The sequence below is a fragment of the Nocardia sp. NPDC004654 genome (assembly GCF_040609595.1).
Lineage (GTDB): Bacteria > Actinomycetota > Actinomycetes > Mycobacteriales > Mycobacteriaceae > Nocardia.
On sequence record NZ_JBEXKI010000007.1, the window covers coordinates 168,155 to 225,825 of the forward strand.

General features: G+C 68.9%; 53 protein-coding genes (2 of these 53 running past the window's edge). 36 read left to right on the forward strand and 17 right to left on the reverse strand.

The window, feature by feature from the left end; translation table 11 throughout:
* The 9 genes from ABZV58_RS23970 to ABZV58_RS24010 form a co-directional block, all read left to right on the forward strand.
* Window positions 1-277, forward strand: the 3' end of a protein-coding gene (locus ABZV58_RS23970) for a DUF6676 family protein (RefSeq protein WP_355002380.1). 302 nt of this gene lie to the left of the window's left edge; the window shows 277 of its 579 coding nt (coding positions 303-579); its start codon lies beyond the left edge, outside the window; it ends in the stop codon at window positions 275-277.
* Window positions 278-543: 266 nt separating this feature from the next.
* Complete coding sequence (locus tag ABZV58_RS23975) at window positions 544-1,962, forward strand: NlpC/P60 family protein (RefSeq protein ID WP_355002381.1); 1,419 nt, start codon at window positions 544-546, stop codon at window positions 1,960-1,962.
* A 115-nt stretch (window positions 1,963-2,077) separates the two neighbouring features.
* Window positions 2,078-3,259, forward strand: a complete 1,182-nt coding sequence (locus ABZV58_RS23980) for a MoxR family ATPase (RefSeq protein WP_355002382.1) — start codon at window positions 2,078-2,080, stop codon at window positions 3,257-3,259.
* 32 nt (window positions 3,260-3,291) lie between these two features.
* Window positions 3,292-4,248 carry a DUF58 domain-containing protein gene (locus tag ABZV58_RS23985; RefSeq protein ID WP_355002383.1) on the forward strand — a complete coding sequence of 319 codons (957 nt, stop codon included), beginning with the start codon at window positions 3,292-3,294 and terminating at the stop codon, window positions 4,246-4,248.
* Entirely contained in the window at window positions 4,245-5,249 is a 1,005-nt protein-coding gene (locus ABZV58_RS23990) for a VWA domain-containing protein (RefSeq protein WP_355002384.1), read from the forward strand. The genes ABZV58_RS23985 and ABZV58_RS23990 overlap by 4 nt, the downstream gene beginning before the upstream one ends.
* Window positions 5,250-5,329: 80 nt before the next feature.
* Entirely contained in the window at window positions 5,330-6,052 is a 723-nt protein-coding gene (gene fabG1 / locus ABZV58_RS23995) for a 3-oxoacyl-ACP reductase FabG1 (protein WP_355002385.1), read from the forward strand.
* 114 nt (window positions 6,053-6,166) lie between these two features.
* On the forward strand, window positions 6,167-7,003 hold the full coding sequence (inhA, locus tag ABZV58_RS24000) for an NADH-dependent enoyl-ACP reductase InhA (protein ID WP_355002386.1): 837 nt from the start codon (window positions 6,167-6,169) through the stop codon (window positions 7,001-7,003).
* A 21-nt stretch (window positions 7,004-7,024) separates the two neighbouring features.
* Window positions 7,025-8,089 (forward strand): ferrochelatase, encoded by a 1,065-nt coding sequence (locus ABZV58_RS24005; protein WP_355002387.1) that lies wholly within the window; start codon window positions 7,025-7,027, stop codon window positions 8,087-8,089.
* Between the two features lie 155 nt (window positions 8,090-8,244).
* Window positions 8,245-8,670 (forward strand): hypothetical protein, encoded by a 426-nt coding sequence (locus ABZV58_RS24010; protein WP_355002388.1) that lies wholly within the window; start codon window positions 8,245-8,247, stop codon window positions 8,668-8,670.
* A gap of 339 nt (window positions 8,671-9,009) precedes the next feature.
* On the opposite strand, the gene ABZV58_RS24015 is transcribed toward ABZV58_RS24010, so the two are convergent.
* The 4 genes from ABZV58_RS24015 to ABZV58_RS24030 all read right to left on the reverse strand — a co-directional run bounded on the left by ABZV58_RS24015 (window position 9,010) and on the right by ABZV58_RS24030 (window position 13,629).
* Complete coding sequence (locus tag ABZV58_RS24015; protein WP_355002389.1) at window positions 9,010-10,236, reverse strand: cytochrome P450; 1,227 nt, start codon at window positions 10,234-10,236, stop codon at window positions 9,010-9,012.
* 10 nt (window positions 10,237-10,246) lie between these two features.
* Window positions 10,247-11,521, reverse strand: a complete 1,275-nt coding sequence (locus ABZV58_RS24020) for a cytochrome P450 (protein ID WP_355002390.1) — start codon at window positions 11,519-11,521, stop codon at window positions 10,247-10,249.
* Window positions 11,522-11,859: 338 nt separating this feature from the next.
* Window positions 11,860-12,675 (reverse strand): hypothetical protein, encoded by an 816-nt coding sequence (locus ABZV58_RS24025; RefSeq protein ID WP_355002391.1) that lies wholly within the window; start codon window positions 12,673-12,675, stop codon window positions 11,860-11,862.
* 129 nt (window positions 12,676-12,804) lie between these two features.
* Window positions 12,805-13,629 (reverse strand): DUF3097 domain-containing protein, encoded by an 825-nt coding sequence (locus ABZV58_RS24030; RefSeq protein ID WP_355002392.1) that lies wholly within the window; start codon window positions 13,627-13,629, stop codon window positions 12,805-12,807.
* 146 nt (window positions 13,630-13,775) lie between these two features.
* Here ABZV58_RS24030 and ABZV58_RS24035 point away from each other — a divergent pair, with 146 nt between their 5' ends.
* The 12 genes from ABZV58_RS24035 to ABZV58_RS24090 all read left to right on the forward strand — a co-directional run bounded on the left by ABZV58_RS24035 (window position 13,776) and on the right by ABZV58_RS24090 (window position 25,896).
* Window positions 13,776-14,207: an NfeD family protein gene (locus ABZV58_RS24035; RefSeq protein ID WP_355002393.1), complete on the forward strand. Its 432-nt coding sequence runs from the start codon at window positions 13,776-13,778 to the stop codon at window positions 14,205-14,207.
* On the forward strand, window positions 14,207-15,469 hold the full coding sequence (locus ABZV58_RS24040; protein ID WP_355002394.1) for an SPFH domain-containing protein: 1,263 nt from the start codon (window positions 14,207-14,209) through the stop codon (window positions 15,467-15,469). The genes ABZV58_RS24035 and ABZV58_RS24040 overlap by 1 nt, the downstream gene beginning before the upstream one ends.
* A 170-nt stretch (window positions 15,470-15,639) precedes the next feature.
* Window positions 15,640-15,963 (forward strand): WXG100 family type VII secretion target, encoded by a 324-nt coding sequence (locus ABZV58_RS24045; protein ID WP_355002395.1) that lies wholly within the window; start codon window positions 15,640-15,642, stop codon window positions 15,961-15,963.
* Between the two features lie 21 nt (window positions 15,964-15,984).
* On the forward strand, window positions 15,985-16,296 hold the full coding sequence (locus ABZV58_RS24050; RefSeq protein ID WP_355002396.1) for a WXG100 family type VII secretion target: 312 nt from the start codon (window positions 15,985-15,987) through the stop codon (window positions 16,294-16,296).
* Window positions 16,293-17,705 (forward strand): hypothetical protein, encoded by a 1,413-nt coding sequence (locus ABZV58_RS24055; RefSeq protein ID WP_355002397.1) that lies wholly within the window; start codon window positions 16,293-16,295, stop codon window positions 17,703-17,705. Before ABZV58_RS24050 ends, ABZV58_RS24055 begins: the two co-directional genes overlap by 4 nt.
* Complete coding sequence (locus ABZV58_RS24060) at window positions 17,702-17,968, forward strand: hypothetical protein (protein ID WP_355002398.1); 267 nt, start codon at window positions 17,702-17,704, stop codon at window positions 17,966-17,968. The genes ABZV58_RS24055 and ABZV58_RS24060 overlap by 4 nt, the downstream gene beginning before the upstream one ends.
* A 248-nt stretch (window positions 17,969-18,216) precedes the next feature.
* Complete coding sequence (locus tag ABZV58_RS24065; RefSeq protein WP_355002399.1) at window positions 18,217-19,512, forward strand: ABC transporter substrate-binding protein; 1,296 nt, start codon at window positions 18,217-18,219, stop codon at window positions 19,510-19,512.
* A gap of 4 nt (window positions 19,513-19,516) precedes the next feature.
* Window positions 19,517-21,322 carry a hypothetical protein gene (locus ABZV58_RS24070; protein ID WP_355002400.1) on the forward strand — a complete coding sequence of 602 codons (1,806 nt, stop codon included), beginning with the start codon at window positions 19,517-19,519 and terminating at the stop codon, window positions 21,320-21,322.
* Entirely contained in the window at window positions 21,319-23,121 is a 1,803-nt protein-coding gene (locus tag ABZV58_RS24075) for a hypothetical protein (protein WP_355002401.1), read from the forward strand. Before ABZV58_RS24070 ends, ABZV58_RS24075 begins: the two co-directional genes overlap by 4 nt.
* Window positions 23,122-23,173: 52 nt before the next feature.
* Window positions 23,174-23,647, forward strand: a complete 474-nt coding sequence (locus tag ABZV58_RS24080) for an Rrf2 family transcriptional regulator (RefSeq protein ID WP_355002660.1) — start codon at window positions 23,174-23,176, stop codon at window positions 23,645-23,647.
* 95 nt (window positions 23,648-23,742) lie between these two features.
* Window positions 23,743-24,918: an MFS transporter gene (locus tag ABZV58_RS24085; protein ID WP_355002402.1), complete on the forward strand. Its 1,176-nt coding sequence runs from the start codon at window positions 23,743-23,745 to the stop codon at window positions 24,916-24,918.
* A gap of 102 nt (window positions 24,919-25,020) precedes the next feature.
* Window positions 25,021-25,896 carry a VOC family protein gene (locus ABZV58_RS24090; RefSeq protein WP_355002403.1) on the forward strand — a complete coding sequence of 292 codons (876 nt, stop codon included), beginning with the start codon at window positions 25,021-25,023 and terminating at the stop codon, window positions 25,894-25,896.
* Here the strand turns inward: ABZV58_RS24090 and ABZV58_RS24095 are convergent.
* Window positions 25,883-26,842 (reverse strand): AsnC family transcriptional regulator, encoded by a 960-nt coding sequence (locus tag ABZV58_RS24095; protein ID WP_355002404.1) that lies wholly within the window; start codon window positions 26,840-26,842, stop codon window positions 25,883-25,885. The two genes, ABZV58_RS24090 and ABZV58_RS24095, sit on opposite strands and share 14 nt — an antisense overlap.
* A gap of 261 nt (window positions 26,843-27,103) precedes the next feature.
* Between ABZV58_RS24095 and ABZV58_RS24100 the strand changes: the two genes are divergently transcribed.
* The 5 genes from ABZV58_RS24100 to ABZV58_RS24120 all read left to right on the forward strand — a co-directional run bounded on the left by ABZV58_RS24100 (window position 27,104) and on the right by ABZV58_RS24120 (window position 33,601).
* Window positions 27,104-27,922, forward strand: coding sequence for a CorA family divalent cation transporter (locus ABZV58_RS24100; RefSeq protein ID WP_355002405.1), 819 nt, complete (start codon window positions 27,104-27,106; stop codon window positions 27,920-27,922).
* 128 nt (window positions 27,923-28,050) lie between these two features.
* Window positions 28,051-29,793: an asparagine synthase (glutamine-hydrolyzing) gene (gene asnB, locus ABZV58_RS24105; protein ID WP_355002406.1), complete on the forward strand. Its 1,743-nt coding sequence runs from the start codon at window positions 28,051-28,053 to the stop codon at window positions 29,791-29,793.
* A gap of 3 nt (window positions 29,794-29,796) precedes the next feature.
* On the forward strand, window positions 29,797-31,101 hold the full coding sequence (locus tag ABZV58_RS24110; RefSeq protein ID WP_355002407.1) for a nucleotide sugar dehydrogenase: 1,305 nt from the start codon (window positions 29,797-29,799) through the stop codon (window positions 31,099-31,101).
* 13 nt (window positions 31,102-31,114) lie between these two features.
* Entirely contained in the window at window positions 31,115-32,752 is a 1,638-nt protein-coding gene (locus tag ABZV58_RS24115; RefSeq protein WP_355002408.1) for an asparagine synthase C-terminal domain-containing protein, read from the forward strand.
* 114 nt (window positions 32,753-32,866) lie between these two features.
* Entirely contained in the window at window positions 32,867-33,601 is a 735-nt protein-coding gene (locus tag ABZV58_RS24120) for a hypothetical protein (RefSeq protein WP_355002409.1), read from the forward strand.
* A 32-nt stretch (window positions 33,602-33,633) separates the two neighbouring features.
* On the opposite strand, the gene ABZV58_RS24125 is transcribed toward ABZV58_RS24120, so the two are convergent.
* The gene (locus ABZV58_RS24125; RefSeq protein ID WP_355002410.1) at window positions 33,634-34,659 is read right to left on the reverse strand and encodes an alcohol dehydrogenase catalytic domain-containing protein; all 1,026 of its coding nucleotides are present in this window, start codon (window positions 34,657-34,659) and stop codon (window positions 33,634-33,636) included.
* Between the two features lie 647 nt (window positions 34,660-35,306).
* Here ABZV58_RS24125 and ABZV58_RS24130 point away from each other — a divergent pair.
* Window positions 35,307-36,209 (forward strand): trypsin-like peptidase domain-containing protein, encoded by a 903-nt coding sequence (locus ABZV58_RS24130; protein ID WP_355002661.1) that lies wholly within the window; start codon window positions 35,307-35,309, stop codon window positions 36,207-36,209.
* 3 nt (window positions 36,210-36,212) lie between these two features.
* Here ABZV58_RS24130 and ABZV58_RS24135 read toward each other — a convergent pair whose 3' ends face one another.
* Entirely contained in the window at window positions 36,213-36,905 is a 693-nt protein-coding gene (locus ABZV58_RS24135) for a TVP38/TMEM64 family protein (protein ID WP_355002411.1), read from the reverse strand.
* Between the two features lie 183 nt (window positions 36,906-37,088).
* Between ABZV58_RS24135 and ABZV58_RS24140 the strand changes: the two genes are divergently transcribed.
* From ABZV58_RS24140 to meaB, 3 genes are read left to right on the forward strand one after another with little or no spacing between them, the layout of a single operon-like run.
* Entirely contained in the window at window positions 37,089-38,978 is a 1,890-nt protein-coding gene (locus ABZV58_RS24140) for a methylmalonyl-CoA mutase family protein (RefSeq protein WP_355002412.1), read from the forward strand.
* Window positions 38,978-41,254, forward strand: coding sequence for a methylmalonyl-CoA mutase (scpA, locus tag ABZV58_RS24145; RefSeq protein WP_355002413.1), 2,277 nt, complete (start codon window positions 38,978-38,980; stop codon window positions 41,252-41,254). Before ABZV58_RS24140 ends, scpA begins: the two co-directional genes overlap by 1 nt.
* Entirely contained in the window at window positions 41,251-42,294 is a 1,044-nt protein-coding gene (gene meaB, locus ABZV58_RS24150) for a methylmalonyl Co-A mutase-associated GTPase MeaB (RefSeq protein ID WP_355002414.1), read from the forward strand. Before scpA ends, meaB begins: the two co-directional genes overlap by 4 nt.
* Before the next feature lie 240 nt (window positions 42,295-42,534).
* Here the strand turns inward: meaB and ABZV58_RS24155 are convergent, their stop codons facing one another.
* The 3 genes from ABZV58_RS24155 to ABZV58_RS24165 all read right to left on the reverse strand — a co-directional run bounded on the left by ABZV58_RS24155 (window position 42,535) and on the right by ABZV58_RS24165 (window position 45,107).
* Complete coding sequence (locus tag ABZV58_RS24155) at window positions 42,535-43,185, reverse strand: hypothetical protein (RefSeq protein WP_355002415.1); 651 nt, start codon at window positions 43,183-43,185, stop codon at window positions 42,535-42,537.
* Window positions 43,186-43,429: 244 nt separating this feature from the next.
* Window positions 43,430-43,993 (reverse strand): ester cyclase, encoded by a 564-nt coding sequence (locus ABZV58_RS24160; protein ID WP_355002416.1) that lies wholly within the window; start codon window positions 43,991-43,993, stop codon window positions 43,430-43,432.
* 10 nt (window positions 43,994-44,003) lie between these two features.
* A complete protein-coding gene (locus tag ABZV58_RS24165; RefSeq protein ID WP_355002417.1) occupies window positions 44,004-45,107 on the reverse strand; it encodes a hypothetical protein in 1,104 nt (367 codons plus the stop codon).
* 95 nt (window positions 45,108-45,202) lie between these two features.
* Here ABZV58_RS24165 and ABZV58_RS24170 point away from each other — a divergent pair, with 95 nt between their 5' ends.
* Window positions 45,203-45,889, forward strand: coding sequence for a TetR family transcriptional regulator (locus tag ABZV58_RS24170; protein WP_355002418.1), 687 nt, complete (start codon window positions 45,203-45,205; stop codon window positions 45,887-45,889).
* 19 nt (window positions 45,890-45,908) lie between these two features.
* Here ABZV58_RS24170 and ABZV58_RS24175 read toward each other — a convergent pair whose 3' ends face one another.
* On the reverse strand, window positions 45,909-46,850 hold the full coding sequence (locus ABZV58_RS24175; protein ID WP_355002419.1) for an acyl-ACP desaturase: 942 nt from the start codon (window positions 46,848-46,850) through the stop codon (window positions 45,909-45,911).
* A gap of 91 nt (window positions 46,851-46,941) precedes the next feature.
* Window positions 46,942-48,645 carry an ABC-F family ATP-binding cassette domain-containing protein gene (locus ABZV58_RS24180; protein ID WP_355002420.1) on the reverse strand — a complete coding sequence of 568 codons (1,704 nt, stop codon included), beginning with the start codon at window positions 48,643-48,645 and terminating at the stop codon, window positions 46,942-46,944.
* A gap of 490 nt (window positions 48,646-49,135) precedes the next feature.
* Between ABZV58_RS24180 and ABZV58_RS24185 the strand changes: the two genes are divergently transcribed.
* From ABZV58_RS24185 to ABZV58_RS24205, 5 genes are all read left to right on the forward strand, one after another.
* Complete coding sequence (locus ABZV58_RS24185; RefSeq protein ID WP_355002421.1) at window positions 49,136-49,897, forward strand: hypothetical protein; 762 nt, start codon at window positions 49,136-49,138, stop codon at window positions 49,895-49,897.
* A 131-nt stretch (window positions 49,898-50,028) separates the two neighbouring features.
* A complete protein-coding gene (msrA, locus tag ABZV58_RS24190) occupies window positions 50,029-50,544 on the forward strand; it encodes a peptide-methionine (S)-S-oxide reductase MsrA (RefSeq protein WP_355002422.1) in 516 nt (171 codons plus the stop codon).
* Window positions 50,545-51,076: 532 nt separating this feature from the next.
* Window positions 51,077-51,757, forward strand: a complete 681-nt coding sequence (locus ABZV58_RS24195; RefSeq protein ID WP_355002423.1) for a DUF6745 domain-containing protein — start codon at window positions 51,077-51,079, stop codon at window positions 51,755-51,757.
* 10 nt (window positions 51,758-51,767) lie between these two features.
* Complete coding sequence (locus tag ABZV58_RS24200; protein WP_355002424.1) at window positions 51,768-52,172, forward strand: hypothetical protein; 405 nt, start codon at window positions 51,768-51,770, stop codon at window positions 52,170-52,172.
* A gap of 117 nt (window positions 52,173-52,289) precedes the next feature.
* Complete coding sequence (locus ABZV58_RS24205) at window positions 52,290-52,931, forward strand: NAD(P)H-binding protein (protein WP_355002425.1); 642 nt, start codon at window positions 52,290-52,292, stop codon at window positions 52,929-52,931.
* Between the two features lie 115 nt (window positions 52,932-53,046).
* On the opposite strand, the gene ABZV58_RS24210 is transcribed toward ABZV58_RS24205, so the two are convergent.
* The 5 genes from ABZV58_RS24210 to ABZV58_RS24230 form a co-directional block, all read right to left on the reverse strand.
* On the reverse strand, window positions 53,047-53,352 hold the full coding sequence (locus ABZV58_RS24210) for a hypothetical protein (protein ID WP_355002426.1): 306 nt from the start codon (window positions 53,350-53,352) through the stop codon (window positions 53,047-53,049).
* A gap of 109 nt (window positions 53,353-53,461) precedes the next feature.
* Window positions 53,462-53,851 carry a hypothetical protein gene (locus ABZV58_RS24215; RefSeq protein WP_355002427.1) on the reverse strand — a complete coding sequence of 130 codons (390 nt, stop codon included), beginning with the start codon at window positions 53,849-53,851 and terminating at the stop codon, window positions 53,462-53,464.
* Window positions 53,852-53,963: 112 nt separating this feature from the next.
* A complete protein-coding gene (locus ABZV58_RS24220) occupies window positions 53,964-54,851 on the reverse strand; it encodes a universal stress protein (protein ID WP_355002428.1) in 888 nt (295 codons plus the stop codon).
* A 123-nt stretch (window positions 54,852-54,974) separates the two neighbouring features.
* Window positions 54,975-57,101, reverse strand: coding sequence for an MMPL family transporter (locus tag ABZV58_RS24225; protein ID WP_355002429.1), 2,127 nt, complete (start codon window positions 57,099-57,101; stop codon window positions 54,975-54,977).
* 96 nt (window positions 57,102-57,197) lie between these two features.
* Window positions 57,198-57,671, reverse strand: partial view of a peptide synthetase gene (locus ABZV58_RS24230; protein WP_355002430.1) — the final stretch only. The gene runs 720 nt beyond the window's last position; the window shows 474 of its 1,194 coding nt (coding positions 721-1,194); its start codon lies off the right edge, out of view; it ends in the stop codon at window positions 57,198-57,200.

Below are 57,671 nucleotides of genomic sequence, written 5' to 3' on the forward strand. Positions count from 1 at the left end.
CGGCACCTACAGCGATTCCATCAGCCGGGTGAAGCTGGAGTGGGCCGAGGACGCCGCCAAGAGCAAGCAGGGCAACTCGGTCGAGGCCGCGCGAATCTTCGTCGGCCGCCTCGAAGAGCCGGAAACCTTCTCCTGGACCGCGATCACCAGCGTGTTGCTGGCCGGTACCGCGATCGTCATCGCCGGCCTGTACTGGGTGAAGTCCCGGCGTGCCGCGGCCGAATCCGCCGCCGTCGCGGTCGCCGAACGTGACGACCTCGGCACTCCCGCTCGATAAGCGGTCTCTCTTTCACCACTTTTCATAACGATCGGTTCGTTTTCTTCCCCTAACGCCGATCGGCAATCCGGCTAATTCTTGGCTATGCGCAAATTACGTGCATGTCATTATGTTGCGGATGTTTTCTTGGTGAAAGAAGTGTCGTACGGTTCAAGTAGTTACCGATGGGGAAAGAGTGTTGTCGAGGGTTGCCCGCCGCCCACTGAGCTTGATGGGGCGGTTGGGGCTCGTGAGGCCTAGCCGCGTTCGAGTCCTTGGGAGGTGCGATGCACAAAAAAGGTCCGACCGGTCGGTCGCGTGGCCTATCGGTCGCTCTGGGGTTGCTCGTCTCTGTCGCCGTGGTGTTGACCGCGGGACCGACCACCGCTGTCCCGCCCGCGCCGCCCAATCCGAGCGACGGTGAGATCGCCGCGGCGGGCGCGCGCGTCGACGCGGGCGTCACCGAGGTCGGCGCGCTGATCAACCAGGTGGGCACGGTGAATCAGCAGCTGCAGGAACTCGATGACGCGGTGGCGCGCAAGCGCGAGGAAGTCAACAAGGCGCTCGTCGATTTGCAGAGCGCGCGGGACGCCGCCGACGCGGCCGCCGCCACGGTCGTACAGACCAGGGAAGACCTCTCCGACGCCGGGACGAAGGTCGCGCAGGCGCGGCGCAATTTCGACGAGTTCGCCACCCAGGCCTACACCAGGCCGTCCTCGGGCTCGATGGTCACGTACCTGGCGGCCTCGTCGCCCGGCGGCGCGATCGATCGCTCCCAGGTGCTCGGCCTGGTGACGAAGAACCAACAGCAGGTGCTCGACGCGCTGCGCCGCGCCCAGATCGAGCAGGGCAATCGGAATTCCACTGCGCGCCAAGCCAAATCGGAGGCCGACGCGGCCGCGGCGATGGCCGAGCAGAAGAAGAACGACGCCGAGCACGCCGTCGCCGCGGCCAAGACCGAGCTCGACCAGCAGACGGTGCGGCGCGACACCTTGCTGCGCGAGCGCGACGCCGCGCAGGGCAGGCTCGACAACGCCCGCGCCAACGTCGCCGGACTGCAAGGCCAGCGCGAGGCCTTCCTGGCCTGGGACGAGCGGCGCCGCGCCGAAGAGGCCGCGATCCGCGCCGCCGCGGCGGCCGCGGCCGAACGCGCCGCCGCCGATCAGGCCGCGCGCGACCGAGCCGCCCAGGCGGGCGACGGCAGGCGCCCGCACACCCAGCTCGAGGACGCCCCCGCCCCGCGGCAGAGCACGCCGCGACCCAGCGGACCGGCGGCACGCGGCTCGCAGGCGGTGGAAATCGTGGTGGACCGGGCGCTTTCGCAATTGGGTGTGCAGTACGCCTGGGGCGGCGGCGACGAGAACGGCCCGACGCTCGGTATTCGCGACGGCGGCGTGGCCGACAGCCACGGCGATTACAACAAAGTCGGCTTCGACTGCTCGGGCCTGATGATCTACGCCTTCGCGGGTATCGGCGTCTCGCTGCCGCACTACAGCGGCTATCAATACAACGCTGGCACCCGCGTTCCGGTGGACGAGCGAGCCCGCGGCGACATGCTGTTCTGGGGGCCGAGCGGCAGCCAGCACGTGGCCCTCTACCTGGGCAACGGACAGATGGTCGAGGCGCCGCAGTCGGGCGACGTGGTGAAGGTTTCGCCGGTGCGGGAAAGCGGCATCATGCCCTACGCGGTGCGCATCGTCTCCTGAGAATCGGCCGCCGATCCGGCGCGAATTCCACTGATACCGGAGCCGGTTGCGGCATGCTGCGCGAATACCTGGAATAGTTGGGGCGAGCACGCACGAGACCAAGGCGAAAGCGGGGATGTTGGTGACTTCGACGGACAGCGTGAGCGGGGCGGATCTGGCGAAAGGTGCGCCAGAGCCCGCGTCGGGCACCCTGGAGCGTGACGTTCAGACCCTGGAGAAGGCGATCTACGAGGTCAAGCGGGTCATCGTGGGCCAGGATCGGCTCGTCGAACGGCTGCTCGTCGGTGTCCTCGCGCGCGGCCACGTGCTGCTCGAGGGCGTGCCGGGCATCGCGAAGACCCTGGCCGTGGAGACCTTCGCCAAGGTGGTCGGCGGTTCCTTCTCTCGCGTCCAGTTCACCCCCGATCTGGTGCCGACCGACCTGATCGGTACCCGCATCTACCGTCAGGGCCGCGAGGAGTTCGACACCGAACTCGGGCCGGTCGTCGCCAATTTCGTGCTCGCCGACGAGATCAACCGCGCGCCCGCCAAGGTGCAGTCCGCGCTGCTCGAGGTGATGGCCGAGCGGCATGTGTCGATCGGCGGCAAGACCTACCCGATGCCGGATCCCTTCCTGGTCATGGCGACTCAGAACCCGATCGAGAGCGAGGGCGTCTACCCGCTGCCCGAGGCGCAGCGCGACCGCTTCCTGTTCAAGGTCGTCGTCGACTACCCCTCCGTCGAGGAGGAGCGCGAGATCATCTACCGGATGGGCGTCACGCCGCCGGAGGCCAGGCAGGTCCTCGGTCCGGAGGACCTGATCCGGCTGCAGAAGGTCGCGGCCAACACCTTCGTGCACCACGCGCTGGTCGACTACGTGGTCCGGGTGATCGCGGCGACCCGCAAGCCGCTCGACTTCGGCATGGCCGACGTGGCGAACTGGATCGCCTACGGCGCCTCGCCGCGCGCCAGCCTCGGCATCATCGCCGCGGCCCGCGCGGTGGCGCTGATCCGTGGCCGCGACTACGTGGTGCCGCAGGACGTGGTCGAGGTGATCCCGGACGTGCTGCGCCACCGCCTGGTGCTGTCCTACGACGCGCTGGCCGACGAGGTCAGCCCGGAGGACGTCATCAAGCGGGTGCTGCAGACCGTCGGCCTGCCGCAGGTCGCGCCGCAGGCGGTGCATTCCGGCAGTCAGTCCGCACCCGCACCCGCGCCCGCCGCGCCGCAGCCCGCGAGCCAGCAGCAGATTCCGCAGCCGCCGCAGCAGGGCCAGCCGCAGATGGCCCCGGCCGCCGGCAACCACCAGACCAAGTGACGGCCGCGTCGGCCGCGCCCGAGGTTTCCCGAGTGACAACGTCATCGCACGCACCGCCGTCGTTCCGGGCCGGAGAACTGACCGACCCGCGGCTCTCGGCGGCGCTGAGAACCCTGGAGCTGACCGTGCGCAGGCGCCTGGACGGCGTGCTGCACGGCGACCACCTCGGCTTGATCCCCGGACCGGGCTCGGAGCCCGGCGAGTCCCGGATGTATCAGCCGGGTGACGATGTGCGCCAGATGGATTGGTCGGTCACCGCCCGCACCACGCATCCGCACGTGCGGCAGATGATCGCCGATCGCGAGCTGGAGACGTGGATGGTCGTCGACCTCTCGGCCAGCCTCGACTTCGGCACGGCGGCCTGCCAGAAACGCGATCTGGCGATCGCGGCCGCCGCGGCGATCACCCACCTCACCAGCGGCGGCGGCAACCGGATCGGCGCGGTCGTCGCCACCGGCGAGCAGCTGGTGCGAATTCCCGCGCGCAGCGGGCGGATTCACGCCCAGTCGCTGCTGCGCGGCGTGGCGACCACCCCGCACGCCCGCGACGGCGTGCGCGGCGATCTGCGCGGCGGCATCGAGTCGCTGCGCCGCCCGCAGCGCAAACGCGGTCTCGCGGTGATCATTTCCGACTTCCTCGGCGATATCGATTGGCAGCGTTCGCTGCGTGCCATCTCCGCGCGGCACGATCTGCTCGCGGTCGAGGTGCTCGATCCGCGCGATCTGGAGCTGCCCGACGTCGGCGATGTGGTGCTGCACGATCCCGAGAGCGGCCGCACCCGCGAGTTCAGCGTGACGCCCACGCTGCGCACCGATTTCGCGGCCGCCGCCCAGCGACACCGCGAGCAGGTCGAGCAGGCGCTGCGCAGCTGCGGCGCGCCGGTGCTCACCCTGCGGACCGACCGGGACTGGATCGCCGACGTGGTCCGGTTCGTTTCCACCCGGCGTCACAGCTTCGGCGCCCCGACCGGGCGGGTGCCGCGCCAGTGAGTATTTCGCATTTCACCGCACTGATCTGGCTCGGTTTCCTCGCGGTCGTCGTGCTGATCGCGCTCGGCTACGTGCTGGTGCAGCGCAGCAGGCATCGCCAGATGCTGCGCTTCACCAACATGGAACTGCTGGAGAAGGTCGCGCCCGCTCGGCCGAGTCCGATCCGGCACGTGCCGATCGCGCTGATGCTGGTCGGCCTGGTGTTGCTGACCGTCGCCGCGGCCGGGCCGACGGCGGTCAAGAAGGTGCCGCGCAACCGCGCGACCGTCGTTCTGGTGATGGACGTTTCGCTGTCCATGGAGGCCACCGACGTACCGCCGACCAGGCTCCAGGTGGCCCAGGAAGCGGGCAAGGAGTTCGTCGACGGCCTGACCCAGGGCATCAACCTCGGCTTCGTCACCTTCGCGGGCACCGCGTCGGTCATGGTGTCGCCGACGACCAACCGGGAATCGGTCAAGGCCGCCATCGACAACATCAAGCTGGCCGAGCGCACCGCCACGGGCGAGGGCATCCTGACGGCCCTGCAATCCATCGACACCCTGGCCACCGTGCTCGGCGGAGCGGAGACCCCGCCGCCCGCGCGGGTCGTGCTGATGTCCGACGGCAAGCAGACCGTGCCGGACGACAAGGACGTCGACAACCCGAGGCACGCGTTCACCGCCGCCCGCCTCGCCAAGAACAAGGGCATTCCGGTGTCCACGATCTCCTTCGGCACCGAATGGGGTTCGGTGGAGATCCCGGATCAGGACGGCCAGGGCTCGCAGCGGGTCAAGGTGCCCGTCGACAACGACTCGTTGCGCGAGATCGCCCAGCTGTCCGGCGGCGAGTTCTACACCGCCTCCAGCCTCGAAGAACTCACCGCCGTCTACGACACTCTCGAAGAGCAGATCGGCTACGAGACGACCCGCGGTGACGCGAGCAGGCCGTGGCTGTTGCTCGGCATGCTGGTCGTCGCCGCGGGCATCGTCACCGGCTTGCTCTATCGTCAACGCCTGCCGTAGCGCCGCGCTCGCTGTGGCATCGCACAAGGTTGCGGTGCCCCGAGCCCGGCGCACGAACCCGAACAGATAGGTTGATGCTTATGTCGAACATCACATCCCGGTCGGTCCTGGTCACCGGTGGCAACCGTGGCATCGGACTCGCTGTCGCGCAGCGCCTGGCAGCCGACGGCCACAAGGTGGCCGTCACTCATCGCGGATCGGGGGCGCCGGACGGACTGTTCGGCGTGAAGTGCGATGTGACCGACGCCGCGTCTGTCGACGCCGCGTTCGCCGAGGTCGAGGCGCACCAGGGTGCCGTCGAGGTGCTGGTCGCCAATGCGGGCATCGTCGACAACACGCTGCTCATGCGGATGAGCGAGGAGCAGTTCACCCGCGTCATCGACGCCAACCTGACCGGCGCATGGCGCTGCGCCAAGCGCGCCAACCGCGCCATGCTGCGGGCCAAGTTCGGCCGGATCATCTTCCTCGGTTCGGTGGTCGGACTCGGCGGCGGCCCCGGCCAGGTCAACTACGCGGCCTCCAAGTCGGGCCTGATCGGTATGGCGCGTTCGATCACCCGCGAGATCGGTTCCCGCAACATCACCTCCAACGTGGTCGCTCCCGGCTTCATCGAGACCGACATGACCCGCGAGGAAGTCACCGAGGAGATGCGCGAGGTGGTCCTCAAGTACGGCGTCCCCGCCGGGCGTCCGGGCCAGCCCGAAGAGGTCGCGGCGGCGATCAGCTTCCTCGCCTCCGACGACGCCTCCTACATCAATGGCGCGGTCATCCCGGTCGACGGCGGCATGGGCATGGGCCACTAGTACTTTCGTTTCCGGGCACGCTGCCCCGAACACCGCGGCGCCGCGCGCCGGGACGATGTCCCGCGCGCGGCGGGGCGACAACTCGACTTTCAACTTCAGGAGAACCGAGAACTCATGGGCGGACTGCTCGAAGGCAAGACCATCCTGGTCACCGGCATCATCACCGACGCGTCGATCGCGTTCCACGCGGCCGCGGTCGCGCAGGAGCAGGGCGCCAAGGTCGTCATCACCGGCATCCCGGAGCGGCTGCGGCTGATCGACCGGATCGCGAAGCGGCTGCCCCAGGAGGTCCCGCCCGCCATCGGTCTCGACGTCACCAACGAAGAGGATCTGGCCGGGCTGGCCGACAAGCTGCGTGAGCTGGCGCCGGAGGGCATCGACGGCGTGCTGCACTCGATCGCGTTCGCGCCGCGCACTCTGATGGGCCCCGAGGCCCGTCCGTTCCTGGACGGTCCCGGCCCCGACGCGGCCAAGGCGTTCGAGATCTCGGCGTGGAGCTACGCCTCGCTGGCCCGCGCGGTGCTGCCGGTCATGAACGAGGGCGGCTCGCTTGTCGGCATGGACTTCGATCCGCGCACCGCGATGCCGTACTACAACTGGATGGGCGTGGCCAAGGCGGCGCTGGAGTCGGTGAACCGCTACGTCGCCCGCGAGGTCGGCGTCGCCAAGCGGGTCCGCTCCAACCTGATCGCCGCGGGCCCGATCAAGACTTTGGCCGCCAAGGCCATCGCGGGCACCGCCACCGACGACGCGGCCAAGCTGAACCAGCTCAACACCTACTGGGACGGTGCGTCGCCGATCGGCTGGGACGTCGACGACCCGACCGTGGTCGCCAAGTCGATCGTCGCGCTGCTGTCGGATTGGCTGCCGGGTACCACCGGCTCGATCATCTACGTCGACGGCGGCGCCAGCCACAACACCTGGTTCCCGGAGAACTGGTCGGCCAACTGAGTTCGTAACAGAGGAGATGCCGTGGCACCGGCCGTCGACGCACTGCTGCTGCTGTCCTTCGGCGGCCCGGAGCGGCCCGAGGACGTGATGCCGTTCCTGGAGAACGTCACCCGGGGCCGCGGGGTGCCGCGCGAGCGACTCGAAGAGGTCGCGCAGCACTACCTGCACTTCGGGGGGGTGTCTCCGATCAACGCGCTCAACCGCGACATCATCGCCGCGGTCGAGCGCGAATTCGCCGCCGCGGGAACGGAATTGCCGGTGTACTTCGGCAACCGCAACTGGCATCCCATGGTCGAGGACACCGTCGCGCGGATGGCCGCCGACGGTGTCCGCACCGCCCTGGTGTTCCCGACCTCCGCGTGGGGCGGCTACTCCGGCTGTCTCCAGTACCACGAGGACATCGTCAGGGCGCGAACGGCGTTCGGCGAGGGCGCGCCGGAACTGGTGAAGCTGCGCCAGTACTTCGACCATCCGCTGCTGATCGAGGCGTTCGCCGACGCGATCCGCGCCGCGGTGGCCGAGATTCCCGCCGAGCGCCGCGACGAGATCCGTTTGGTGTTCACCGCCCATTCGATCCCGGTGTCCGCCGACGCCACCGCGGGCCCGCCCACCGGGGGCGGCGGACTGTACAGCCGCCAGGTCGCGGAGGCGGCCCGGTTGTGCGCGGCCGCAACCGGATTCGGCGACTACGACCTGGTCTGGCAGTCGCGCTCGGGTCCGCCGCAGGTGCCGTGGCTGGAGCCCGACATCGTGGACCACCTCGAGGAGCTGTCCGGCAAGGGTGTATCGGCCGTGGTGGTCTGTCCCGTCGGTTTCGTGTCGGATCACCTCGAGGTCATCTGGGATCTCGACAACGAGGCCAAGGACAAGGCCGCCGAACTCGGCATGGCCTTCGCTCGCGCCGCGACGCCCGGCACCGACCCGCGATTCGCGCGACTGGTGGTGGAGCTGATCGGTGAGCACATCGGCGGCGTCGAACCGCGACGCCTCGGTGCGGTGCCGGGTTACGGCTGCACCCGTAACGGGGAGCCGTGCGCCGTCGGTTGTTGCGCACCGTCTCGCGGCGGTCGGCCCGCGCGGAGCTGAGCCCGATCGGGGCGCAGTCCGTGTGGTTCGATAGCGCTCCGCTCTGAATCGCCCTGGGCCACACCGGTTTCGGTGCGGACTTTGCTCTGCGGTAGCATCGGGGCCGGCCTTCGGGAGGAGGGCCGACCATCAACTCTTACCGGGGAGGCCCTTCGTTGTACTCCGAGCTGCTAGCCGCGACCGATCTGATGGCGGAGAGCGCCGTCTGGACTACGGCGCTGGATTCCTACGAGGCCCGGCGCGGTGGCGGCGGAAGTTCCAGCGGCGACGGCGACGTCGAGGTCTCCGACTACATCGGGGGCATCATCTGCCTGATCCTGGTGATCGTCGCGATCGTCCTGCTCGTCTGGTACTTCGGCAAGAAGGGCAACGACGCGCCGCCGCAGCAGCCGCCGCACCAGCTGCCGCCGCAGTATCCGCAGCAGCCGTACGGTCAGCAGCCGCCCTACGGGCAGGACCCGTACGCGCAGCAGTACCAGCAGGCTCCCTATCCGCAGCAGCCGCAGTACCCGCCGCCCTATCCGCAGCAGCCCTACCCGCCGCAGTACCAGCAGCAGCCGCAGTACCCGCCGCGTTACTGACCGCCACCCAGCTTGATGCCGCGCCTGGTCGCGGCGAACATGCGGCCCGGCAACTCTTCCGGGCTCGATCACTGGGTCCGGAGGGCGAGGTGTTGCCGGATCGCAAACCGCACTCGGTCGCGGCTGATGTCCGGCCCGGCAACCCTTTCGAAGTCCGCCACTGGGTGCGACGGAGGGCCGGATGCGATCGGATCGCAATCCCGCGCTCGTCGCGGCGAATATGGCTGCCCGACAGCCGATTCGACGTCGGTCCAGTATGCCCTGGACAGGCCGGGTGCTACCGGTTCGCGAAAGCCGGACGCTCGGGCGGGACGGGCCCCACCCGAGCACGACCGAAACCTACTGCGCCGCTTCCAGATACACCGGCAGCGTGCGATGCCCGTTGGAGACGAAGCTGCCCACCGGCAGGAGCTCCGACGGGTCGACGGCCAGCCGCATCTCCGGGAACCGCTGGAAGATCGCGGGCAACGCGATTTCCGCTTCCAGCCGAGCCAGTGGCGCGCCGAGGCAGTGGTGCGCGCCGTGGCCGAACGCGAGGTGGTCCTTGTTCGCGCGGTGCACGTCGAACTCGTTCGTCGTCGCGCCGTGCACCTTCGGGTCGCGGCTCGCCGCGGCGTAGGACGCCAGGATCGCCTCGCCCTTCGGGATGCGGATGTCGCCGATCTCGATGTCCTCCACCGCGTAACGCAGCGGCAGGTGCGCGACGGGCGACTCGTAGCGCAGCGCCTCCTCCACCACGTCCGACCACGGCACCCGGCCCGCGACGACGTCCGCGCGCTGGTTCTCGTGCGTGAGCAGGGCGAAGATCGCCTGGTCGAGCAGGTTGACCGTGGTCTCGTGCCCGGCGTTGATCACCAGCATCAGGGTGTCGACCAGTTCCTTCTCGGTCAGCTGGGAACCGTCCTCGTCCCGGGTGGCGATCAGCACGCTGGTGACGTCGTCACCCGGGTTCTGCCTCCGGTGTTCCACCAGCTGGCTGACGAGCCCGTACATCTCCAGGTAGTTGGCGACACCTTCCTCGGGTCCGAGCGAGGTGTCGAAGAATCCGTCGACGCACTTGCGCAGGCCGGGGCCGAGGAACTCCGGAACCCCGAGCAACTCGGTGATCACCTGGATCGGCACGGGATAGGCGAAACCCTCACGCAGGTCGGCGGATTCGCCACGCGGGGTGGCGGCGAGCGCGTCGAGCAGCTGAGTGGTGATCTCCTCGATGCGCGGTCGCAGCGCCGCGCTGCGCCGATGGGTGAACGCGGGCGCGACCAGTTTGCGCAGGCGGCGGTGGTCTGGTCCGTAGGCGGTGAACATGTTGTCGACGGCCACCCACGGGTGCAGCGGCCACGCCTCGGTGATCTCGCCGTTGATGAACGCCGACCAGTGCTGCCGCGCGTCTTTCGAGACCCGCGGGTCGGCGAGCAGGCTCTTGAGCACGGCGGCGTCGGTCACCGACCACGCGGGCACGCCGCCGGGCAGTTCCACGAGCGCGGCGGGCCCGCGCTCACGGATCCGTGCGGACTCGCCCTGGATATCGGCGCCGGTCAGATCCAGGACTATCGGTTCGTACTCCATCGGTGGCTCCTTACACCAGATTCAACGGAGGGGACGGGGGAAAGACGACCGGTAGCGCCGTCATGGCGCGGTGGAAAGGCCCGGGCCGCCAGGACAATTCGGCGGCGGGCACGGCTAGCTCCAGCTCGGGCAACGCATCGAGCAGCTGATCGATGGCGTCCTGCACCACCAGGTACGCCACCGACCGCGCCGGGCAGGCGTGCGGTCCGGCGCCCCACGCCAGGTGCGAGCGGTTGCCGGTGCGGTCGCCGCCGCGCACGTCGGGATCGTTGTTGCTCGCGGCGAGGCTGATCAGGACCGGCTGGTGCGCGGGCAGCCAGGTGTTGTCGATCAGGATCGGCTGGCGCGGGTAGGTGATGGAGAAGTTCGCCATCGGCGGGTCGTTGAACAGCACCTCGTCCAGCGCGTCACGGGTGGAGAGGCTGCCGCCGAGCACGTGTCCGCCAAACCGGTCGTCGGTCAGCATCAGCAGCAGGGTATTGGTGATCAGGTTCTGCTGCGGTTCGATTCCCGCCCCGTAGAAGCTGATCAGCTGACAGAGCATCTCCTCGTCGTCGAGCTTCGCGGGGTGGTGCGCCAGTCGGGAGGTGACGTCGTCGCCCGGGTCCGCGCGCCGCAGCGTGATCAGCTCCATCAGCGCCGCGCTGAGCATCTCCATGCCGCGCGCGGCCTCGACGGTGTCGAAGAGCATCGCCATGCCGGTCGCCACGCGCTGACCCAGTTCGGTCGAGCAGCCGACCATCTGGTTCAGGACCTCGAAGACGAGCGGGAAGGCGTACTGGGTGACCAGATCGGCCGAGCCCGCCTCGCAGAAGGTGTTGATCAGCGGGATGGCGATCTTCTCGACGGTGGCGTGCAGCGCGTGCAGGTCGATGCCGTCGATGCTCGCGACGTAGGCCTGCCGGTAGCGCGCGTGCACCGCACCCGCGTTGCGCAACGCGTTCGGGTACCACTCCATCATGGGTTTGACGGGGCAGTCGTCCGCGATGTCCTTCTGCCACATCCGCGGGTCGGCGGGGAAGTGGTCCGGGTCGTTGAGGATGCGCAGCGCGGTGCCGTACCCGATGATCAGCGTCGCGGGGACACCCGGCGCCAGTTCGATGGGGACCACCGAACCGTACTGGCGGCGCATGTCGTCGTAGGCGCCGTGCGGGTCGGCGGCGAATTCCGGTGCGTGCAGCGGGATCCGAGGGCCGTCGGCGCCGATCGGGGATCCGTGCTGGACCGGGCAGACTCCGGGTGCGGTGACGTGCGGCGCGGTGACCGCGGACTGTGACGTGGTCAAAAGACGGTACTCCAGACGAGGGACATGAGCTCCGCGTCGAGTGGCCGGAACTCGGGCGCGGCGCACCGTGATTCATCGCGGTGACCGCACAGTGCCTGCCGGACAGGCGATCTGGGCTGCGATCACCGTCGACCCCGACAAGCTCTGACCCAAGCGTCCAGAACTCGACAACTCGCCCACGTTAGCAGCAATGCGAGAGGTTCTGTCTCGTTGTGACAAAAATTTGTTAGCACACGAAAGTAACGCGCGGCCGAAAACGCCTGGTCGCAAGGGGTGTGGAAGGTGGCGCCGAAAGTCGCTGCGGCTAACCGTGATTCGTGAGGAGCTACAGACAGGGCCTAGTTCCCGCCGCGCGCGGACGCGTGCACGGCAACGAGCCGGGCCGCGCGGATCGCGTCCCAGAGCGGGCGCAGCAGCGTCTCCTGCGCGCCGATGGCGCTGGCAGAGGTCGGTGCGGACGCCGGTTCACGTTGCGCCACTGTCAATATCGCGGCCACGTGATCGGCCGTGTCGAGAATGCGCTTGGCGCGCAGCGGGATCGAGCTCGGGTAGTCGTGCCTGGCGTAGTCGGCGAGCTCGGCCTCGATGAGTTCGCGCGGATCGGAATCGGCTGCACCGACCGCGGTGGTGTGCAGCTGCATCAGCGCGTCGGCGGCATCGCGGACGGCCTCCCGCATGGCGTATTCGGCCTCGCCGAGCGACATGTCCGGGCCGGGGGCGGGTGGGATCGGGGTGCTGTAGAGCGTCCACTGCAGGGTGTCGTCGTCGGGCCACCGCGGGATCAGGCCGGTGCCCTCGGTGCCGGGCACGCCGATGAGCAGACCCTCCTCGGCCTCGATGGCGTCGGCGCCGAACACGGTGCCCGGCGGCAGTCCGCGCACGTCGCCGAGGACCGGAAGCACCAGGCGCAGCTGCGCGCCGGGCTGGGCCATGGCCTCGCGGATGACCTTGAGCAGTGCCATGACACCGGACCCTGGCAGCATGGTGCGCGAGGACCACGGCAGGTCGGTGCGAGCGCCGGTCATCGGGTCGCCCGCGGCGATGGTGTGCCGCGGCGCCCACGCGTGCAGCGCCTCCAAGACGTCGTCGGGCGCACTGCACCCGGCCAGCCAGGAGCCGGCCCACACCGTCAGCGTGGCACTAGGAGAGCACATAATTATCGAGCATAAACGCTTCGGGCTACCGGTGGGCATCGGCGCACGAGCCCTCGTGAGCTGCGCGCACCCGCCGAATCGGCCCCGCGCGAAGGCGCCGCGTCCACCGGTCGGGCGGCTCGTGCCGGGCTACTCCGGTTCGGTGACGAAGTCGATCAGACGTTCGACCGCACCGATGAGCGGAGCCTCCAGATCACGGAAGGACTCGACCGCGTCGTAGACCCGGCGCCACCCGTCCTGCGGGGTGCCCCAGCCGAGACGCCGGCAGACGCCGGTCTTCCAATCCTCCCCGCGCGGCACCTCGGGCCAGGCGTCGATGCGCAGCGTCGCGGGCCGCACCGCCTGCCACACATCGATGAACGGGTGCCCGGTCACCAGCACGTGCGGGCCGAGACCGGTGGTGAGCTGGGTTTCCTTCGACCCGGTGACCAGGTGGTCGACCAGCACACCGACCCGGCGGCCGGGACCGGGCTCGAACTCGGCCAGCCGCGCGGCCAGGTTGTCCAACCCTTCCAGGTGCTCGACCACCACGCCCTCGACCCGCAGATCGTGGCCCCACACCCGCTCCACCAGGGCGGCGTCGTGCACACCCTCCACCCAGATTCGGCTGGCCTTGGCGACCTGGGCGCGCAAGCCCGCCACCCGGGTGGAGCCGGAAGCGGACCTGGTCGGCTGCTTCGGCGCGGCGACGGCAGGGCGCACCAGGGTGACCGGTCGACCGTCGATGAGGAAGGCCGCCTCCCGCATCGCGAACAGCCGCACCGCACCGCGCGCGTCCTCCAGCTTGACGAACTCGCCGTCGTAGCTGCGATCGAATCCGACCACGGCGCCGCAGAATCCGCTGGCCGCGTCCTCCACCACGAGGTCGCGTTCGGCGGTCACCTGCGGCACCGCTCGCTTCTTGGTCCTCTCGTGCCCGGCGAAGATGTCGCCGTACCTGTCCCGCGTACCCACCCGCCCGAAACTACCGGCCGTCGCGCGGTTTTCGCGGGTGCGACGCGACGTTTTCCGGCGCGGAGAGTGTGCTGTGCGCCGCTGTGCCCGGCGTCGAAACCTTTAGTAGAGCTCGAAGATCGGCTGCCTGCGATTAGAGTGGGTGCGTGGCCGCAATAGCTTGGCTGGTCGCGGGCATTCTGCTCGCGGCCGCAGAGATGCTCACCGGGGACCTCACGCTGCTGATGATCGGCGTCGCGGCCCTCGGCACGGCGGGGGTGAGCGCCACGGCGGACACCTCCCTCGTGGTGGACGCGGTGGTCTTCGCGGTGATCACCGCGGTGCTCATGCTCGGGGTGCGGCCGGTGCTGCGCCGCAAGTTCGGCACGCCGCCGCCGATTCCGACGAATGTCGATGCGCTGCCGGGGAAGTCGGCCCTGGTGTTGGAGGAAGTGGCCGCCCACTCCGGCCGGGTGAAGCTGGGCGGCGAAGTGTGGACCGCGCGGCCGATGAACCCGGACGAGGTGTACGAGCCGGGCGTGACCGTGTACGTCATGAAGATCGACGGCGCGACGGCCGTCGTCTGGAAGGGGCCGTAATGGCTGTATTGATCGTCGCCGCCGTGCTCGTCCTCTTGGTCGTCGTGGTGGTGTTCAAATCGATCGCGTTGGTGCCGCAGGCCGAGGCGGCGGTCATCGAGCGGCTCGGCAGGTACTCGCGGACGGTGTCCGGTCAGCTGACGTTCCTGGTGCCGTTCGCCGATCGGATCCGCGCCAAGGTGGACCTGCGCGAGCGGGTGGTGTCGTTCCCGCCGCAGCCGGTGATTACCCAGGACAACCTGACGCTGCAGATCGACTCGGTGGTGTATTTCCAGGTCACCAGCCCGCAGTCGGCGGTATACGAGATCAGCAACTACATCGCCGCGGTCGAGCAGCTCACCGTCACCACGCTGCGCAACGTGGTCGGCGGCATGACGCTGGAGGAGACGCTGACCTCCCGCGACCAGATCAACAACCAGCTGCGCGGTGTGCTCGACGAGGCCACCGGACGCTGGGGCCTGCGCGTGGCGCGGGTCGAGCTCAAGGCCATCGATCCGCCGCCGTCGATCCAGGAGTCGATGGAGAAGCAGATGAAGGCCGACCGCGAGAAGCGCGCGATGATCCTCACCGCGGAAGGCACCAGGGAGTCGCAGATCAAGACGGCCGAGGGCGCCAAGCAGGCGCAGATCCTGGCCGCCGAGGGCGCCAAGCAGTCCGCCATCCTCGGCGCCGAAGGTGAGCGGCAGAGCCGCATCCTGCGTGCCCAGGGCGAGCGCGCCGCCGCCTACCTGCAAGCCCAGGGCCAGGCGAAGGCCATCGAAAAGGTCTTCGCCGCAATCAAATCCGGCAAGCCGACGCCGGAACTGCTTGCCTACCAGTACATGCAGACGCTGCCGATGGTGGCCCGCGGCGACGCCAACAAGGTGTGGCTGGTGCCGAGCGATTTCGGCAAGGCGCTGGAGGGCTTCGCCAAGAGCTTCGGCTCGCAGGGCGAGGACGGCGTCTTCCGCTACGAGCCGCCCGCCGACGACTCGGCGCCGGTCAAGGTCGAGGACGATTCCGATGTCGCCGACTGGTTCGACACCGCCTCGGATCCCACCATCGAACGCGCCGTTCGCGCGGCGGAGGCCACCGCACGCCAGCCCGTCGAAGGCCTGACGCCCACCCCGCTGCAGCGCTCGCCCGAGCCCTCGCCGCACCAGCAGGTCGTTGCGCCCACCGAGTCCGCTCCCGCGCAACAGGACCCCGCGCAACCCCCGGCCTACCGCCCGGACGACCCGCACGGCCGCCCGTGGCAGCCCCCGGAGAACTACCGGCAGTAACCGTTCCGGCACCTCGTGCCGCTCCCTCAGTGCACGCCACTCGAATGTTTCGGGCGACGGCTGCCGTCCACGCTGAGGGTGGTGAGGTGGCTGACTCGGTGGCGATCGCGCGGCCGTGTTCCTGAGTGGTTGGTGTAGATTCTGAGGTCACCAGCTGGAAGGGGGAAGTGGTGACGCAATCCAGTTCAGGGGAATCGCCCTTCGATGTCGTTCCGGCCGACGTGACCGACGCTGGTCGTTATGTGCAGTTGACTGCCGAGGAATTGATCAACGGGGTTCGTTCGCTGGATGCCGACATCACTAGGCTTTTGGAAACCTGGAGCGGCACGTCGGCCTCCGTCTACCGCGCTGGCTGGGACGAAGCGCGCCAAGGTGCAGAGACCGTTTTGGAGTCGTTGGGTAAGTTGGCTGAACTTCTCGGTGTGGTGGCTACCACCCACACCGATCTGGATTCCGGGCGCGCCGCGAACATCAGCTCGCTCGAGCTGCCGTGAGAGTGATGGGGGAAATACACTGTGGCTGAACCGTTTCGTGTGGATCTGACCGAACTCGACGACATCACTGCTCGCGTCGCAGGTTTCGTCGGATTCCTCAACGAGAGTCTGTCCGGGCTGCAGGAACGTACCGCCGCTTTGCAGTCGAGCTGGACCGGTCCGTCCGCGACTGCCGCAAGTGAGGCGTTCGCGCAATGGCTGACTGGAGCACAAGATGTCGCCGACGGCATCGAGGCAATGCGGGCCGCGGCTGTCGCCGCACACGAGCGCTACAGCGCAGCCGTGGCAGCGAATCTGTCCATGCTCGGACGTGGCACCAGAGCCCAGCCGTGACCGTGCTCAAAGTCCCTCCGCAGACGTACTATGACGCCGCTGATATCTGCGCAACAGCAGCCTCCGGGTACTTCAACGCATTCAAGACAGCGATGCGGTCCTTTGGTGACACCACCAACATGGCAGGTAGCGTCGGAGATGGTAAGAAGTGGGCCGAATCCTACGATCAACAGGCCAAAGACGTATACGGCATGTCTATCGATCTGGTGCTCGCCCTTGATGGATACGCGCAAGTACTCAAACAGGCTGGTTACAACCACGCCATCGCCGACTACGACCCGGCAAGTGGCAGGCCTGCACCCGAGGCCCCGAATCTCACCCCTTCGTTCACTCTTTCCCCGCAGGAACTCACCTCGCTCCTTGTTCCGCCGTCGGCAGGTGGACCTGGCAGAGGCTTGGTCGATGACGGTCTCGAGCTGGCGGCCAAGATCGGTGTCCCCGTCCCCGACGGTGACACCGAGAAGTTGTCACACTCCGCTGACGTATGGCACGCCTTGGCGAACAACGATGTAATCACCGCCACTCCTGGCGACCTGGAACGCGCCGCGGCCATGTTCGAACAGGTCACCTCCCCGGATGCGAACTTCATCGATGAAGACCTGCGCGAAATCAAAGCGGCCGCCTCCGATCTCGCTGGCGCCTACGCCGAACTGACCCAGGCCTGTCGTGAGCAGAAGCAAGCTCACGACAAACTCCGCGAGGACCTACACAAAACCCTGATAGCGCTCCGCGATGCCCTGCTCCAGGAACTAGCCATCAATGCTGCGATCGGCGTGGCGTCGTCGTTCGTCAGTTTTGGCGTCGGGGCCGCCCTCGCGGCCGCTAAAACTGCTAAGGCCATCGATAATTTCGTCGACATTCTCCGAGGGGTCGTCAACGCCGCGAAGCTCAAGACCGTCGTCACCATCCAACGCGTCACGGCTACAACCAGGAAAACAATTCAACGCATAAAGGACCTGACTACCAGGCTTGTCGCAAAGATCAACAGTAAGAAGAATGAGACGACCGGCAGGCTTTTCTCGAGATCGGGATCGAAAACCAACAAAGAGATTCTGGAGAGCGGCGACCATCTTCCATTGACAATCGAAACTGTGCGTGAGTACGCCAAAAAAGCTGGTATAGACTTGGAAGGCGTGGAGATCAACTTGGCGATCACGCCAGATGATGTCGCGTACTATGACTGGGCTGGTGCTGGTGCAAGTGCCCAAGGGAATTCGATAAACCTCGCGCCAGGTGCATTTGCCAGCGAAGAAGCGCTGATTCGGAACTTGATACATGAGCGTGTCCATGTGCAACAGTTCCGCGACGGGCGAACTGGCGCCTCGTCGTCGGTCCGTGCATTGGAGGACGAGGCATATGCTGCCGATGAGGTTGGATGGTTGGACTACCAGAAGAGGGCAGGGCGATGAACGGTGAATTCGAGGTACTCGGCGTCTATCCGGTGAGTTTCATGCCGGTTCCGTTCGTTGTCGGAACGCCGAGTTGGGACATGTGTGTTGGCCAGTCGGTGCGCCTTCGCAAGAAGAATGGAGCGATTTTCGACGGCACGATTGAGTCGTTCGACTTCCATCGTCCAACCGAGGATCAGATATCTGTAGTTTTTTCCGCGGGTATATCAAAAAATGCTGAACCTGGCGATGTGATTTCACTGGTTCAAGAGGTGGATTTGTAATCGGTGCCAGTTGCGGCCGTCCGAAGGTCCGCGGGGCGGCCGAATCCGGCACCGACGTGGGAGCCGATTGCCGTCAGCGTCCACACCGCCCCGTCGCTCACCATCGAGCGGCGGGGCGGTTGGCGTGGCGCGACATCGCGTAGCCCAAGGAATCGGGGGCAGTGCGGTTTTCGCTGTGTTCGGCCGAAAACGTCCGGCGCCACGGATAATCGGTGCGTGCTCGTGGGCGAACGGACATCCGGGAGAACATGCTGACGCGGAGGGCCTTGTTGCGGGCGGCGTTGATCGCGCCGCTGGCGGGCTGTGGCACGGGTGTGCTCGGCACACCGGGCGCGGCGCGTATCGCCGTGTCCTGGAGCGGTTCTGAGCTCGCGGCGTTCCGCGCGGTGCTCGACGCGCTGCACCTGTCGGGCTCGGTCGACGTGATCCCGCTCGGCGACGAGATCGAGACGGCGTTGACCGGTGGACGGTCGGCGCCGGAACTGGTCATGCTGCCGCAGGCGGGGCGGGTGCGCGAACTGGCCGAAGACGGCGTGCTGCGTGATGTTCCCGAATCGCTGTGGCTCGACGAGGTCGAGAAGCGTTGCTATTCGGGGGTCTGGGCGGAGTTGCTGTACCACGACGAACGCCCGTACGGCGTGCCGTTCAAGGCGGCCGACAAGTCGATGGTCTGGTTCGACCGGGAATCGGCGGTCGAGGCCGAGGTCGGAACCCCGGCGCTGTGGACGCTGGATTTCTGGCTCGACCGCATCGAGTTCCTCGCCGGGAAAGACCGGCGGCTGCTCGCGCTGGCCGCGGCGGACGGGTGGGCGCTGACCGATCTGTTCGAGAACCTGCTGTACGCGCAGGACCCGGAAACCTATGCGGCCCTTGCCGCCCGCGGCCCGACGGCGATCTGGGCGAAGGACCCGGTGCGCGCCGCCCTGCACCTGCTCGGCTCGTGGGCGGCGAACCCCGCGGCCTTCGCCGGCGGGATCGGCACCGCCCTGACCATGCAATTCTCCGACGCCATCCGGGAAGTGTTCGAGCGGAGGCGGGCGGTGATGGTGGTCGCTCCCGATTTCGCCGAGCCGGTCGTGCGCAAGGCCGTCGCGCGATCGGGACGCAAGCCCGCCGAGGTCGTCGGGGTGACGGCCTTTCCCGGTCTCGCGCCGGGTGGACCGCGCCCGCGCATCCTCGGCGGCGACGTCCTCGTGCTCAGCCGCTCGGCGGACGACGGTGCGAAACGAGTGCTGGCCGCGCTGGCCGCGCCCTCGGCTCCGCTGCCGTGGATCAACGGATTCCACGGTTTCCTCGCGCCGAACACCCGAACCGACGCCGCGTATTCGCCGTTTCTGCGGCCGTCGGCCGAACGCCTCGGCGACACCGCGGTATTCGGTCCGCGCGACGAGGTGGTGTTCGACCTGTCCGACCAGATCGGAGCGCTCGGCGGACGAAACGGGTTGTGGCGCATACTCACCGAGTTCCTGGTCGCCGTCGACGGTGACCCGTCCGGCGTCGGTCTCGCGGTGAACGACGCGGTAGCGGCGCTGGCCGGGTGGTGACTCGATGACGACGCCGCCCGGATTCCTCAGCAACGGATTGCATGTGGAACTCGCCACCCGGCGGATGCGCGGTGCGTTGATCGGTGGACGGCAGCCGTGGCGCGGCTGGGGATGGGCGCGGGTGGCGCCCGCGTGGCTGCTCGGGGCGCTGCTGCTGCTCGCCTCGGGCTGGACAGTGGCCACGGCGGGGGCGCGGGTCGGGGTGGCGCTGTCGCTCGTCGTCGTCGGCGCCGTGGTCCTGCTCGCGGCGCGGCTGTTCCCGTCCGGCACGCCGCGGGTCGGGGCGGTGGTCGCCGCTGTGATTTCGATGCTGGCCGGACCGCTGCTGTTCGTGATAGTCGCGAACACGGACACGCTGGCCGTCTACGGGCGGACGATGCTGTTCGTGCTCGGCGGATTCGGGCTCATGGCGGCGGCGCTGTTCACCGCGTGGTGGAGTCGCGGCGTGCGGTGGTTGTGGCTGCCGCTGGTCTTGCCGTTCGGTGTCGCGGCTTTCGTCTCGGGTCTGGCGTTCCGGGTCATGTTCGAGGCGGCGGTGCCCGTGGGTGATATCGCGACGTTCCAGACCGGTTACCGCTGGATGCCGCTGATGGCGTTCTGGTGGACCTGGTTCGGCTTCCTCACCGGCATGTTCTCGGCAGGCCTCCGGGCGATCGAGACCGATCCGGTGCGCTGGGGCTACCTCAACGCCCCCACCGGTCGTTTCCGGTTCGCGTGGATGGCCTGGCGCGGGGTGCGGCTGGTGCACCCGGTGGTGCTGATCGCCGGGATCGCCGCGGTCGTCGCGGCGGCCAGGGTGTTCGACGTCATCCTCATCGGCATCCCCGCCGCCTACCAGTACGACAGCGACAGCGCGACAGTGCGCTGGTGGCGGTTGGCGACCACCGACAGCGCCGCGGCCGAGGTCGCGATCTACTCGGTGCCGTTGGCCGTCCTGGTCGGCGTCTGCGCTTTCGCCCTCGGAAAGACCGGCGGTCCGCGGGAACTTCGCTTGCCGCTGCGCCCACGTTCGCACGAACCGCACGCCGCGCGGCGGCCGGGCAGGCTCGTCACCGGTTTCGCGGTGCTGATGGGTTTCGTCTCCGTCGCGCCGCTGCTGATGCTGGCCGTGGTCTCGATGCGGCAGGCGGACGGTCTGGGCTGGCCCGCGATCGGCCGGGTCTGGGAGGCCGGTCTGCCCTCGACGTTGGGTGTGACGGCTCTCGTGGCGACGGTTGCGACCGTACTGGCGGTCTCGGCCGCGCTGCCGGTCGCGCGGTGGCTGTCGGCGACGCCGTCGGACACGTGGCGGGTTCGCCTTGCCACGGCCGCGCTGGTGGTGCTCGCCGTGCTGCCCGCCCAGATGTATCTCGGGCCGATCGACGAGGTGAGTGAATCGCTGGGCCTGTCGGGGACGCAGTATCCGCTGATGCTGGTCCACGGCGCGGCGGGACTTCCGGTCAGCGTGTTGATCCTGCGCGGTGCGATGCGTGCGGCCGAGGAGAACCCGAGCTCGGCCGCGCTGCACGGGCTGGCCAGGCCCGGCGCCGTCGCGCGGCGTTTGTGGGACGGTGCGGGGCGCGCCGTGGTCACCGCGGCGGTACTCGAATTCGTATTGGTGTGGAACGACTTCTTCGTCAGCCTGATGATCAGCGGCGCGGGCGCGAGCCCGTGGTCGCTGCTGCTGTGGGGCGAGGCCCGCCAGTACGAGGAGAACTTGCCGCAGCTGGCCGCCGGAGCGCTGGTTTTCGCCATCGTCCCGGTCGCGTTGTTGCTCGCGACCTGGCGCCGGTTCCTGGTGCCCGGGCTGACCGGGGGAGTGCTGCGATGAGCGGGCCCGTCGGCGCGCCGCCGCCCTCGCCCGGGATCGCCGCGCCGCCACCGGCCCTGCTGCGTTTCCGGTTCGGCGGTGGCGCCTTGGCCGCGGCCGTGCTGCTCGGACTGGTGATCAACATCGTGTCGAGCCTGTTCTTGGAGCGCGGCGTCGGCGTGCTGCTCTCCGTGGGGCTGCTGGTGATCGCGTCACTCGCCGTGCTGCTTCTGGTCAGTCGCTGGCTGCGGGCCGAACGACGCAGGCTCCGCGAAAGCCCGCACACCGCAAGGGAACTGGAACTGCTCAGCGATTTCGACGACGCGCAGACGCCGATCGGCGCCAACCCGAGCGCACCGGCGCCGCCGCTGACGAGAATATTCGGCGCCACCCATGAGGAGGCGGCGGTGCTCGGCGAGCTGCCGGTGCGTGGATACAGCGCGGCCGCGTTGCTGGCGGTGCTCACGGCGATCCTGGACGCGCCCGCCCGCGACCCGTCCGACGGCACGCCGCCGCGAACGACCGCGCCGTTGCTGCTCACCGAGCTGGAAGCGGACGGTTTCGTGCGGGTGGCCGGTGTGCAGCAGTACTGGGTCGTCGCGGTGCCCGATACACCCAGCGGAGCCGACGCCCGGGCCGGATCGCGGTGGAGCGCCGCGCTCACCACGCTCGCGCAGCATCACGCCGACCGCGCGGAACGGTGGGCGATCGGTTTGGGAACGCCGCGTTTCGCGGCCGCGGGGCGCGGCTGGTTCGAGGCCGAGGAAGAATTCCTGCGGCACCTGGTGAAGGAGTGCGCATCCCTCGGAGCTCTGCTGCCGCGGACCGCAGTGCCCAGCCTGATCCGGATCGCCGACGCGCTCGACGTCTGGGACGCGCGCACCAGAGGGCACGACGCCGAACTCGCTCGGAAGCTGTGGCCACCCCCACCCGATCCGAACCAACCGCGCGATACACCACTGCCAGGTCTGGACGCGCTCGGCGCGCACGCGGACCACGTGCGGCTGCGCGCGGGCCACCTCGCCGAACCGCCCCGCCGCGGCGGAGACCGTGGTCGTTACGCCGACTTGACCGCGCGCTACCACCACGTCCGTGCGCTGGAGACGCTGGACCCCGCGCTCGAGGAGTTGTGCCGCGCGCTGGATACGCGGCGCCTGGATACGCGGCGCCTGAGCACGCGGCGCCCGGATACGCAGGCGGCACACCGGGCGCGTTCGGACCGCCAGGTGGCGGAGGCGCGCGGCAAGCTGGAGAACGCGGGCCGCCAACTGGAACGCGTCTGGTGGTTGATGCCGCGCGAGGACATCCCGGGCGAGGTCTGCACGTTGGTGAACCTCGGCATCGTTTTGCTGTGCCAGGGTCGCCTCGACGACGCGCAGGACCGCTTGGAGCTGGCCGAGGCGCTGACCAGGCAGGGCCGCGACCCGGACGGTCGCGCCCACATGCACGAGATCCTCGGCCACGTCTGGTGGGCCCGCGGCGAGGCCGTCCGCGCGCTGCGCTGCTGGCGGCTCTCGCTCACGGCGTACCGCGCGCTGTGTGACGATCACGGAATCGCCCGCTGTCTCCAGCATCTCGCCGCCGCGGTGATCGCCGATCCGTGCTGCGTCGACGATGTGCTCGGTCCGGATCCGTGCCGTCCGCCCGGCCACGCGATCGAGCAGGCGACCGGCTGGCTGGCCGAGGCCCAATCGCTGTATCCCGCCGCGCGAACGGCGAATCACTATCGGGCCCGAGCGCTCCTGCAGTGCGGTGTTTCGCCGCGCTACGCCATCGATCGCTGGCCGCTGGCGCTCGAAGAGAACGTACCGAGCCGATGAGGCGCCGCGTCGACAGCGCTTAATCGGGATCTGTAATATCCCGATTGTGATCATGGGTGAAGGCGTCGAATGGGGGCTGCACTGCTGCCTGGTGCTTGCCTGGCTGGAGGACCGGGCGCCGATCGCGACCGCTCGCCTGGCGCGCATGTTCGAGCTGCCGCCCGACTACCTCAAGAAGCGGCTGCAACCGTTGGTCCGGGCAGGGATTCTGGAATCGACGCCCGGCGCGCGCGGCGGCTATCGGCTCGCCATGGCGCCCGAGCGGGTGACGGTGCTCGATGTGGTCGTGGCGGTGGAGGGGCGCACCGAGGCGTTCGCCTGCAACGAGATTCGCCAGCGCGGCGCGGGGGCGACGGCGGCGGCCAGCGAATTCGCGCGCCCGTGCGGCATCGCGACCACGATGCGCCGCGCCGAGCTGGCGTGGCGGCGCGAACTCGCGGGGCGGACGCTCGCCGATCTGATCGCCGAGAGCCCGCCCAATGCCTCCGTGCGGGCGCGCCGCTTCTACGAGCAGCTCGCCGTCTGATCTTTCGCCCGGTCGCGAGGCCGGGCTTTCTACAGAGGAGATTAGGGACAGTGAATATCCCGATTGTTGCCGAACGTAAGGTCGAGCGAAATGGTGTGAGCCGCATCGCGGTTCTCGCCCTCGGCACGTTCGCGGTCGGCACCGACGCGTTCATCCTGGCGGGCTTCCTGCCCGACACCGCCGCCGAGCTCGGCGTCGACACCGCCGCGGCGGGTCTCGCGGTGAGTGTGTTCGCGGCCGCCTACGCCGTGCTCTCGCCGGTGCTGGCCGCCGTGACCGCGCCGCTGCCGCGCCGCGCGCTGCTGATCGGCGCGCTCGTCGTGCTCGCCGCGGCCAACCTGGGCTCGGCCGCGGCGCCGAACCTCGCGGTCCTGCTCGGCACCCGCGTCCTCGCCGCCGCGGGCGCGGCGGCCTACACGCCGAATGCCGGGGCGGTCGCCGCGGCGCTGGCGCCACCCGAACTGCGCGCCCGAGCTCTGGCGACCGTGGTCGGCGGGTTGACCGTGGCCACCGCGCTGGGGGTTCCGCTGGGCAATCTCGTTGGGCGCGTGCTGGGTTGGCGTTCGGCCTTGGCGCTGGTGGCGGGGTTGTGCGTCGTCGCCGCGGTGGGGCTGGCCGCGGTGCTGACCCCGGCGCGGCAGTCGGCGTCGAACGGCGAGGCTGTGGCCGCGTTGTCCGGCGCGCCGCGCGTCCCGGTGCGCGCGCGGTTCGCGGTACTGCGCAGGCCCGGGGTGGCAACGGTGCTACCGCTGACCGTGCTCGGTATGGCCGCCGCCTATGTCGTGTACGCCTACAGCGTCCCCGCGCTCGCGCAGGTCGGTATCGGCTCGGCGGCCACGTCGTGGGTGCTCGCCCTGTATGGTGTCGGCGCGGTGCTCGGCAACACCGCCTCCGGATACGCGACGGACCGCTGGGGTGCGACCCGAGTCCTGATCTGCGGGTACGCGGCCATGGCCGTCGCGCTGGGCGCCCTCGGTTTGCTGGCCGCCACGGATCGTGTCGCGCCCGTGCTCGTCGGCGTGCTCGCCGCGGTGTGGGGCGCGAGCGCGTGGTGCCAGACGCCCGCGCAACAGCACCGCCTCATAGCGGCCGCGCCCGCCGAGGCGAGTCTCGTTGTCGCACTGAACGCTTCGTGCATCTACCTGGGCATCGGCGCGGGCACGCTGCTCGGCGGATTCGCGGTGGGCCACGGCGGCGTCCTCTATGCCGCGGGCGCGGCGCTGGCCGTGATCGCGTTGCTGTTCGCCGCCGGTACGACGCGAAAGGCCTGACGGGGCGTCGGAACCCGCCCGTGGCCGCTGTGTCCGTGTCGGAATCCGGCGTGCCGCCGCTGCCCGCGGGTGTTCGTCGGCGCGAGCAAGCAGGCTGGATCCATGACCGACGACATCACCGCCATTCATCACACCGGCATTCTCACCCGCGACCTGGACGGCCTCGAACGCGTCTACCGCCTTTTGGGTTTCACCCTGAGTCCGCGGTCACGGCACCTGCTGAGCGCGCGGCCAGGGGAGGCGCCGCAGGCGGGATGCACCGCGAATCTGTGCGCCTTGTTCGGTGGGTCCTATATCGAATTGCTCGGCATCGTCGACGAATCCGCACCGGACCCCTGGCACACCAAGTCGATGGCGGATCAGTACGAAGGCTTCCGCATCCTGAACCTCGACACCGACGACGCGGCCGCCACCCACGCACGGCTCGTGGCGCTGGGCATGCGAACCTCGGGCGTGCTCGGCCTCGAGCGCGACGTCGACACCGTCGAGGGAGTGCGCACGGTCCGGGCCCGCGCCGTCCACCTCGACCCGCGCAGCACGCCCGAGGGCTATCTCGGCCTCGCCCAACACCTCACCCGCGAGTACGTGCACCAGCCGCGATACCTGTCGCATCCGAACGGCGCGCGCGGCATCGCGGCGGTGCTGATCGTGGCCGACGGCGACGAATTCGACGGCATCGCACGGCGATACGCCGACCTGATCGGCGCGGGATGGGCCGACGAGGGTCCGCTCTCGGTCCTCGTGCACAAGGACGTCCGCCTGGAACTGGTGCGCGCCGCCGACGCCCCCGCCGTGCTGCCCGGCGAATTCGCCCCGGCCCCTTCTTATCTGGCCGCGATGACGATCCGCGTCGACGACGTGACCGCAGCGCGCGGGCTGGTGGAGCGCGGCGGCATCCCCACCCGCACCACCGCGAACGGATTCTTCGTTTCCGGTCGCGACGCGTATGGAGCGGGTCTGTTCTTCACCGCGCGGTGAGCGCGGGCGCCGCGCGCTTGGCGTACCGGGTGACCGGGGCGGTATCCAGTCGTTCCACACCCGGCAGTGCGCCAACCCGCTCGACGACGTAGTCGAATACCGCGTCCACGTCGCGGCAGATCGCCACGGCGATGATGTTGTGCGGTCCGGTGGTCGCGCCCGCGAACGCGATCTCCGTATCCTCGATCAGCGCCGCGCCGACCGCGGCGAGGTGCCGGGGCGTCACCGTCAGCCACAGCAGGCACTGGAACGTGTAGCCGAGCAGCGCGGCGTCCACCTCGACGTCGAACCGGAGCACGCGCGCCCGCCGCAGCTCGTCCAGCCTGCGCCGCACCGCGGATTCCGACCAGCCGAGCGCACCGGCCAGGCCCGGATAGCTCGCCCGGCCGTCGGCGGCCAAGCGGGGCAGCATGCGTCGATCGAGGTCGGTCAAGGCGATCGGCCCGCCGTCGACCGGCAGCTCGGCGTGCAGCGCGGATACCTGATCGGTGTCCAGCGCGGACGTGCGGCCGTGCCAGCGCCTGCGCGTGAGATGGCGGACCAGCCGCTGCGCGTCGACGCCGAGGACGTCGGAATGCCTGGCCAGCGCGGGCAGCGGCGCGGGCTCGGCGGCCGCGGTGCGGAAGACGCAGACGATCTCGGCGCCGCTGGACAGCACCGTCACCCAGGCGGTGTCCGGTCGCACCGCCAGCGCGTGCGCGAGGGCGTCGGCGCGGTGCGGCCGAACCCGCAGGCGCACCACCCACTCCGCGGTTCCGGTGCGTCCACTGTCGGCCACCCCGGTCACCCGGACCGCGCCGGTGGTGGCCAGGCGCGCGAATCGTCGTGCCACCGTCCGATCGGAGACGGACAGGACCTCCGCGATCCTGCTGAACGGCGCCCTTCCGTCCACTTGGAGGGCGTGCAGCAGTCCGAGGTCGACCGCGTCGAGCGCCTCCGTCTTCATTTACCAAGGATAGGGCGGCGCGACGGGTTTCCATGGGGTGCGGGCGACGGCGACGATCGTGTTGCTCGAAAATGCGTGCGGCCCCGTCGAATACGCGTCCCAAGCGTGGGGAACCGCACAGTCGCCTCGATTGACGGGGCCCGAGACGCCGGTTACTAATGGACGGTGGCGCGTCTCGCGCCACACAGCAGCCTGACGAGCGAAGCGGGGTGAGCGGCGGATGCCGGATGTCACTATCGGAACGCCGATCGAGAGTTCGAGATGACCAGCTCGCTCGGCACGCCGACCAACCGCTTCGACACCGAAGTGCTCGGTCTGCACTGGATCCCGCTGTCGGCGTCGGACGAGGACACCGCGGCGGTGTTGCGCGAACGCCTCGGCATCGACTTCACCCGCACCACCGATCGGATCTGGGAGACGGGCGATTTCGTCTACCTCCCGGTCGCCGCGACCTATCTGCGCGGCGACGCGGTCCGGCGCGAGACGATCGTCTTCGCGCTCGGCGGGGACTTCGTGGTCACCTCGCAATCCGCGGAACCGTTCGCGCCGTTCGATCGCGCCGTCGCCGAGATGGGCCGCCGACCAGCCCTCGCCGGTTCCCCGCACGGCGTGCTCTACGCCCTGCTTCGCTCGCTGAACGAGGCCGCCGAGGGCGTGCTCGGTCGCGCGCGGTCGGGGCTGGAGTCGCTCGCTCGCGAGATGGCCGCCGCCGTCGACGGCGACCGGGCCCACGAGGTCGCCGACCTGCGCGCCGCGGTCGCCGACCTGGACGCCGCGGAGGAAGCCGTCACCATGGTCCGGGACACCCAGCGTGATCTCGCTCGCGCGACCCGCCGCCTGCTCGCCGAATACGGCGACCGTGCCGAGGAACTGAGCGGCGCGATCGGCCACCTGCTCGCCGACATCGAGGACGTGCGCCAGCGCGCGGTCGCCGAACACGACCGCGCCCGCTACCTCCAGCAGGCACTGCTCATCCGCCTCGAGCTGCGGCAATCCCGAACCGTCAAGGTCCTCGCCGTGTCCGCCGCGCTCCTGTCCATCGCCCTGCTCGCGCTCTGCTACCTCGTGGCCCTCGCCTGACGGTGCCGCCGCAGCCCACCCCGAAAAAGCCACTCTCGCAGCTGAAGTCGGAAACGCGATCCGGCCATGGCCGACGCGGTTCCGGGTAGTATTCGACTGACCCGCGGGTGGGAAGAACGGAGCGGGCCGTGTGTGGAATCAGTGGCCACCTGGCCAGACCGGGCTTCCCGTCGCGCGGTGACCTCGTCGAGACGATGACGGGCGCGCTGCGCCATCGCGGGCCCGATGCGACGGCGATGTACGCCGAGGACTCGATAGCGTTGGGCTGCACCCGGTTGGCGATCATCGATCCCGGCGGCTCCGCGCAGCCGCTGCGCAGCGCCGACGGTGCGCTGGTCCTGATCGCGAACGGGGAGATCTACAACTTCGCCGAATTGCGCGACGGCCTGCGGCGACGCGGTCATGTCTTCGCCACCGACGGTGATTGCGAAGTCATCCTGCACCTCTACGAGGAGCACGGCGACCGCGCGGTCGATCACTTGCGCGGCATGTTCGCCTTCGCCCTGTGGGACGGACGGCTCGGTCGGCTGACCCTGGCCCGCGACCGGATGGGGGAGAAACCGCTCTATTACACCGAACGGCCGGACGGACTGCTGTTCGCCTCCGAGGCGAAGGCGTTGACGGTCGCGGGCGTGCCGGTCGAACTCGATCACGGAAGCGTCGCCGACTACTTCCGCCTCGAGTACGTGCCCGAGCCACGGAGCATCCTGCGAGACGTGCGGAAAGTCCCGGCCGGATACGTCGTCACCGTGGACACCCGTCCCTGGCGGGTGCGCTCGCGCGCCTACTGGCGGCTCGAGGACGCGGAGCCGATCGAAGGTTCGAGCGCCGACACAGTCGGCGCGATCCTGGCCGAACTCGCTCCGCTGGTCACCAGAACGGCCCAGCCGCTGGGCATTTCGCTCAGCGGCGGACTCGATTCGAGCCTCGCCGCCGCGCTCGCGGCCAAATTCTGCGCCGCACCGGTGCGGGCGTTCTCGGTGGGTTACGCGGGCCGACCGGCGAACGACGAGCGACACCACGCCAGAGAACTGGCCGCCGCGCTCGGCATGCCGTTCCACGAGATCGAGATCGGCGCCGCGCGGGCGACCGCCGACCTGCCTCTCGTCGTCGCCGCGCTGGACGACCCGATCGCCGATTTCGCGGGCGTGTGCTATCACGCGGTGCTGCGCGCGGCGGCCGAGGCGGGTGTCCGGGTGATGGTGCAGGGCCAGGGCGCCGACGAGCTGTTCTGGGGTTACGGGTGGGTGCGGGAAGCCGTCGCGCTCAGCGAGGCGCGCGGGAATCTGGTGTTCTACGAACTCGATCCGGATTTCCGGGAGGCCGAGCGGTTGGCGCCGCGGTACTTCGGCGAAGCGATGCGCGACGCGGCGCCGACCGGTTTCGCGCTGACCGGCGATCGGCCCGATATCGATCTGACCCGGCTGATCGTCGGAACCTACCTGCGGGAGAACGGCATCGCCCAGTGCGACCGGCTCAGCATGGCCAACTCCGTCGAATTGCGCCTGCCCTTCGTGGACCACCGCCTGGTGGAGGCCGTCGTCGGCCTACGCAGAACCCGACCGGACCATCGAGATCCGCCGAAGCACCGGCTGCGGGAGGTGGCGCACGCGTACCTTCCCGCGCATGTCGCCGACCGACCCAAGCGCAGCTTCTCGCCGCCGCTGCGCGAGTGGCACGCCGCTTACCTGCGGAGCTACGGCGACCTGTTGCCCGGCGGCGAGTTGGTACGCCGCGGGATCCTGACCGAAGCGGCGGCCCGCAGGCTGTCGGTCGCCGACTTCCCGCCGGGTGCCGGCTCTCCGTTCTCGTTCAAGGCCTTGATGCTCGAAATGTGGTGTCGGCACAACGTCGCTCGCGCAAGGAGATGATCGATGCAGGTGGCAGTGGTCGGCATGGGCTACGTCGGGCTAACGGCGGCGCTCGGACTCGCGGCGTCGGGACACGACGTCCTCGGCATCGATCACGACGAGAACCGCATCGCCCTGTTACGCGACCGGCGCTGTCCGTTCCACGAGCCGGACGTCGCCGAAGCCCTGCTCACCACGACGGCGACCTTCGAGCAGGCGCTCGATGTTCCGGTGCAAGCCGTGATCGTCGCGGTCTCCGCGCCGCTGGACCAGGACGGCGCGATCGATCTCCGTCACGTGGAGGCCGTGCTCTCGGAAACGCTGTCGGCCCAAAGGCTTCCGGACCTCGTCGTCGTGAAGAGCACGATCCCGCCGGGCACCAGCGAGCGATGGGCGACGCGGTTTCCGGCGCTGCGCCCGCGCTACGCGCACAATCCCGAATTCCTTAACCAAGGCCGCGCCCTTGCCGATTGGCGCGCGCCCGACCGCATCGTGCTCGGCCTGTGGAACCGCGAACTGCTGCCCGTGCTCGGAGCGCTGTACCACGACAAGACGGCGCCGCGGCTGGTCATCGGCCCGACCGAGGCCGAAGCGGTGAAATACGCCAGCAACGCCTTCCTGGCGACGAAGATCAGCTTCGCCAACGAGATCGCCAACTTCTGCGACGAGCACGGCATCGACGTGGACGCGGTGATCGACGGCGTATCACTGGATCCCCGCATGGGACAGGGGTTTTGGCGTCCCGGCGTCGGCTACGGGGACTCCTGCCTCGCCAAGGACATGACCGCGCTGACCCGATTCGCACGGCGTTCCGGCCGGCCCATGACGCTGCTCGAATCGGTCGCCGAGGTGAACGACCGTCAGCTGCGATTGCCCGTCGAGATCGTGGCGCGTGAGGCGGCAGCGGGCGCACCGCCGCCGGAGGTCGCTGTCCTCGGACTGCTCTACGAACCCGACAGCGACGACATGCGCGAAGCGCCGAGCCGGACCGTGGTACCCGCGCTGGGGGCCGTCGCTGCGGACGTCCGGGTCTGGGATCCGATCTTGAGCGCGGCGGCTTTCGCCGATCTGTTCCCAGGGGTCGGGCGCGCCCTCGGCATCAAGGAAGCCGTGCTGGACGCCGCTGTCGTCCTCGTGCTGACCGAGTTCCCGGAGGTTCTCGCCCTCGACTGGACCGCCGTGGCGCAACTCGCGCGGCCGAATTGTCTTGTCGTCGACGCCAAGAACGCCCTCGATCCGTCCGTCGTCGCGGCGGCGGGGCTGCGCTATCGCGGGGTCGGGCGGGCCGGTGGTCGAGGCGCGCCGGAAGAAAGCGTCGACGCGAAGTAGAAGGGATGTCGCCATGGGGATTCTGGTCCGACCGCGTTCGGAGGGCGGCGGTTACGGCGGCTGGCGATGCGAGGTGGACGACATCGTCCTCTCGGCCGACGGCGCGGAATACACCACCCACGAGACCGACGAGGCGGTGTGCGTTCTCGACGGGTGGCTCTGCTCGGGCGGCGGCGCGGCCGAACTGCTCGCGCTGTATCGCACGCACGGCATGGCGGCCGTGGCCGGGCAGGACGGACAGTACGTCGCCGTCGTGCACGATCGCTCGCGCGGAGAAACGCACCTGGTGGCCGACCCCGGCGGATTCGGGAACGCGTGTTACCGCGCCTCGGGTTTCGGGTTCGGCTCGCGCCCCTACGACCTCGGGACCGGAAGGTTGTCCCGCGAGGGCCTCGCTCTGTATCTGACGTTCCAATACGTCCCCGTTCCCTATTCGATCTTCGACGGAGTACGGCGGGTGCCCCCGGGCGCCGTGGTCACCCAGCGCGGGCGAGACCGCCACGTGCGGCAGCAGACATCGTTTCCCAGCCCGGCAGATCCGTCGGAAGTCGGCGCGGCCGCGCCCGAGGAGTTGGTGGCAAGGGCGCTCGACCTGCTGACCGAGTCGCTGGCCCGCCACGCCGCGCCACACGAGCGATTGGGCATGATGCTCAGCGGCGGGATCGACACCAGCACGAACGCCACCGTGCTCGCCACCAGGCTGGGCTGTCGGCCGCGGGCTTTCACGGCGTCGTTCCGCGAGACCGGGTACGACGAAACCGAATACGCCGCGCTCGTGGCCGAGCGGTTCGGCTTCGACCACGTGGTGGTGCCGGTCGGGCCCGAGGCCGTGGAACGCCTGCCGGATCTGGTGCGCGGCTTCGACAGCCCGAACGCCGACCAGGCGATCGTCGCCACGCAGGTGATCGCCGAACGGGCCGCGCAGCTGTCGTGCACGCACATCGTCACCGGCGAAGGCGGCGACGAGGTGGTGGGATTTCCGATGTCGCCGCACGACGACATCCACCTCGTCGACTTGCCCTCGGGCTCGCGGGACCTGGCGCGGTTCTACCTGGGCCAGATCGCACTGGGCAGCGCGGCGGATCGTGCGCTCGTGCACCGGGCGCTGGGCGTGCCGGAGGACCTCGCCGTCGACATCCTCGCGGAACTGTACGAGGAACACCGCGCGCATTCCGCGCTGGACCGATTGCTGTTCGGTCAGTGGCGAACCTGGTTGACCGAGGGGGTGTACCGCAAGGATCACCACACCTTCCGCGCCGCCGGGCTGACCAGCGTGTTGCCGTTCGCGGATCCGCGCGTCATGTCCTTCGTCGCGGGAATGCCCGCGGGCCAGCGGTATCGAGCCCTCGACGGCAAGGCCATGCTGCGCGCCGGTATCGCGCCGCACTTGCCCGATCGGATATTGAAGCGCAAGAAGCACAAATTCTGGATCCCGTTCGCCGAATGGTTCCGCGGCCCACTGCGCGATCACCTGCACGGCGGCCTGCTCTCCGGTCCGGTGGCGAACGACCTCCTGGACCCGAAACTCGTTCGCACACTTGTCGACTCGCACGAGCGCGGAATCGAGGACAAGAGCGGAATCCTGTGGGCGCTGTGCTTTCTCGACGCGTGGCTGTCCGCACTTCCGCCGCGACCGCAGAGCGCACCCTAGTGGATTCGGCTGCGACGCGGACCACTTCGGTGCGAGTCCGCGAATCCGAGGACACCGCGGGACGAAACTGGCACCATCCGAATGGCGGCCCTTGGAGACAGGATTCGACGCTCGATGGTTACGTGGCTACTCAGCATCGTGTCGGGATTGATCGTCGCGATCACAACGTTCGGGGTGACGAGGTTCTACGACGCGACGCGGGTCCGGCGTAAATCCGGACACCTGAATGTCCTGGCCGAGGGTCAGGACATTCAGATTGTGATCCCCGATTTTCACGCGGGCTGGCTGTCGATCTACGGCACCGACGAGAAGGCGGAGATGCCGCCGAACGTCCGCGTGATGCCGATGGCGGAGGGCGGCGCCATCGCCGAGGCGGTCCTGGCCTGGCGCGGACTCGGCAAACGGAACCGGATCAGTATCAGCACCCAGGACGCCTACCAGGACACCCACGGCCTGACCATTCTCATCGGCGGGCCGAGCGTCAACCGGTTGACCGGAAACCTGCTCAAACGGTGCTTCCCGAAGTTCCAGATCAAATACCCCGAGCACGTGGCGTCCTACGGTTCGATCAGTTACGACGTCACCGCAGACGAGAACGGCTCGCTGCTCGAGGACTACGGATTCATCGCGGTCAGTCGCACGCCGACCGGTAAGCGGTGCGTGGCGCTGTTCGGAGTCTGGGCTTTCGGCACGCTGATCGCCACCCTCGCGCTGCTCGATCGGGTGGCGCGGGGAAACGATATCTGGAATTCGATTCGCGAGAAGAAAGACTTTCTCGTCGTCGTGCACTGTGAATTGGACGGGCTCGAATACAGCAATATTCGAATCATCGGATACGAAGAGGTATAGCGGCGTTCGCCGCTATACCTCGATCGCCCACCTCAGAAGACGAGAATATCTTTGGCGCCGATCCGCGCGTGCGGAACGAATGCTTCGCGAAAACGGTCGAAGGGAATTCGGGTCGTCGTTCCGCCGATGATTCCCGGCCATGCGGCGTCGACCTCGCGCAGGAGTTCGATCGCGTGCTCGAAATGCACCCGTGAGGAATTGACGACGCCGAACAGCACCTGGTTGCGCTTGACCATGGTGCCCAACAGCGCGGCGCCGTCCACGGTGGCCTCTTGGCCGCTCGGCAGGCCGACGACGCAGCAGGACGCGTTCTCCGCGCCGTGCGTCGCCAGCAGTTGCGGCAGAAACGCCACGCCCGCCGCGTCGATGACGACGCGGTGCGCCGCGATCGCCTGATTCGTCACCATGTCACCGGGAGCCAACTGGTGGGACTGATATTCGGCGCCGAAGGACGCGGCCGCTTGGGCGGCGAGCGAACTCGGTGGGGCCGGATCCACGACGGTGACCTTGTGACCGGCCAAGCGCAGGAACGCGGTGGTGAGCAGGCCGATGATGCCGCAGCCGATCACCAAGGTATTGCCGGACGGATCCGACGTCCCCAGTCGCTCGTCCATCCGCCGCAGCGTGTCCAGCGCCTTGACCACGATGGAAGCGGGTTCCACCAGGACGCCGAGGTGGACGAGCTCTTCCGGAACGGGAACCAGCTTGTCCGCGGGCGCGCGCCAGTACTCCGCCATGAAACCGTCCAGTTCGCGAATCCCGCGCTCTTTCCACGAGCCGTTGCTGCACAAGTCCGGCCTGCCTCGGCGGCATTGACTACACGGCACCGGGTCCGGATCGCGGACGACGCAGGTGACCAACTGACCGGCTCGCAGCTCGGGCGTCGCGCTGTGCACCACCCGCCCGAGTACCTCGTGTCCCAGTATCATTTCGTCGGCCGCCGTGGGAAGTTGTCCCTCGGTCCCCGCCACGATTTGGATGTCGGTCCCGCAGACGCCCATCTCCAGGGTGCGAACCAGCGGCCCCCGCGGGTCGACGGCATCCAGCGTTCTGATCACCTCGCGCGGTGCGCCCGTGGGATCGGGCGGTACGACGAGGCAACGCGCGCGTATTGTCCGATCCTCGGATGATCCAGCGTAATCCACTTCGCATTACTCCTTGTTCGGAATCGTTGGTGAAGCAGATGATCGAGGCGTGCGGCATTCGGCCGGATGGGCACATTCCGCCACACGGGGAGTTTAACGGACCCGATCGGCGCCGGATCGATGATCGCGATTCGGTGCTGCCTCGTGCGGGAGGTACCCGGCGGTGGTCGATCGGAACGCTGTAACGCCCGGAATTCACTTCGGTTTCGCCCGCGAAAACTGACCGCGCGCCACCTTTCGCGGGCTATTTCACCGCTTGTTCGATCGTGGTAGTGCTGCCGTTGAACGGGCGACTCGCCGTCGCGACGGAATTGTGCAGCCTGGCTTCGAGCGGCCGTCCGGCTGGAGCGTGGAGATGGTCGCGAGCGTGTAGGGGTATTGACGGCCCGGCGTCGATCGCGCTGTCATGTGACGTCCTCGGAGCAGGAAATCGGTTGGGCGACTGAAGACTTCGGTCGCCGCGGACGATCGCCACGAAGACGGTGCGCGGCGCGTCCGGCGGGGGCATCCTGGGAGGTGCTGTTGCCGACGGCGAGAAGGTGGTCGATGTGGACGATGCGATGGACGCGTACTCGCGAACGGTGGTGTCGGTGGCCGAATCGGTCACGCCGCACGTGGCGAGCGTGCGGACCCGGCGGGGGACCGGTTCGGCCGTCGTGTTCACCGATGACGGATTCCTGCTGACCAACGCGCACGTCATCGGCGCGGCGTCGCACGGGGAGGTGGTGTTCGCCGATGGCGTGGAGTCCCGGTTCGACGTGGTCGGCGTCGACCCGCTCTCCGATCTCGCGGTGCTGCGCGCCCGCGGCGGCGGTCCGGGCGCGGCGGTGCTCGGCGACGCGGACAAGCTCGTCGTCGGGCAGCTCGTGGTCGCGGTGGGCAGCCCGCTCGGTTTGGCGGGCTCGGTGACCGCGGGCGTGGTGAGCGCGCTCGGCCGCGCGGTGCCGGTCGCCTCGCGCCGCGCGGGACGGGTGATCGAAGACGTCATCCAGACCGACGCGGCCTTGAATCCCGGCAATTCCGGTGGTGCGTTGGCCGATTCGGCGGGCCGGGTGGTGGGCATCAACACCGCCGTCGCGGGAATCGGTCTGGGACTTGCCATTCCGATCAACGCAACCACCCGTCGCATCATTGCCATCGTGCATGCCGAGGGCCGCGTCCGCCGCGCCTACCTCGGGCTGGTCGGCGTCCCCGCGCCGCTGCCGTCCGAGGTGGCCGAGCGGACCGGTCAGCGAGCGGGCGTGCGTATCGTCGAGGTGGTGCGCGGCGCGCCCGCGGAGGCCGCCGGCCTGCGCCGCGGCGATCTGGTGCTCAGCGTCGCGCGCGAGGAGGTTCGCGACGCCCAGGGCATCCAGCGTCAGCTGTTCGCCGACGCCATCGGCCGTCCCGTTCCCGTCACGGTGCTGCGCAACGGCGCGATGGTCGACGTCATCGCCGTGCCGAGCGAGCTGACCGTCGACTGACGGTCAGTCGCGCGCGACCACGAGCTCATCGGAACGCTCGAACTCGGCGGCCGGGACCTCGGGCCGCCAGCGGGCGTCCACGACGAGCCCGAGCAGGCCGATGGCCAGGCATATGCCCGAGACGACCAGCATGGCGGGATGGGAGCCACCGGTCAGCGCGTCGGCGAGGACGACGGTGGCGATGGTGCCCGGCGCGGAACCGACGAAGGTGGCGGCGAGATACGGCCAGAAGCGAATCGAGGAGAGCCCGCAGCAGTAGTTGACCACCGAGAACGGCGCGAAGGAGATCAGCCGCAGCGAACCGACGGCCAGCCAGCCGCGCCGCTCCAGCCGCTCGTCGATGGCGCGCACGGCGGGATGGGTGAGCCGGGAGGCGACCCGGTCGCGGTCCAGCACGCGCACCAGGAACAGCGCCATCCCGGCGGCGACAACGGTGGCCGAGAGTGCGATCGCGGTGCCGAGCAATGATCCGAAAAGCACACCGCAACTGACCGTCAGCACCGTGCGCGGCAACGGCGCCACTGCGAGAATCGAGTAGACCCCGAAGAACAGCAGTGGGAACCACGAGCCGACCGAGTCCGCCCACTGCTGGATCTGCGTCGGACCGGGTAGCGGGACGAGCAGCGCCGCGACGAACAGCGCACCCACGCCGACGAGCAGGGCGAGGATACGCGGGTTACGGAGCAGCCTGGTCACCCGCGACAGGTTACCGGTTGGTAGTGGCGGCCAGGGTCAACCGACGCTGCCGCTGCCGCTAGCATCAATGGAAACGGGACGAATGCTCGTTAACCGAAGTGCTCGCTGAGCTGGGCGAATGCGACGGTTCGGGTGCACATCTGTGGGTGCGCTCCGTGGTCGAGTGGAAGAGGAACAGCAGCTATGCCGATTGCTTCAGATCCGCCTCCGGGCGCCGGGCTCGCGGAGCGTCCGGCGGGCACGGATCCGGTTCCCCAGTATGCCGCCTGGCGTAAAGGCGTCGCGGGTGTGCTCGCCAAGGCGCGCAGGGTCGACGTCGCCGAATTGCCGGACGAGCCGGAGCAGCTGCTCGAGCAGACCACCTACGACGGGCTCACCGTCGCCCCGCTCTACACCCGGCGCGACGAGCGGCCGGAGCTGCCGTTGCCCGGCGCCTTTCCCTTCGTGCGCGGCCGCGACGCCGCGCGCGACGTGCATCGCGGCTGGTACGTCAGCGCCTTCGTCGGCCCCGGCGACGGCGCCGCGGCCAAGCGCGAGATTCTTGCCGGACTGGAGAACGGCATCAGCGCGGTCTGGCTCGGCGTCGGCGAGCGAGGTGTTCCCGTCGCCGAGCTGCCCGCGGCGCTGGACGGCCTGCTCTTCGAGCTGGCGCCGCTCACCCTGGACGCGGGCGCGCAGGTGTCGTCCGCCGCCGCAGCGCTTTTCGCGGTGCTCGACGCCTACCAGGCGCCGCAGCGCGCCGATATTCGGCTCTCCCTCGGCGCGGCGCCTCTTACCAGCCGTTTCGCGGGCATCGCCGACGCGGATCTGTCGGAGGCCATCGCGCTGGCCGCCCAGTCCGTCGCCCGTGCGGAGACGGTGCGCGCGATCACCCTGGACGGCACCGTCTTCCACGACGCGGGCGCCTCGGACGCGCAAGAACTCGGCGCGGCGGTGGCCGCGGGCCTGGAGTACCTGCGGGCGCTGACCGAGGGTCAGGACATCGCGGACGCGCTGGGCCAGCTGGAATTCCGGTTCGCCGCCACCGACGACCAGTTCGCGACGATCGCGAAATTCCGTGCCGCGCGCAAGCTCTGGGCCCGCGTCGCGCACGCCTGCGGCGCACCGGACTTCGGCGGCGCACCGCAGCACGCGGTCACCTCCGCGGCCATGATGAGCCAGCGCGACCCTTGGGTGAACATGCTGCGCACCACGCTCGCCGCCTTCGGCGCGGGCGTCGGCGGCGCGGACACCGTCACCGTGCTGCCGTTCGACTCGGCGCTGCCCGCCGGCGAGCTGGGCGTGTCCAAGTCGTTCGCGGATCGCATGGCCCGCAACACCCAGCTGCTGCTGTTGGAGGAGTCGCATCTCGGCCACGTCCAGGATCCGGGCGCAGGCTCCTGGTATGTCGAGGACCTGACAGCCGAATTGGCCGCCAAGGCTTGGGCTTTCATGCAGGAGCTGGAAGCCGCGGGCGGTTACCTTGCCGCGCTGGAATCGGGTCTGCTCGCCGAACGCGTCGCCGCCACCAAGGCCGCCCGCGATTCCGATGTCGCGCACCGCAAGACCGCGGTGACGGGCGTCAACGAGTTCCCGAACCTGGCCGAGCGGCCGCTCTCCTCGGCGGCACGCACGCCGAGCCGGGTCGCCCGCTACGGCGCGGCCTTCGAAGCGCTGCGCGACCGCTCGGACGAGTATTTGGCGGCCAACGGGTCCCGGCCGAAGGCGCTGCTCGTGCCGCTCGGCACGGTGGCCGAGCACAATGTGCGGGTCACCTTCATCGCGAACCTGCTGGCCTCCGGCGGCATCGAATCGATCAACCCCGGCCCGCTGGACGTGGACGGAATCGCTTCTGCCGCAACGGAAGCCGGTGCACCGATCGCGGTTCTGTGCGGTTCGGACGCGCGCTACGGCGCGGAGGCGGGCGCGGCGGTCGACGCGCTGCGCGCTGCGGGTGTGGAAACGGTGCTGCTCGCGGGCGCGGCGAAGGCCGTCGCCGAGCTGAGCGGCACGCAGCGCCCGGACGGATTCCTCGCCGCGAAGATCGACGCGGTGGCGGCGCTGTCCGGCCTGCTGGAGAAGGTGGGAGCCTGATGACTACGCGTGAGATCAAGCACGTGATCGGCAATTTCGCCGAGGTGCCGCTCGACGAGCACGCGCCCGAACCTGCCGCGGTCGACGCCGCCCAGGTCGAGGCGTATGTGGCGGGCGCTGCGGCGGCCAACGACTACACGCCCGAGCAACTGGTGTGGTCGACCCCGGAGGGCATCGAGGTGCCGCCGGTGTTCACCAAGGCCGATCGGGATGCCGTCGCCGCGGCGGGTTATCCGCTCGACAGCGTGCCCGGCGTCGCGCCGTTCGTGCGCGGGCCGTACCCGACCATGTACGTCAACCAGCCGTGGACCATCCGCCAGTACGCGGGCTTTTCCACCGCCGCCGACTCGAACGCCTTCTACCGCCGCAACCTGCAGGCGGGCCAGAAGGGTCTGTCGGTCGCGTTCGACCTCGCGACGCACCGCGGCTACGACTCCGATCACCCGCGCGTGCAGGGCGATGTCGGCATGGCGGGCGTCGCCATCGACTCCATCCTGGACATGCGCCAGCTCTTCGACCACATTCCCCTCGATCAGGTGAGTGTGTCGATGACGATGAACGGCGCGGTGCTGCCGATCCTGGCGCTCTACGTCGTCGCGGCGGAGGAGCAGGGCGTCGCGCCCGAGCAGCTGGCCGGGACCATTCAGAACGACATTCTGAAGGAGTTCATGGTCCGCAACACCTACATCTACCCGCCCAAGCCCTCGATGCGGATCATCTCCGACATCTTCGCCTACACCAGCGCGAAGATGCCGAAGTTCAACTCGATCTCCATCTCCGGCTACCACATCCAGGAGGCCGGAGCCACGGCCGATCTGGAGCTCGCCTACACCCTCGCCGACGGCGTGGAGTACATCCGGGCGGGCATCGACGCGGGCATGGAGGTCGACAAGTTCGCGCCGCGGCTGTCGTTCTTCTGGGCCATCGGCATGAACTTCTTCATGGAGGTCGCGAAACTCCGTGCGGGACGGCTGCTCTGGAGCGAGCTGGTCGCGAAGTTCGAGCCGAAGAGCGCGAAATCGCTGTCCCTGCGCACCCATTCGCAGACCTCGGGTTGGTCGCTGACCGCGCAGGACGCCTACAACAACGTGGCGCGCACCTGCATCGAGGCGATGGCCGCGACCCAGGGCCACACCCAGTCGTTGCACACCAACGCCCTCGACGAGGCGCTGGCGCTGCCGACGGACTTCTCCGCCCGCATCGCGCGCAACACCCAGCTGCTGATCCAGCAGGAGTCCAACACCACCCGGCCGATCGACCCGTGGGGCGGCTCGTACTACGTCGAGTGGCTGACCCACCAGCTGGCCAACCGCGCCCGCGCGCACATCGCCGAGGTGGAGGCGCACGGCGGTATGGCGCAGGCGATTTCGGAAGGCATCCCGAAGCTGCGCATCGAGGAGGCCGCCGCCCGCACCCAGGCGCGCATCGACACCGGCCAGCAGCCGGTGATCGGCGTCAACAAGTACCAGGTGGAGGAGGACCACGAGGTCGAGGTCCTCAAGGTCGAGAACTCGCGGGTGCGCGCCGAGCAGATCGAGAAGCTGCGGCAGCTGCGCGCCGACCGCGACCCCGCGGCCGTCGAGCGGGCGCTGAACGAATTGACCCGCGCGGCAAGGTCTTCCGAAGGCGGTATGGAGAACAACCTCTTGGCGCTGGCGATCGACGCGGCGCGCGCCAAGGCCACCGTCGGCGAGATCTCCGACGCGCTGGAGAAGGTCTACGGCCGCCACCAGGCCGAAATCCGCACCCTCTCCGGTGTCTACCGCGACGAGGCAGGGAAGGTCACCAACATCACCACGGCTAGCGAACTCGTCGAGGAATTCGCCGAGGCCGAAGGTCGTCGGCCGCGCATCCTCGTCGCGAAGATGGGTCAGGACGGACACGACCGAGGGCAGAAGGTGATCGCCACCGCCTTCGCCGATCTCGGCTTCGATGTCGACGTGGGCCCGCTGTTCCAGACCCCCGAAGAGGTGGCGCAGCAGGCGGCCGACAACGACGTGCACGTCGTCGGTGTGTCCTCGCTGGCGGCAGGCCACCTCACGCTGGTGCCCGCCCTGCGGCAGGCGCTGGCCGATGTCGGACGACCCGACATCATGGTCATCGTCGGCGGCGTCATCCCGCCCGGTGACTTCGACGAGCTCTACCAGGCGGGCGCCGCCGCGATCTTCCCGCCCGGCACCGTCATCGCCGACGCGGCGATCGATCTGCTGAAGAAGCTCGCCGCCGAGCTCGGTCACGAGATCGGCAGCGGCGCCGCGGAGTCCGCCGCCGAATGAGTGAAGCAGGTTCTCCGCGTGGGGGAGCGGTGCGCCGCACCATCGATGTCGACGCACTCGCCACGGCGGTCCGCAACAACGAGCGGGCCGCCCTGGCGCGGGCCATCACCCTGGTCGAGTCGACAAGGGCCGACCATCGGGCGCTGGCCCAGCAGCTGCTGCTGAAGCTGACGCCGGAGGCGCAAGGCTCCGCGAACGCGGTGCTGTCGAATCGGGTCGGCATCACCGGTGTTCCCGGCGTCGGCAAGTCGACGTTCATCGACGCGCTCGGCATGTACCTGATCGGCAAGGGGCATCGGGTCGCGGTGCTCGCCGTCGACCCGTCCTCGACCCGCACCGGCGGCTCCATCCTCGGCGACAAGACGCGGATGGCGCGACTCTCGGTGGAGCGCAACGCCTATATCCGGCCTTCGCCCACGGCGGGCACGCTCGGCGGCGTTGCCAAGGCGACTCGCGAGACCATCGTGCTGCTGGAAGCGGCGGGCTACGACGTGATCCTGGTGGAGACCGTCGGCGTCGGCCAGTCCGAGGTGACGGTCGCCAACATGGTCGACGTGTTCTGCTTCCTGACGCTGGCCCGCACCGGAGATCAGTTGCAGGGCATCAAGAAGGGTGTGCTCGAGCTCGCCGACCTCGTCGCGGTGAACAAGGCCGACGGCAAGCACGAGATCGAGGCCAAGGCCGCCGCGCGCGAGCTCACCGGTGCACTGCGCCTCATCCACCCACACGACGCGCTGTGGCGGCCTCCGGTGCTCACCATGAGCGGCCTGGAAGGCGTTGGCCTGGACAAGTTCTGGGACACGGTACTGAAGCACCGGCGGGTGCTCACCGACGCGGGCGAGTTCGACGAGAAGCGCCGCCGTCAGCAGGTCGACTGGACCTGGACGATGGTGCACGACCAGCTGCTGCGCAGGTTGGCCGACAACCCGAACGTGAAAGCGATTCGCGCACAAGTGGAAAAGCAGGTGCGCGAGGGAACGCTCACCGCCGCGCTCGCGGCCGAGGAGATCCTCGACGCCTTCGACACCGCTGGCGACTAGCGACTCGGACTGCACCACGAACCCGGGTGTAGCCGCCCAGCCGAGGTCTGACACGGCATCATCGACAACCTGCGGCTTGACAGGCCCGCGGAGGACGCGCGGCTGGCCGCCTGCGATCACCATGACCGCCACTGTCGACAACGTTTTCGGCCGCTGGCTGGTCAGCGAGCTCGACTCGCCGCAGCTGTAGCAGTCCGCTTCGAGCCGGTCCCCCGGGGGAGTGATCGCTATCGAGGCCTATTATCCGCTTTGCGGCCGCAGCCGTCGGCCTTTGGGAGTGAAGGAGAAGGTGGCGGGGAAGGAGCCTGTGCCGTAACGGATCGCCAAGAGGAGCGGCTCCGGGTACTTGCGCGGCCAGTGTTGTTCCGCACCTTCGTCTACACCATTCCAGAGATGGCAGACCACCATCGGATCGGCGGCGTCGGCAGTCGCGTAGGCGAGTGTCTTGCCGTATAACCGATTCGAACTACCGAACAGAACGCTCGGCTCGCCGAAGGTGTCGATGACGTCGCTGTAGCTGCGGTCCTGGCCGGTGAACGATGCTATGGCTTCGCGAATTTCGACGTACTCGTCGGCTGTCAAGATGCGATCCAGCCGAAGCCACCCTCTGTTCCGTGCGGCCTCCGCGTACATCGATGCCAGCGCGTGCGCGAGATCGTTGCCTGGAAGGTGGCGTTGCAGAGCACCTTTGGGGCCAGTGGGTGTGAAGGCGTTGCGCTCGCGCCAGGACTCCCACAGATCCGCCCGGCCGCGATCCTCGTCCTCGAGGAAGAACAGGTGATCGAAGGTCGTCCAGAGCGCGGGCTCACCGCCGTACATTTGGGGCCGCCGCAGCATCATGTTGACCTGGTCGATGAGATAGGCGTGCATCCGATCGCCCGAGCGAACCATCGTTCCCTGTACTCCTTCGCGCGCCACACGGCGAACGTCTGCAAGCCGTAGACGTGCAACCGAAGCATGTGCGGGGTGCGAACAACAAGTCCGACTTCGCCTCCGACGCATTGGTGGATCGCGAACACGGGGGTTGCGATGGCGAACACTCAAACCCGATGGCGTTTTCGATCGAGACGGGCCGAGGCGAGTTGGTGTATCTGCTGCGCGAGAGCCCGTAACGATCGTCCGTGAAGCGTGGCGGTCAGTCGCCGAGGTCGGGCGGGGTGGTGGTCAGCAGGCGCGGGTCGGGTTCGGATCCGGCGGTGGCGAGCGCTCCGGCGACGGCTCGGCCGAGCTTCAAAAGCCCACGGGGGCTGCGTTTGTCGATTGCGCCGAGCAGCTGTTTCAGGATGGTGAGCTGGTCGAAGTAGATCCGCTCGGTGACGAGGTTCTCGTGTTCGTCGAAGACGAAGTACGCCGTCATTCTGGTGCGGTGCTTGGAGCCGGTCGGCGGGATCTTGCCGAGCGGTCCGAGATGTGTTCCGAGGAGCCAGAATTCGACGACGACCGCGTCGTGGCTGTGACGGAAGGCGATGATCTCGTGGTCCTGGTCGGGGAAGGCGACGCGGGTGTCGCGGTAGTAGTCGCGCACCTCACCGTCGCCGTCGTGGACGAGCATCTGCGCGATCAGCTCGTAGTGCGGGTGCGGGAACGTCGACAAGGTCGCGTCCCAGTCCTGGCGGACTTCGTCGTGGAAATGATCGAGGACGAGTTTCTCGCGGGCCCGCAACACATCTTCGGGCGGCAGTTCGAATCGTGATGGCACAGAGTCCTCCTCAAAGGCTCGAGTCGTGGGTGATGCGGCCGTGGCTGAAGGTCGGCCGGGTGCCGGGATTGGTCCACGCGCCGGTCAGCTCGCTGGACGGGAAGAACTGCAGGAACCGTGAGTCGGCCTGGCTGCGGTCGGCCAGCGTCTTCTCTAGGACGATCGAGTTGTACTGATCGGCGGTGGTCTCGATCGTGTTCGCGTTGAGCACGACTTCCTGCTGCCACCGCTGCGCCCAGCCCGCCACACCCGGTAGCCGCGAGTGCTCCGGGGTGAGCGCCTCGGCCGCGATCACGTTCTCGCTGCTGACCCAGATCCCGGTCGAGGTGTTGACCACCAGACTCTGGTTGCCGAACACGTGGCCGGGCGTCTTGACGACGGCGACGCCGGGGCCGAGCACGATCGACCCTTCGATGGGCAGGAACGCCTCAGCGGGGACGTCGCGGTAGGCGGCGGGCTGATACCACGGTTTTTGCAGCGGATGCAGTTCGGCCATCGCGGCGAGCTCGTCGCGCTGCACGATCACCTTCGCGTTCGGGAAGATCGCCCGGGGCGTGCCGCCGAGATCGTCCTGATGCGCGGTCGCGCCGATCCAGCGACGCAGGTCTTGGGTGTGCAAGTGGTCGAACATCAGGTAGTCGACCTCGTCCGGCTCGATCCCCAACCGCTCCAGATGCGCGAGCACCGTGCCGTGCTCGCGGACGACCTGTCGTTCGAGGACACGCGGCGTCCGCTGCGACAGGTTGTCGAAATACGGTGTGTACCTGCCGAGTTCGAAGTCCGAAGGCTCGAACAGCAGCGTTCGGCGCCGACCGTCGGAGTCGTGCCAGCGAATCACCAACATTCGGTTGGTGATCGACAGAAACGGCGCGATCGCCAACGAGGCCCGGAACAAGCCGAACCGCGTCGGATACGGCAGCGTCACCAGATCGCAGGTGGTGACGCTGTCCGGTGTGCCGGTGCTCGGGAACTCACGGCGGAACGACCGTGCCCGTTCACGGGCGAGGCGCAACCGGGCGCCGGGGGTCTCGTCGGCCTTCGCGATATCGATGAACGTGTCGATGCGGTCCCCGACGGTCGGAAGGTCGGCGATGTCACCCCACGGAAAACGCATTCTGAACTCCAAAATCCACGGTGTGGGTTTTACTGCTGCCGCGAATTTATACCCACGATGTGGATTAATGCAAGAGGGTGCGGAACAATGACGCCATGACCCAAGCCCCCACCGCCCGCCGCGGACGACCGCCCAAAGGCGCCAGTCAGCTCACCCGAGCGGCGATCGTCGAAGCGACCCTCGAAGTCATCGACGCGGAGGGCGTCGGCGCGGTAGGCATGCGGGCCGTCGCCCGGGTACTCGGCGTCGACCCGAAAAGCCTGTACAACCACGTCGACGGCAAGGACGGACTGCTCGACGCGGTTGCCGAGCACCAGTTGGGTTCGATCGCGCTGCCTGCGCGCGAGGGCGACCTCCGCGGCGATCTACGCGCCATCGCCGACGCGTTTCGCGATCGCGCGCTACTGCACCCGGAAGCCGCCGCCCTGGTTCTGACCCGACAGCTCGCCTCGTTCGAGGGTTTGGCGCCGATCCAATCCGTTCTGGCGATACTGCGCGCCGCGGGCTGCCACCCCGAGGAAGCCGTCCACATGCTGCGGACCGTGCTCGCCGCGCTCATCGGAACCCTGCTTCGCGAAGTGAACGCGGGTCCGACCTACGGCACCGACGACGCGGCGGGCATCGCCGCGCGCCGGGCCGCACTCGAGCAGTCGGGACTCCCGGCCGTCGCCGAGGCCGCGCCCTATCTCGCGCGGTTCGACAGCCAGGCGGAGTACGACTACGCGATGGATCTCGCGCTCGACGCGGTCGTCGCCCGGCTGGAAAGGGCGCGGCCGCGCTGACGCGAAATCGTTTGGCGCGCTAACCGACTCGCGCCGCTTCGCGGGCGAGGATGCGCTCGCGTTGTTCTTCGAAACGGACGACGTCGCGGGACAGTTTGTCGAGGTACTCGCCGAGTTCTTCCCGGCTGCGTTCACCGCGTGCGGTGAAGTCGTTGCGGTCGAACACGTCCCAGATGCGCAGGACCGGCAACACGACCTCGTCCTGATGCTGGCGCAGATCGTAGATGCCGTGCTTGACCATCATCACCCCGTTGCGGCGCCAGTTCGGCATGCCGGCGCCCGGCATGGCGAAGTACTTCACGACCATGGTCACCGACTCCATCGCCTGGTCCGGCGCGATGTCGAACGCGGCTTTGGCGATGTTGCGATAGAACATCATGTGCAAGTTCTCGTCTGCCGCGATGCGCTGCAGCATCCGGTCGGCGACGGGGTCGTCGCAGACTCGTCCGGTGGTGCGATGGCTGACCCGGGTGGCCAACTCCTGGAACGTCACGTACGCGATCTGATCGCACACACCGCCGAAGCCCGGCGGCGTGTGCACACCGCGGGTCAGATGCACCATCCGGTCGTTCTCCAAGGCGACGGGATCGACAGCGCGGGTGCAGACCAAGTAGTCGCGCATGGCGATGGCGTGGCGGTTCTCCTCGGCGGTCCAGCGGCCGATCCAGGTGCCCCATGCGCCGTCGCGCGAGAAGTTCTCGGAGATCACGCGGTGGTAGGAGGGCAGATTGTCCTCGGTGAGCAGATTCGTGATCATCGCGATCTTGGCGACCTCCGAGAGCCGTGACTGCGCGGGATCCCAATCCTCGCCGCCCATGGCCGCGAAGTTGCGGCCCTCGTCCCACGGAACGTAGTCGTGCGGACACCATTCCTTGGCCGTCGCCAGATGCCGGTCGATATTGGCCGCGACAACCGGTTCCAATTCCGTCAGAAGTTCGAGTTGCGTCAAGTTCCTTGCCATGCAGCGCCTTTCGATTCGGTGGAAAAACCACGGAACGTACCGCTGATCACGCCTCACTGACTGTGCGGGCCTCGCCGCGCACCCACACACCCTAGACCAGTTCCTCGTCGTCGACGATGTTGGACTCGAGGGGAAGGTGGGGCCAATCCGCGAGGTCGGCGAGCATCTGCCGGTCGTGGGTGGCCACGACGACCGCGGCCGGGGTCTCCGACAGCGCGGCGGTGAGTTCGTCGACGAGGGACCCCGAGAGGTGGTTGGTGGGCTCGTCGCAGAGGAGCACCATCGGGCGGGAGGCGAGCTGCATGGCGAGATGGAGTCTGCGTTGCTGCCCTTGGGACAGTCGGCCCACGGGGGTGCGGTGCGATTGCTTGTCCAGCAGGCCTGTCGAGGTCAGCGGTATCGGTTCGACGTCGTGGTGCAACTCGAGCATGCGGATGTGGCGGTCGTAGAGGTCCTGTGCGGTCAGATCGGGCTCCCATGCCGGAACTTCTTGGCCGACAAGGGCGATTCGGGTGGCGGCATGGTGGTGGGTGCTGCCGGTGGACGGCGTCACTTCACCGGCGAGCACGGCGAGCAGTGTGGATTTGCCCGCGCCGTTGCGACCAGTGACGACGAGCCGTTCGCCCGCATCCAGCGAAAGCGTGACGGGGGAGTCCAATCGTCCTGCCACGGTGATGTCGTCGCAGCGGAGCAGAGGCGTGCCTGGACGGACGGGCAGATCGGGAAACCGCAGTCGCAGGGGCGGTTCGGGCAGCGTGACGGTGTGCGCCTCGAGCTCGGACTGGCGTCGCTTCAGCGCCTGGACCAGACCCGGAGCTCGGGACTGGCGCTGGTGCTTGCCGTGTCCTTTGTCGGGACGCCAACCGGTGCTGAGCCGGTCGCGCGCGCCCGCGACCGCGTCCCGCAGGCGCGCGCGCTCGGCGAGTTGGTCCTCGTACTCCTGTTCCCACCGGTCGCGAGCACGGTGCCGCCCTTCTTGCCAACCCGCGTAACCTCCGGCGAAGAGTTGCGGTCGACCGTCCTTGCTCGGGTCGAGATCGAGGAACTCGTCGGCGACGTCGCGCAACAGCGCGCGGTCGTGACTGATGATCGCCAGCCCGCCGGAGTGGCTACGCAGGCGTTCGGTGAGAAAGTCCAATCCGTCCCGGTCGAGGTGATTCGTCGGCTCGTCCAACAGCAGGATGTCGTGTGGGGCGCCCAGCAAACACGCCAATCGAACTCGATAGCGTTGCCCGACAGACAGCGTCGTCAAGGGGCGCTCTCGGTCCGCGCACGCGCGCAGTGCGGCCAGCGCGATGTCGACTCGGCGTTCGGCATCCCAGGCGTCGAGCCGGGTGGCGGCGTCCAACGCGGCCGCGTAGGCGTCGTCGGCTCCCGGCGCGCTGTCCGCGAGCATGATCGTCGCGGTATCCAGCTCCCGTAATGCCCGCGTGGCCGGTTCGATGGTCTCGGCGACGAGCGCGCCGACAGTCTCCTCCGCGCGACAGGGTATGGCCTGCTGAGCGACACCGATCGTTCCGACTCTGCCGACGGTCCCGCCATCCGGTGGCTGCAGTCCAGCGAGCACGTGCAACAGCGTGGTCTTGCCGCGCCCGTTCTCACCGACGATGGCGAGGCGTGAGCGGGTCGACACCGTGAGGGAGACGTCGGCCAGAACTGGTCGCGACCCGAGGGCCACGTGGACCGAGGTCGCTCGGATGTGTGCGTGCGCACCCGCGGGTAGCGGGTCGGTGGACGAAACGTTCTGGTGATTGGTTGTGGACAGGCCGGATCGGCCCGTGAGGGAAGTAGACACTGGTTCTCCGCGGCTCGAGAGGAAGCCGGGACGGCACGATCACCGCCCGGCACGACTACCCGGACGGCGGCGTCAGAAGATTGTGAGAACTCGGATCGCCGCCGTCAGCGGAGCGACCAAGGCTTCATCATCGCGGTGCCTACATACACGCTCGTGACGATATCCGAGTCGCCCACACGTTGCCAACGAGATTTCGGCCGCCACCACCGCGACACATCGACCGAACCACATCACTGGAGGCTGAACCTCCTCCGGCTCGAGGTTTTCGAGCATGGGAGCTGCAATGTGGCGGCGCGTCGCCGATCTGACGACCGAACGCACCGTGCCGACGTTCTGACCTGGCGTTTAGGGGCGGGTACCTGGCGTCTTTCCGGTGGTATGTCGGCCGGGCCGATTGTGCTGTAACTTACTGGCCGGGAACAGCGTTCACCGCGAGAGCGGTCGACAGTGCTCTCCGAGTGATTCACCTCGAGCAGTGGGAGTATTTGCCGTGGCAGGTCGGCATCGACGGGTACAGAACTCCGGCGCGCGCAACGCCGTCCGACCGATGGTCGGCGCGGGGACGATCGCGCTAGCCGTGGTCTGCGCGGGGACGGCGACCGCGGACCCGACCGGTGCGCCGACCTCGCCGGGAATCACCCAATCCGAGCAGCCGGTGCAACCGGCGGTCGCGCCGGGGACGCCCATCCAGCCCGGTGTCACCACCGAACCGGTCCAGCCGGTCGTGCCGCCCGCGCCGGAGCAGCCGTCTCCAGAACCGCAGGTCGAGCCCGGACTCGACTACGCCGACCCGGTCGAGGAGCCGGAGCCGGTTCCGCAGAGCGCGCCGGAAGCGCCGCAGGAACCACCCGCGCCCGAGGTGGCGCCGCCGCCCACGCTGCGTGTCGGCTCGTTCAGCGCACCGGTTCCGCACGAGGTGCCCGCCGACGTGCTCGCCGGAGTGAACCACGGTGTCGCCGAGTTCGAAGCCCATGTCGCGGCGGCGACGCAGGGCTTCGGCGTCGACGCGCGCCGGGCGGGCAACATCGCGGGCGGCGCGCTGATCGGCGCGGCGATCGCGGGCGTCCCGGCGGCGGTGGTCGGCGGGGTCGGCGGCGGGCTGATCGGCGCCGGCGTCGGAACCATGGCATGCGGGGTGGGAACGGCCGCGGGTGGCGCGGTCGGCGCCGCGGTCGGCGCGGCCGCGCTCGGCATCCCCGCCGCCGCGGTCGGTGGGCTGATCGGCGGCGCGGTGGGTTCGCAACTCGCCTGATCACAAGTGAGCGGCCCCTCGCCACCGCGCGGGTGTGGCGGTTGTCGAGATGGGACTTTTCTCGCAGGGGCGTGGGTTGTACGTGGGGCCGATAATGGCTTTCGGGAAGTACAAGCTGCGAAGGAGGACGCGTGACCGACGCGCGGAAGGCGATTCTGGCCGGCGGATGCTTCTGGGGCATGCAGGATCTGATTCGTAAGCAGCCGGGGGTGCTGTCGACGAGGGTCGGCTACACCGGTGGGCGCAACGATCACCCCACGTACCGGAATCATCCGGGGCACGCGGAGGCCGTGGAGATCGTCTACGACCCGGAGCGGACCGACTATCGGGCGCTGCTGGAGTTCTTCTTCCAGATCCACGATCCGACGACAAAGGATCGGCAGGGCAACGACATCGGCACCAGCTACCGATCGGCCATCTTCTATCTGGACGAGGATCAGAAGCGGACGGCGCTCGAGACCATCCTCGACGTCGACGACTCCGGGCTGTGGCCGGGGAAGGTCGTCACCGAGGTGACCCAGGCCAGCGAGTTCTGGGAGGCCGAGCCGGAGCACCAGGACTATCTGGAGCGCTACCCGGACGGATACACCTGCCACTTCCCGCGTCCGGGGTGGAAGCTGCCGAAGCGGCAGACCACGGCGCAGTAGTAGTCCTGCGTCGAGCCGGGCCGGGTTATGAGCTGGCAAACCCAGGCGGGCACCGAAATATGGTGCCCGCCTGCGTCTTGCAGGGGACCCGACCGTTGCCGAATCGCGGCCGGTCTGTCACCCTTGTCGTCATGATCGTTGGAAAGGACGACACCACCGTCATCCGGTGAGTGTCGACTCGCAGCGGGAAGCTGCCGAAATCCGTCGTCAGTGGCTCGGTCGGATGTTGTCCACCGAACCGGCCGATCGTCCAGCCGCCGAAGCGGCGATATCCGAACTCTACGCATTGGTCGGACTCGACCCACCCCGATTCCGTTGGGTCTCTTCGCCGTTGGTCGCGTTGACGACCGGCGAGCCGGGGCGGTCCGGCCAATTGCAGCAGAATATGGGTGGCCTCGCTCACCCCGTACCGCAGGCCCTTTCGTCACTCGGCTTGGAACAATGGCCGCTTGTCGGTGCGACACATCGATTGTTCGAGATGTGGGTGAGCGCGCCGCTGTGGTCGTCGTGGGGCAGCTGCGTGCAGCCCATCATGAACGCGGCGCATGATCGGCCGTCGAGCCTACTGCTGAATTGGCAGGGCGCGTTTCAGGTCGGCTGGCTACCGGCCTGGTCGGAGTGTCTGGTGGGCAGGCGTGACCGTGTGGGGCGGTTGTGGGAATCCTGGGCCGCGACAGCGGCTGCGTGCGGACCGTGGTGGTGGCCGGACGACGGGGTGTGCGTCGTGTCGGACCCACCCGAGACGCTGCGCACCGAGACCGCGGGCGACCTCGACAGGGTGCGACCGCATTGCGCCGACGGCCCCGCCGTGCGCTACCGCGATGGCTGGGAGCTGTACTTCTGGCACGGCACGCGGATTCCCGAGTGGGTGATCACCGCCCCGACCGCCGCCGCCATCGATCGCGAAACCAACATCGAGGTACGGCGTTGCGCCATCGAGAATCTCGGCTGGCCCGCCTATCTCGAGCAGGCCGGGATGCGGCTGCTGGCCACCGCGCCCGACCCGGGTAACCACGGCTCGGAACTGCTCCTCTACGACCTGCCCCGCAATGAACGCGTCTTGGTCGCGGTGAACGGCTCGGTCGAACGCGACGGTACCCGCCGCCGCTACGGACTGACCGTGCCCGGCCATTTCGACGACCCCATCGCCGCGGCCGCCTGGACCTACGGCCTGAGCCGCGCGCAGTACTCCCAGCTCCTCCATCGCACCTGAGGTGATACTCATGACCAATTCCCTTGCCCTCGAACAGCTCGAGCAGTCTCTGCGCATTCCGATCATCGACGGCATGCACGCCCAAGGCGACCTTCTCGTCATTCCCGCGCGAATGGCGGATGAGGTGACTCTTCGAACCGACGCGAGATGGCGCGACGTTCCGCCGAGCGGAATCGAGGTGCTTCGGGGCGCCGCGGGCGGCAACCCGCACACGCTAGTGGCGGAACACGGCACCTGCCTGTGGACGCCCGCGCTCAATGATCCGACCGGCTTGGCGCTGGGGATGTTCGACGCTCTCGGAGTCGCTTATCTGATGCATCCCGAACACGGAGCCACCGGATCCGCACCGGGGTGCTACGTGATTCGTCGCCAACGCGAGCACGGCAACTACCGGACCCGCCTGGTGGCCGACTGAAAGCTAGCAGGAGCGGCGCGCGCTCACGCGGTGTCGGACATGCCGATTGCGGAATAGTTTAGCGTTGAGATAAATTACTTAGCGCTAAGAGATTCTTGCGACGAGGAGGTTCTGACGATGCGGATCACGGTGTTCGGAGCGGCGGGGGAAGTCGGCCGTCGGGTCGTTGCCGAGGCGCTCGCCCGCGGGCACGAGGTGACGGCGGTGGTGCGCAACCCGGAACGGGCGACGGGCCTACCGGCGGAAGTCGAGGTCCGCGCGGGTGACGCCGCGAAAGTGGACGATGTCGAATCTCTCAGTGCGGGGCAGGATCTGGTCATCACCGCCACCCGGCCCGCGCCCGGCCGGGAAGCCGATCTGCCGGAGACGACGGCGGCGATCCTCGCGGGCGTGGCGCGGACCGGGGTGCGGCTGTTGGTGGTCGGCGGCGCGTCGACGTTGCTCGTTCCCGGCGCCGAGGGGATGACCTTGCACGAGATGCCGGATTTCCCAGCGGAATTGCGCCCGATCGCGCAGGCCTGCGCGGAGCAGCTCGCCGTGTGCCGTGCGGCGCCGACCGCGAACTGGAGCTACCTGAGCCCGCCCGCGGAACTGCTGCCCGGCGAGCGGACCGGTGCCTACCGCCTCGGCGGCGACGAACTGCTCAGCGATCCGGACGGCGTCTCCCGAATCTCCCTGGAGGACTTCGCCGTCGCACTGCTGGACGAGGCGGAGCGCCCAGTGCACGGCGGCGCCAGGTTCACCGTCGCCGCGGCGTGAGAAGTAGTGCCGGGCGTGCGGAGTGGCGCTGCGGCGTGAGAAGTAGTGTCGCGCGGTGGGATCGGTGCCGAGGCCGCGACTACCTCGGCACCGAATTTCCCTGATTCGCCGCGAATCAGTGGTGTCCGGGCGGCGGCAGCGGCTTGCCGTCCGGGCCCAGCGGCGGCGGGCACGGCTTGCCATCGGCGTCGAGCGGCGGGGGCAGCGGCTTACCGTCGGGACCCAGCGGCGGGGGCAGTGGCTTGCCGTCCGCTCCCAGCGGGGGCGGCGGGCAGCCGTAGGCCGGGTGGGACGGGTCGTGGTCATGGTGAGCCGTCGGCGCGAGGTGGGCCAGCGGCTCCGCCGCGACCGGTCCCGCGGTGACCGCGCCGAAGACCGCGAGCGCGGCGGAAACGAGGAGGGTGGCGGTTCGAAGCTTCAATACGTCGTCCTGTCTCGAAATACGTTGTCCGTCATGGCATTGGACGTCGCACATCGAATTCCGTTCCCTCCGGGCCGAATTTGTGACTGGCGTCACGGTCGCGAGACCTCTATCCCGTGATCTCCCGAATCCGGGCGGCGAACTCCGCGTCGGTTCGCTCGAACGTCTCGCGGATGACGCCGAACAACGTTCGGATCTCATCGACAACCGCTACGTACTCGCCGATCGTGTCGTAGGCACTGCCGGGCCCGCCGAAAGCCTTCTCCCGGAACAACTCCACCAACTCGATCGCCGACCAGAGTCGCGGATTGTCCTCGCCGAGCCCCCAGGCGCCGAGTTCACCGAGCGACTGTGCGTCGTGTCGCGCGCCTGTCAGCGCGTCGGCCAGCTCCTGGCAGGCGCGATCCAGGTCGACGAAGACCTGCGGTTCCAGACGCACTTGTAGCGCACCGGTTCTGGCGCCTTCGATGAATGCCCCGAACGGGCTTGCCACGGCCATAGCGGTCGCCCCTTCCACTGATTCCGTCGATGAATGAGACGCACTGGCGCCGGAACCGGTTCCATCGAAACACGAATTCGCCCCGGGGATCGCGGAAAGACGCCGCGGCGGCTCAGTCGGCGTCGTGGGCGATGATCACCGGGCAGTCCGCGGAGAGCATCAGCGACTGGCTGGTCGAGCCGAACAACATGCTGGTGAACCCGCCGCGCCCCCGCGTGCCGACCACCAGCAACTGCGCGTCCTCGGAACGTTCGCGCAGCACGCGTTCCGGCCGATCTTTGACGACCTCCCGGTGGATGCGGACGTCGGGAAAGCGCTCCTGCCAGCCCGCGAGGCTCTCGGCCAGCACGTACTCCATGTCGGCGGCGCTCGCCTCCGGGGCCGATCCGTAGCGTTCGGGCAGCTCGACCCCGGTCCAGACGTGCAGGGCGACGAGGTCCACCTCCCGCGCCGCCGCCTCGGCCAGCGCGATGCCGATCGCGGGCTCGCTCACCTCGGTGCCGTCCACGCCGACGATCACCGGCCGCGCCCGCACCTCCGGCGAGAGCTCGATGCCCTCGCGTACGACCGCGACCGGGCAGTGCGCGCGCCGCGCCAGCACCGAACTGACCGAACCGAGCAGCGCCCGCCGTAAGGTTCCGCGCTCCCTGGTGCCCACGACGACCATGAGGGCGCCTTCGGTGTGCTGCAGCAGGGTCGGTGTGGTCACCGCCTGCACCAGCTCCGTGCCGACCGCGACACCACCGAACTCCGCCGCGGCCTCCCCGGCCTGCTTGGCGGCGGTGTCGAGCAGCGTCCGGCCGTGCTCGGTGAGCAGCGCGTAATCGGTCGCGGTGAGCGGCTCGGTGGCGCCGGGACCGTAGTCGGCCACCACGTCGACGATGTGCAGCAGGTGTAGCGGCGCCCGACGCCGCGCGGCGGTCTGCGCCGCCCAGATCACCGCCGCCGTCGACCCCGCGGAACCGTCCACGCCCACCAAGACCGCCGGTTTCTCCGCCATGACCGTCTCCTCCCGTGTGCCGCGCGTATGCCTGACCTCGAGAAAGCCGCGGTGGACCGAAGTCACTCCCGCGACGATACCGCGCGCGGTGGCAGGTGTTCCGGTGTCGAAGATCGCGCTCGCTCAGGACGACGTGGCCGCGGGCTCCCCGGTCTTCTCCAGCACGGTGGCGACGTGGCGGCGCGGACGCTTCGCGCCCGGCACCCACCAGTTGGCCTCGCCCATCAGCTGCACGAGCGCGGGAACGAGCAGCATCCGCACCAAGGTCGCGTCGATGACGAGGGCGATGATCATGCCCAGGCCGAGGAACCGCATCGGCGTCAGCGGCGAGAGCGTGAACGCGCCGGTGACCAGGACGAGCAGCACGGCGGCCGCCGTGATGACGCGTGCGGTCTTGACCGTCCCGATGCGCACCGCCTCGGCGGTGTCCGCGCCGGCGTTGTGCGCCTCGACCATCCGCGAGAGCAGGAACACCTCGTAGTCGGTGGACAGTCCGAAGACCACCGCGATGATCAGCACCAGCATGCCCGCGGCGATCGGCCCGACGCTGACGCCCAGCGGTCCCGCGAGGTGGCCGTCGGCGAAGATCCAGGTGAGCACGCCGAAAGTCGCGGCGAGACTGAGGAACGCCATACCGACCGCCTTGAGCGGCAACATGATCGATCGGAAGGCGGCGAGCAACAGGCCCATGGTCGCCAGCACCATGGCCAGCACCATCAGCGGCATCCGCGCCACGATGGAGTCGACGCTGTCGCGAGTGGCCGCGGTGTCGCCGCCGACCCGAATCACGGTGTCCGGCGGGGGCTCCAGGGCGCGGATGTCGAGCACCGCGGCCGTGGCGGCCTCGCTGCGGTCGGTGGCGGTCAGGAAGACGTGCAGCACCACGAAATCCTCGGCACGCCCGACCTGCAGCACCGAGCGCACGCCGGGCACCTCGCCGAGCGCGCGCAGCGTCTCGTCGACCGCGGCGGCGTTGGGCACGGAGCCGTCCACCCCGCGCAGCACCGCGGTGACACCGCTGCTCGCGGCGGGGAATTCGGCGGTTAGCCGTTCGACCGTCTCGCGCATCGCGTGGCCTTCGGGCAGGGCCCGGTGATCGATGTCGCCGAGCCGGATGCCGCTGAGCGGCGCGGCCAGCGCGAGCAATACCGCGCCCACCGCGATCGTGACCACACCCGGTCTGCGCAGCACGGCGCCGACGACGCGACCCCAGAACCGTTCGGTGCGTTCGGATGTCCGCGCGCGACCGATGCGGGGACCGAACAAGGCGAGCATCGCGGGCAGCACGGTCAGCGAGAGCGCGGCGGCCAGCGCGACGGCCGCGATGGCGCCGAAACCCAAGGAGCGCAACACCGCCTGCGGGAAGACGAAGGTTCCGGCGAACGCGCAGATCAGCAGAAGCGCGGAGAACGCGACGGTGCGGCCCGCGGTCGCGCAGGTGCGTTCGATCGCTTTCGGCACGTCGCGTCCGTCGGCCATCTCCTCGCGGAACCGGTTGACCAGGAACAGCCCGTAGTCGATCGCCATGCCGAGCCCGAGCAGCGAGGCGATGTTGACCGCGAAGGTGCTCACCTCGGTCACTTCGCTCAGCACCCGGATCGCGCCCATCGCACCGGCGACCGCGAGCATGCCGACCACGACGGGCAGCGAGGCCGCCGCGACCCCGCCGAACACCAGCACCAGCACCAGCAGCGTCACCGGCAGCGAGATCGACTCGGCCACCAGCAGATCTCGCTGCGACTGCGCGGTGATCCCGGTGGACACGGCGCTGTAGCCGGACAGTTCGGTCTCGATGCCGGGAACACGCAGCGCCGCTTCGAGTTTCGGATAGGCGGCGACGCGCTCGGTGTCATCGCCCGCGGTGAACACCACCGCCAGCGCCTGCCGCTCGTCGGGCGAGCGCAGGAAGGTGGTGCGCGGCGGGACGCTGTTCCAGTAGCTTTCGACCGGCCGCGCCAGCAGCGCGGGGTCGATGGCGGCGATCGCCGCGCGCACCCGCGGCCCGATGTCGGCGAGTGTCTGGCCCTCCGGGGCCGTGTAGATCGCCACCACGTCGGGATTCTGCGGGCCGAAGTGCTCGGTGACGAGCCGGTCGACCAGCGCGGACTCGCTGTTCGGGTCGATGAATCCGCCCGCGCTGAGCTGCTCGGCGGCACTCGCACCGAACAACCCGCACAAACCCATGACCACCACCGCGACGCCGAGCACCGTGCGCGGCCGCGCCATCACGAATCTGGCCCACGCGATCATCGCGGACCCGCCCGATGGTCGTCCCCCGGAACGAAAGGATGGGTGTGGCTCATCGGAAACTCCTGTGCCGCAGTGGTTGTGCCGTAGATGCCGGAGTCAGCGCGCCGACGATGCCGCGAGTTCGCGTTCCAAGGTGGCCACGAGGCGATCCAGCAGCGCCTCCAGTCGCTGCTCGACCCCCGCGCCGTTGCGGCACGACACCGTGATCTCCAGCCGCCCCCCGGATTCCACGATGCCGAACAGCAGCGGCATCATCCCGCTGTGCTGCGGCAGCACCCGGACGGACACCGGGGTATAGCCGGGCACCGCCATCTCCGTGAGGTCGAAGACGCCCACGTGGGTCACCGTGGCGGAGACGAGATTCCGGCCGAGGCGGGCGCCGACCCAGTTGCCCGCGCGCATCACCCCGCGCACGACCGCGGACGGGAACGCCGTCAGCCCGCCGTTGTCCATCTGGTTGAGCTCGCGGTTCTCCCGGAGGCCAGCGCGCAACTGGTCGTTCACGGACTTCCAGTCGTCGCCGGGGGCGACGTCGAGGAACAGCGGCAACGCGAGATTGGCGGTGGACCG

Coding starts and splice junctions, on each gene's coding strand:
- ABZV58_RS24065 (WP_355002399.1), top strand. CDS start 18,217: ATGCTGACGCGGAGGGCCTTGTTGCGGGCGGCGTTGATCGCGCCGCTG.
- ABZV58_RS23975 (WP_355002381.1), top strand. CDS start 544: ATGCACAAAAAAGGTCCGACCGGTCGGTCGCGTGGCCTATCGGTCGCT.
- ABZV58_RS24220 (WP_355002428.1), bottom strand. CDS start 54,851: ATGGCGGAGAAACCGGCGGTCTTGGTGGGCGTGGACGGTTCCGCGGGG.
- fabG1 (WP_355002385.1), top strand. CDS start 5,330: ATGTCGAACATCACATCCCGGTCGGTCCTGGTCACCGGTGGCAACCGT.
- ABZV58_RS24110 (WP_355002407.1), top strand. CDS start 29,797: ATGCAGGTGGCAGTGGTCGGCATGGGCTACGTCGGGCTAACGGCGGCG.
- ABZV58_RS24120 (WP_355002409.1), top strand. CDS start 32,867: ATGGTTACGTGGCTACTCAGCATCGTGTCGGGATTGATCGTCGCGATC.
- ABZV58_RS24115 (WP_355002408.1), top strand. CDS start 31,115: ATGGGGATTCTGGTCCGACCGCGTTCGGAGGGCGGCGGTTACGGCGGC.
- ABZV58_RS24175 (WP_355002419.1), bottom strand. CDS start 46,850: ATGGCAAGGAACTTGACGCAACTCGAACTTCTGACGGAATTGGAACCG.
- ABZV58_RS24130 (WP_355002661.1), top strand. CDS start 35,307: ATGGACGCGTACTCGCGAACGGTGGTGTCGGTGGCCGAATCGGTCACG.
- meaB (WP_355002414.1), top strand. CDS start 41,251: ATGAGTGAAGCAGGTTCTCCGCGTGGGGGAGCGGTGCGCCGCACCATC.
- ABZV58_RS24195 (WP_355002423.1), top strand. CDS start 51,077: ATGAACGCGGCGCATGATCGGCCGTCGAGCCTACTGCTGAATTGGCAG.
- scpA (WP_355002413.1), top strand. CDS start 38,978: ATGACTACGCGTGAGATCAAGCACGTGATCGGCAATTTCGCCGAGGTG.
- ABZV58_RS24060 (WP_355002398.1), top strand. CDS start 17,702: ATGAACGGTGAATTCGAGGTACTCGGCGTCTATCCGGTGAGTTTCATG.
- ABZV58_RS24090 (WP_355002403.1), top strand. CDS start 25,021: ATGACCGACGACATCACCGCCATTCATCACACCGGCATTCTCACCCGC.
- ABZV58_RS24075 (WP_355002401.1), top strand. CDS start 21,319: ATGAGCGGGCCCGTCGGCGCGCCGCCGCCCTCGCCCGGGATCGCCGCG.
- ABZV58_RS24040 (WP_355002394.1), top strand. CDS start 14,207: ATGGCTGTATTGATCGTCGCCGCCGTGCTCGTCCTCTTGGTCGTCGTG.
- ABZV58_RS24170 (WP_355002418.1), top strand. CDS start 45,203: ATGACCCAAGCCCCCACCGCCCGCCGCGGACGACCGCCCAAAGGCGCC.
- ABZV58_RS24100 (WP_355002405.1), top strand. CDS start 27,104: ATGACCAGCTCGCTCGGCACGCCGACCAACCGCTTCGACACCGAAGTG.
- ABZV58_RS23980 (WP_355002382.1), top strand. CDS start 2,078: ATGTTGGTGACTTCGACGGACAGCGTGAGCGGGGCGGATCTGGCGAAA.
- ABZV58_RS24155 (WP_355002415.1), bottom strand. CDS start 43,185: ATGGTTCGCTCGGGCGATCGGATGCACGCCTATCTCATCGACCAGGTC.
- ABZV58_RS24095 (WP_355002404.1), bottom strand. CDS start 26,842: ATGAAGACGGAGGCGCTCGACGCGGTCGACCTCGGACTGCTGCACGCC.
- inhA (WP_355002386.1), top strand. CDS start 6,167: ATGGGCGGACTGCTCGAAGGCAAGACCATCCTGGTCACCGGCATCATC.
- ABZV58_RS24215 (WP_355002427.1), bottom strand. CDS start 53,851: ATGGCCGTGGCAAGCCCGTTCGGGGCATTCATCGAAGGCGCCAGAACC.
- ABZV58_RS24140 (WP_355002412.1), top strand. CDS start 37,089: ATGCCGATTGCTTCAGATCCGCCTCCGGGCGCCGGGCTCGCGGAGCGT.
- ABZV58_RS24165 (WP_355002417.1), bottom strand. CDS start 45,107: ATGCGTTTTCCGTGGGGTGACATCGCCGACCTTCCGACCGTCGGGGAC.
- ABZV58_RS24225 (WP_355002429.1), bottom strand. CDS start 57,101: ATGATCGCGTGGGCCAGATTCGTGATGGCGCGGCCGCGCACGGTGCTC.
- ABZV58_RS24200 (WP_355002424.1), top strand. CDS start 51,768: ATGACCAATTCCCTTGCCCTCGAACAGCTCGAGCAGTCTCTGCGCATT.
- ABZV58_RS24080 (WP_355002660.1), top strand. CDS start 23,174: ATGGGTGAAGGCGTCGAATGGGGGCTGCACTGCTGCCTGGTGCTTGCC.
- ABZV58_RS24015 (WP_355002389.1), bottom strand. CDS start 10,236: ATGGAGTACGAACCGATAGTCCTGGATCTGACCGGCGCCGATATCCAG.
- ABZV58_RS24025 (WP_355002391.1), bottom strand. CDS start 12,675: ATGTGCTCTCCTAGTGCCACGCTGACGGTGTGGGCCGGCTCCTGGCTG.
- ABZV58_RS24070 (WP_355002400.1), top strand. CDS start 19,517: ATGACGACGCCGCCCGGATTCCTCAGCAACGGATTGCATGTGGAACTC.
- ABZV58_RS24205 (WP_355002425.1), top strand. CDS start 52,290: ATGCGGATCACGGTGTTCGGAGCGGCGGGGGAAGTCGGCCGTCGGGTC.